Source organism: Chryseobacterium ginsenosidimutans (genome assembly GCF_039536845.1).
GTDB classification, from domain to species: Bacteria; Bacteroidota; Bacteroidia; order Flavobacteriales; family Weeksellaceae; genus Chryseobacterium; species Chryseobacterium ginsenosidimutans_B.
This window is the reverse complement of sequence record NZ_BAAAZJ010000010.1, coordinates 898,121-955,791: the sequence shown is the minus strand read 5'-3', so window position 1 is coordinate 955,791 and position 57,671 is coordinate 898,121. Positions and strand designations below refer to the sequence as shown.

Here is a 57,671-nt window from a genome sequence, read left to right as displayed (position 1 = left end):
GATGATTTTTCGGTAGTCATCTTTGTGAACACGTACCATGGCATAACCTTCCTCAGCTTTTACAACACCGAAAGGAACTTTATCCTGACCTTTTGCAAAAGCCATAGAAAGAACACTGAAAACTGATAAATAAAACGCTTTGTTTACGGAAATCATCATGAAATTTTTTTGACAGTTCAAATATATAAATTAAATACTTTTGGGTAGATAATTATTCTGTTGCAATTCTTTTAAATCTTTAATTTGTTTTAAATAACCATCAGAAAGCATATAAACTTCATCCGAAATATCCAAAACTTCCTGAAAACGATGGTCGGAAATAATAATTCCTTTTTCTTTCAGCTGTTCTTTTATGATTTTCTGTATTTCAGATATGATTTTTGGAGATAATGCGTTAAACGGTTCATCCAGCAAAATAAATTTAGAATCTGAAAAAATGATTAATAAGACTTCAATAATTTTCTTTTCACCGCCGGAAAGATTTCCTGAGGTTTCATTAAGGAAAGGTTTTATTAATTCTAATTTAAAAAGTTTATCTGAATTTTCTTGAGTACAAAAAAGTGAAATCAGTTTTTTGATCTTAATCCCTTTTGGTAGGAAAGAATATTGCGGTAAATAAGAAATTCTGCCTTTCCTGTCTATCTGATGTTGAAGAACTTTATCATCAACCCTGATAAATTGTGAATCTCCTTTCACTATTCCGAAAATAATTTTCAGCAGAATAGATTTTCCGGTTCCGTTTCTTCCCAATAATCCAACTACTTTTCCTGTTTCACAGCTTATGTAAATATTTTTTAAGAGCTTCTTTTCATCGAAAGATTTTGTAACGCTGTCAACATGTAATTTACTCATAAAAACTTTGTGATGATGTTTATAATTAAACCAATTGAAACGGTTGTTATCCAAAGAAACTGCCTTGAAAACCCGAAATTTGCATAAAAAATATATTCGTTTTTTAACCTTAATTCATAAATTAAAAAATGAAGCGACGGCAAAAATACAAGAAAACATAATCCAAAACCGTTGATAGAAAATCCAAACTGCGAATCCATAAGAATAGAAAATAAAACAGCCGGGATTAGTAATTTAAAATAGAAAATCCACAGAACTTTAAAACTTTTGATCATATTCAAATGTAATAGATTAAAAAAATAAAGATGTACTTATAAGTAATATTTTTAAATATTTCATGGATTTTGAGAAAACGGAACCTGATTAAAATTCCTCAAAAAATAAAAATAAAAAGAGAGTTATAGTTATTAACTACACTCTCTTTTATTAATCAAATTTAATTATTTCTGTATCTTGGCTTTTACACCGCTATTTTTAATAATGTTTCTGAGTTCCAAAATCTGTTCTTTTGTAAAATACTTTTTCGGAACCATATTCATAACCTGTGCACTTTGATAAATCAAAAACCAGTCTTTATTTTCTTTTACCTTATAAACTGTATTCCACTCAAATTCTGCGTCAAAAGTTTCGCCTTCAGTACGGATTTTTTCATTCGTAAAAGTGTAAGAAATACCTTCCTGAATTTTTTTGTTGGAATTAAAAGCATTTTTCAGACTAAAATAAGTGCGTATTATAATAAACACAAAGATAATAGAGGAAAAAGTACACATCAATTTCAAATATTCTTTACTATCATCTTCAGCATTATAAAGATTTATGAATAGAACAGTTAAAAGGATTACAAGATATATTATCATCCTTATTACTGAATTTTTCAAATGAAATATAAAAAAATCCTTAAATGTAATGTGCGTTTTTACAGTCATAAATAAAAATTAAATTCTCTCCAGTTCATCTGCATCGATCGTCGTCTTGAAAGTCCCGTAATTCACGATAACTTTTTTTCTGGAAATTTTCTCAATCGTACCCACACTCGTACTTCCTGTAATACGGACGCGTTGTCCTACTTTCATCCAGACAGCGCGGTCTGTGATGCGTTTTTCTTCCAGTTTTTCGTTGGTTTCCGATATTTTTTCGATAACCTCTTCTTTCTTCAATTGTTGCGTGATCTTTCTTTTCACCACCTGAAGACGCTTCGTTTCATCCTTATCGGCTCCGATTTTCCTGAATTTTTCCTGTTCCAGAATTTTTACAAAATCTTTCACGACATCTTTTCTCGATTTTCCTTTTATATAGCTGTCAATAAAGGATTCTATTTTATTTCCAAACTGAAGTTTACGGTGTTCTTCTTCATATAATTTCTGGAAATTGAATAGTTTCTGTTGAAGCTGTTCGTTCAGTTTTTGTAAATTATCGCGTTTGTCTTCTACAGATTCTTTTCTTTCTGCAAGATCAGTTTTCAGTTTTTCAACTTCGTATTTTTCCTGCTGAAGCTTTACGATTGTTTTATCAAGATTCACGATGTCGTGTTCCACTTTTTTCTTTGCAGAATGAATGATAAACCTCGGGATTTTATTCTTTTCAGCAACCTCAAATGTAAATGAACTTCCGGCTTGTCCGACTTCCAGTTTGTACATCGGCTCCAACGTTTCTTCATTAAACAACATCGCTGCATTTTCTGCATTAGGAAGCTCTTCAATCACCAATTTGATGTTAGTGTAATGAGTCGTAATGATCGCAAAACTCTTTTTATCATAGAAAAACTCAAGGAAACTTTCTGCCAAAGCGCCACCCAATTCCGGATCAGAACCTGTACCAAATTCATCAATCAGTAATAGGGTATTTGCGTCGGCTTCACGAATGATTCCGCCCATTTTCTTTAATCTTGAAGAATATGTTGAAAGATGATTTTCAATAGATTGATTATCACCAATATCGGTCATGATTTTATCAAAGAAAAACATTTCAGATTTTGGATGAGTCGGAACCAAAATTCCGCTCTGAATCATCAGTTGAAGCAATCCGACAGTTTTTAATGTGATCGATTTTCCACCAGCATTGGGTCCGGAAATACAGATAATTCTGTTGTGATCCGTCAAAGTCAGTGTTTGGGAGAAAATAGTTTTGTTTTCTGCCTTATTTCTTAAAAATAATAAAGGATGAAAAGCTTCTCTTAATCTTAAAGTTCTATGACGGTTAATTTTCGGTAAAACTCCATTGATTAATTCTGCAAACTTTGCTTTTGCTCTCGTTAAATCAAGATCAAAAATATAAGCCTGATATTTCCAAAGCTGAGGTTGAAATTCTGCCAGTTCTGCCGTTAATTTTCTAAGGATTTTATCAATTTCTTTCTTTTCTTCCTCTTCATTTTCTTTAAGTTTGAAGTAATGTTTTACTACGCTGTCAGGTTGAATGTATGTGATCGATCCTGTTTTTGAAAGTCCCAACACTCGTCCCGGAACTCTTTTCTTATATGCTGATTTTACTGCTAAAACCCTTTGATCCTCTATAATACTTTCACGAATATCATCTAAGAAATCACTTTGTCCGTAATTAAACAAAACACGGTTGAAATTTTCAGTGATTGCTTTTTTAGCATGTTGAATTTCTGTTCTCAACGTTTTTAGAACGGGTGAAGCTTCACTTTTCACTTCTCCAAAACGGTTAAAAACTTTGTCAACTTTATCAATAATTTCTTTTTTAAATTCCAAGACAGAAACGTCCTGTATCAAAGTAGGAAATGTTTCAGGCATGGTTGGGAAAAACTTCTGGAGTTTTCCGATTTGCTCCGTGATGGTTTTGATTTTGATGAAAGCACTGTTTTCCAGACGATAATTCTCGATCAGCATTACTTTTAGCTCACTTTCAATATCTTCATATTCATCAAACGGAATCGCATTTGAACTTTCAAAACTCGACAGATATTCGGAAGTTTTTTTCAAAGAAAGTTCTGCCTCGTCAATTTCCATCGGACGAAGTTGAAGAATTTTTTCTCTCGTTTTCGGAGAATATGCAAAAGGAGAAATTTCCGCGAGCAATTGCGGAAACTCTAATTCGTTTAAATCTTCTTTATTTATATACACAATGCAAATTTAGTGAGAAAATGTGATTATTACATATATTTGATATTTAGAAGAAAAAAAGACTGTAAATATTTAAAAAATTAAAAATTCTGGACTTTTAAACAAATTATTTTGGACCTTTGAACAAATGAATCTTGTCGCTCATTCCTGAAATTTGTTCTATTAAAATTTCTAAAATGGAAACAAAAGGAACAGTATTAGTTACAGGAGGCTCAGGGTTTATAGCTTCATATTGTATAATTGCTTTACTTAATAATGGTTATAAAGTCAGAGCGACATTGCGATCTTTAAAGAAATCAGAATTGGTAAAACAGATGTTGAAAAAGGGAGGCATTCGATCTTTTGATAATTTGTCTTTCGCAGAAGCCGATTTAGAGAATGAATCAAGTTGGCAAAAGGCTGTTGAAGGTTGTCAGTATGTAATCCATGTTGCATCACCTACGCCATATACAAATGCGACTACAGAAGATGATTTTGTTATTCCTGCGAAAAACGGGGTGCTCTTTGTTTTGCGCGCTGCAAAAAAAGCAGGTGTAAAAAGAGTAGTGCTTACATCGGCGTTTGGAGCGGTTGGATTTGGAACTGTGAAAAAAACACCTTATACGGAAGAAGATTGGACGGTACTCAATGATACTGTATTTCCATATCAAAAATCAAAAACCATTTCGGAAAAAGCAGCTTGGGATTTTATAAAAAATGAAGGTGAAGGAATGGAATTTTCCGTGGTGAATCCTACAGGAGTTTTGGGACCTGTTTTGAGTGATGATTTTTCACATTCGATTCAAAATATTAAACAAATGCTTAATGGTGAGATGAGATTCTGCCCTAAATTAATCTCAGGTTATGTAGACGTTCGCGATGTTGCCGACCTGCACTTTAAGGCAATGACAATGCCGCAAGCAAACGGAGAGCGTTTTATTGCCGTTGCCGGGAATGGTTTCTCCCTTATAGATATAGCAAATGTTCTTAGGAAAAATCTAGGTGAAAATGCGCTAAAAGTTCCAACTAAAGAATTGCCGAGCTGGGTTATTAAATTCCTGACCATATTTAATCCTAAATTGAAAGCAGTGACGCCTTATTTAGGAATGATAAAACAGGCAAGCAGCGAAAAGGCGATTAAAATTTTGGGATGGAAACCACATTCTACGGAAGAAGCAATTTTGGCAACCGCTAAAAGTTTAATCGAATTAAAGATTGTAAAGTGAAAAATAATGACATTTGTAAATGAAAAATCTATTGTAAAAATGAAGGTGTAAAATTAAAATCAGGTAATGAAAATTTCTCAAATAAAATCATGTATTGTTGGTCCGGCAATTTCACAGGAGCAATTTATTTCGGAGCATTTTTTTGTATTTGTAGCAAAAGGAATGATGAACGGATATGACGGTAATAAGCATCAGACGCTAAAAGCTGGTGAGAGCTGTATTATTCGTAAAAACAGATTGGCTCGTTATAATAAAGTCAGAATAAATGATGAATTTGAAAAAGTGGTATTCTTTTTTGATGAAGCGTTTTTAAAGGATTTTCAAAAGAAGCATTCCATAGTATTTATGAATAATACTTCAAAAGATGCTTTTATCATGTTAAAAAAAGACGAGATGATCAATAGTTTTCTGCTTTCACTAGAGCCTTATTATAATGGTTCCGGAAATGTAAACGAAACATTTTCTGATTTAAAAAGAGAAGAATTATTGCTTATTTTGTTGCAGCTACATCCGGAATTGTCAGATATTCTTTTTGATTTTGGTGTTCCCGGCAGGTTGGATCTTGAGAAATTTATGCAGAAAAATTATAAATTTAATGTAAGTATTGAACGTTTTGCTTTTCTTACCGGCAGAAGTTTATCAGCATTTAAAAGAGATTTTAAGCAAATATTCAATGAAACACCCAATCGGTGGCTTGTAAAAAGGCGTTTGAAAGAAGCTCGTTTTTTGATTGAAGAAAAAATGCAAAAGGCTGCTGACATTTATCTTGATTTAGGTTTTGAAGATCTTTCACATTTTTCGTTTGCGTTTAAAAAGGAATTTGGGATGTCGCCAGGAAGTAAAAATAATAAAGCTGACATAGATTGAATATAAATAAAGCTTATATTTAAAATTAAAACTAAGTGATCAAAATTGTTGTTATGAAACTGGAAACCGAAAGATTAGTATTAAAAGAAATCAACGAAGCCAACGTTGAGGATATTTTGAAAATTCGAAGTAACGAAGTCATCAATCAATTCGTGCAGAGAAATTCTCCGAAAAATAATTATGATGCGTTGCAATTTATTCTAACAATTAAAGAAAATACCCGCAATGATAAAACATTTTATTGGGGAATTTCTTTAAAAGATAAAACAAATCTTATCGGAACAATCTGTCTCTGGAATTTTTCTGAAGATCGAAAAGTTGCAGAAGTTGGTTATGAATTATTGCCCGATTACCATAGAAAAGGAATCATGTCGGAAGCGTTGACAGCAGTTGTAAATTTTGCTTTTAATGAATTACATTTGCAGGAAATTGTCGCAATGACCAATAAATTTAATGAAAATTCAAAAGGTCTGCTTTTGAAACATGATTTTACTTTAGAGAAGGGGAGAGAGGATGAAGGTTTTCCCGAGAATTTGGTTTTTAGCTTGAAAAAATAACATTTCAATTGTCATTTCGACGAAGGAGAAATCTATGTTTTTATTTTAATTATTAAATTTGCTAAGACTCTTCACGCGCTTTGCTTCGTTCAGAATGACAAAGTGGGTGTAAAAAATTCATTTTAAATTAAATATATGACCTGGACAGAAATACTAGCCCCCATAAAAAATACACCCTATTTTACCAATCTTTGGGAAAAAGTAAAACAGGAATATGCAACTACGAAAGTTTTTCCGCCAAAAAATCAGATTTTCAGAGCATTGGAAATTACACCTTTCGATGATGTTGAGGTTGTGATTATCGGACAAGATCCTTATCATAATGATTTTCAGGCAAATGGTTTGTGTTTTTCTGTTTCCGAGCAGGTTGCCGCACCGCCTTCTCTTAAAAATATTTTTATTGAATTAAAAGATGATTTAGGAATTGTAAGAACATCCAAAGAATTGGATGATTGGGGAAGGCAGGGCGTTTTATTGTTAAATGCAACGTTGACTGTTCGTGCTCATACTCCAAATTCTCACAAAGATTTAGGTTGGGAAACATTTACAAATTATATTATTAAAGAAATTTCAGATAAAAAAGAAAATATAGTCTTCGTTTTGTGGGGTGCTTTTGCACAAAAAAAAGCCGAACTCATCGATCCGGCTAAACATTTTATTTTAAAATCTGCACATCCGTCACCATTTTCTGTTTACAGAGGTTTTTTCGGAAGCAAACCTTTTTCAAAAATTAATGAATACTTGGTTTCAAAAGGAAAGAAACCTATTTCGTGGTAAGATTTTCTCCTGCTTTTTTGATTGTAATTCCGATTTTATATTTGCCGTTTAATGCTTTTGCACCTTTTTCCGCTCCGGGATAAGGCTGCACATCGGCTAAGGAAATCGTAAGTCCGTTAAAATCTGCAGATTTATTGTAATTTCTTCCTTTGTTGTCCATACTTGCAAGATTTAAAGTCATCGGTCGGGTAGAGGTTCCCATCACTTCAACTTGTGCAACGGCAACTCCTGCCCAAATGCAAGTAACATCTTTCGGGCAACGGCTGTCCTCGGAAATTCCTTTGAAAGTGACATTCATTTGATATTCTCTCAGGAATTTATTTTCACCTTCGTTGAAGTAAATGATTTCGCCGTCTTTGTTGGTTACTTTGGTATTTCCGGTTGTATTGGCGTTCACTTTTGTTGAGGTTTTGGTTTCTTTTTGAGCGTTACAGTTTATTAAAAACAATAATCCTAAACTTAATATGAAAATTTTATGTAGCATGATTTCTTTTTTTAAATAATATTTAACATATCTAATACTACAACCAAAAACATTGCCACACCTACCACAAGACTAAAACCTGTTCCGTAAATAAATCCGATAAAGGCTCCTTTTGTAGATTTCCAGGCTTTTGTCATGTCTTTACTGTCATGAAGAAGTTCTCCGATGAAAACCCCGGCAAACATTCCGACTAAAAAACCTAAAGGAATAGGTAAAAACATTCCTACAACAGTTCCTATAATTGATCCGATGCTTCCCCAACGTGTTCCTCCGTATTTTTGATTGGTTTTTGCCGGAATTACATAGCTTAGAACAACTGAAACTAAGGTCAGAATTCCAAATGCCCAAATGTAGATCATCGATAAATCTGAATCGGTTCCGAATTTATAGATCAGCAAACCGCAAATACTCAATAATAATCCCGGTAAAACAGGAAGAAAAGTTCCCAGAATTCCCAAAAATAAAAGGATGAGACAAAGAATATTGATTAATGTTGTATCCATTCTTAAAATTTTAATTGCAAGATATAAAAAAAGTGGCTTCATAAAAGCCACTTCCATGTTTAAGCTGAAGTTTTTATTAAAGGTTTAAGATTACATATTGTAGAATCACACCTGCATTTCCAATGTTTCCTGTAGCGTGATTATGGAAAGTAGTGTAATAAATATATCCGCTGTTTGTAGATCCTGAGCAAGGCCCTACTGTTGCTCCCAATGCAACAAGGTAAGGAACTAATACCTGAGGAACTGAAATAGTAACCTGAATATTTCCCGGAAGAGTAATGCAGACAGTTACGAATGTTGTTGTCGTTCCAATCGGAGTGGTAGGAGTTCCTGTTGCTGTAAAATGATTAGTTCTGATCATCAAAGCATCATTTGTTGAAGTTTCTTTAACTAAAACCTCCCAATAAGTAGGATCGTAATTAATTATTTTCTGCCATGCGCCTAAATCATAGTCAATACCAAGTGTATTGAATCCCAAAGCTGTTGTAAGTCCCGCATTGTTTACCGTAGCTCCTACTGTACCTATGTTTCCGATATTTTTGGAGCATAATTTTGTATCAGGAACAAATCCTCCTGCAAGCGAACAGTTATTGGTATTACTTGTTCCGCCTACTAGGTATGAAACATCCCAGTCTGAAGCATAGATACTTCCTCCATTAGCAACAAAAGTTGCTAAATTAGTATCAATTACAGAATAAAGTGCTGGGTTTGAAGAGTAATTATTTCTTGAGCCACAGTTAAGAAATATGATATCATATTGTGCAATAGTAGTCAGGTTGGCAAGATCATTATTGGTGATTTCTGTCGCAGTATATCCTAAAGTCTGAATAATATCTTCAATTTTATCATATGCTCCTTTTACATAAGCAATTTTTGCAACCTGATTCAGCTTGGTTTGTGTAGCATCAAGGCTTAGAGTTTCATTATTTTTTACTGTTGCCGAAATTTCTGTACGGAAATTACTACCATTACCTGTTTGAATATTAATTGTATGGCTTCCAACCGGTACGTCCAGAGTGAAATTACCTTCTGAATCGGAAGTGGTGTAATAGATTTTATACTTGTCATCGAAAGTAAAAACTGAAGCTCCGCCAATAGGTTTGGTTCCGTTTTGTGACATCACTTTTCCGGTAACTTTCCCGGTTTTCACTGTATTGTCAGTTGTAATTTGCGCAGGATTTTCAACATCCGAACTACAAGAGCCAAGTGATAAGAGAACAATAAAAATGAATAGTAAGTTAAACTTTTTCATAGATTATAGTTTTTGTATTAGAAGACTAAATTAGTGATTTTATTGTTAATTTGGTTTAAATTTTGGAATAATTTTAAATAATCGTTAATGATTTATCCTGAATGTTGTTAAAAATTCCTATTTTATTAGGGTTGGAGTGAATCTAATTTTATTAAATTTGCTGTAAATGAAAGACGAAATACAAGATACCAAGAATTTTATTCAGGAACTGAGTGAAGTGCTTTATAACTATATATCGGGAATAGCCCCTTCCGGAATGGAATTTATTCTTCATATTGTTATAAAGATTGGTTTGCTTATCGGGATATTTTTAATTATAGATTTTATTTTTAAGGTCATTATTAACAGCGGCTCACGGTTTTTTCACAACCAGGAAAAATATCCTATCCTGAATTCTATTAAAACTTCTAAAGTCACCAATTCTTTTGCTCATTTTATTGCTTTAACAATCGTAGGAGGAATACAGAATTTTATTTTTACTAATCATTTACCAAATACTACTTTTTTTATCGTAAGAATGGTAAACCTTGGTTTGGTGTTGATTATTGCAGGAATGCTTTACCGGTCGTTAACGGCATTTAGAAACTACTTTGTCATCAAGCAGGATTTTTATAAAATCATGGCTTTGAATGCTATCTCCGAAACCATGAAAATTTTAGGTATTTTCATTTTTTCAATTGTTGGGATCTGTGTTATTTTTGGTATAAAAGGTTCCACGATTGTCGGAAGTTTAGGGGCAATTACAGCGGTTTTGGTATTGGTCTTCCGTGATACGATTTTAGGATTTGTAACGGGAATTCATGTAGCAACTTCAAAAAGTTTGAAAGTAGGAGACTGGGTAAGTATTCCCAAATATAGTATTGAAGGAAACATTGCAGACATAAGCCTTTTGACAACAAAAATTACCAATTTTGATAAAACAATTTCCTCAATTCCTACTTATGATTTGCTGACAACGGAGATCAAAAACCTTCAGGTAATGTCAGAATCCAATACCAGAAGAATTAAAAAATCAATTTATTTCAATATTAATTCCTTTAAATTTTTAACGGAAGAAGATTTTGATCGTTTGAAGGAAATCAACCTTATTTCAGAATATCTTGAAGGAAAAAGTATTGAACTAAAAAAAGAAAAAGAAAATCTGAAGCACAGCGATAAAATTGTAAATGGAAGACAGCTTACCAATATCGGGGTTTTCAGATATTATGCTCAAAAATATATCGAAAATAATCCTGACATAGATCAGAATGGAGCAATGATGGTTCGTCAGCTGGATATTACGCCGCAAGGTTTGCCTTTGGAAATCTATTGTTTCGCAAATGATTCTAAATGGGAGCATTTTGAACAGATTCAGGCAGATATTTTTGACCATTTGCTGGTTGCTTCAAAAGAGTTTGATCTGCAGGTGATGCAGGTAAGTGTAAAAGTATAATAGAAGAAATTAGATATTAAAATTTAGTTTTAAAATCTGACTTTTTTTGAGTAAAATAATATCAATAGAAATTAGAATTAGAAGTGAAAATTTGCACAATAATGTAAGTCTGGCTTCTAAAATCTAACTTCTAATATCTAAATAAAAAATGACAAAACTAAGCGTAAACATTAATAAAATTGCAACTATCAGAAATGCAAGAGGAGGTGAAACACCAAGTGTAACGGAGGCTGCAATTAAAATTCAGGAATTTGGCGGACAGGGAATTACAATCCACCCAAGACCTGATGAAAGACATATCACAAGAAAAGATGTTTATGATCTGAAACCGTTGGTCACTACGGAATTCAATATCGAAGGAAATCCTCACCGCCAGTTTATTGATATGGTTTTGGAAGTAAAACCGGAACAGGTAACTTTGGTTCCCGATGCAGATGATGCCATCACTTCAAACGCAGGCTGGGACACAAAAAAGCATCTGGATTTTCTTACAGAAATCATCGCGGAGTTTAAAAATGCGGGAATCCGTACTTCTATTTTTCTTGATCCGACACCGGAATTAGTAGAATATGCTGCAAAAACCGGAACCGACAGAATAGAGTTATACACAGAAGCTTATGCAAAAAATTACACTTTAAACAAAGAATCGGCAATAAAACCTTACTATGAAACAGCTGTTGTAGCTGCCGATTTTGGATTGGGAGTAAATGCAGGTCACGATTTAAGCTTAGATAATTTAAAATATTTTGCAGACAATATTCCTAATTTATTGGAAGTTTCTATTGGTCATGCTTTGGTTTCAGAAGCATTATACATGGGATTGGAAAATACAGTTCAGGCGTATTTGAAGAGATTGGCAAAATGGGATAATTAGAAACCAGAAGTTAGAAATTAGAATTTTGTATGGCAGTACATTTTGCTAATTTCTGGTTTCTAACTTCTAACATCTTATAAAAAATATGGAAATTTTAAATTCAAAAATATTTGGCGAAAATCTTTCGACGACGCCACTTTTGGTATTCCACGGATTGTTTGGAATGCTTGATAATTGGGGAACTTTCGGTAAAGATTTTGGAGAGTTTTTACCTACTCATTTAATTGATCTTCGAAATCACGGAAGAAGTTTTCATTCTGAAGATATGTCGCATGATGATCTGGCAGACGATATTCTTCGTTATATGGATCATTACGGAATGGAAAAAGCCTGCATTTTAGGACATTCTTTAGGCGGAAAAGCAGTGATGCAATTCGCGATAAAGTATCCCGAAAAAGTAGAAAAGCTGATCGTTGTTGATATTACTCCAAAAGCATATCCTCCACATCATCAAGGGATTATTAAGGCTTTAGAAACCGTTGATTTTAATACTGTTAATTCAAGAAGTGAAGTGGAAGCCGTATTAAGTCAATATATTCCGGAGAGATCTACCATTCAGTTTTTAACGAAAAATCTGTATTGGGACGATGATAAAAAATTAAATTGGAGATTTAATCTTAAAACCTTATCCGAAAAATACAATCAATTTGTTTCTAATGCTATCAAATTTGGTGTTTTTGAAGGTGAAACTTTATTCATTGCCGGAGAAAAATCAAATTATATTCTTCCTCAGGATGAATTTGCCATCAAGCAGCAGTTCCCAAAAGCTAAAATTGTAACGGTGAAAAATGCAGGACATTGGGTTCAGGCAGAGAATCCTGTTGATTTTGCTAAGGTAGTTAAAGAGTTTTTGAATATAAATTAATATAATGTTGTTATTTGTTTGAATTTGTTAAAATTTTCTTAAAGTAGAGTTTTATTCTTCTTTGTGTGAATTTTTTTTAATACTTTAGTTTTCTCTAAATAACTAAATATTAATACTATGGAAAACAAAAAGTCAAAAAAGCCATTCTTCGCTTCATTTTTAGAAAGACAGATTGAAGATCCTGAGAAAATCAAAGGAGGATCAGGAACTATCACTACCGCTTTGGAGGATAATTCTACTGCACCGCTTAAAGATTCAGTAACTACTTCTCTTCAGGATAGCCCGACAAAGCCTACTTTGGATATGGCTCAGACAATGAAATATCCATCAGACGGTGATGAAGGTGGAAATGAAATCTAAAAAAACTTGACCATATATTAACAACTCAAATTACAAACATTATGAAAAACAACGACAAAAAAAAGCCGTTTTTCGCTTCATTTCTAGAGAAGCAAATTCAAAATCCTGAAGAAATTCAGGGAGGAGGTCTGTCAACAAGTCCAACTGGGGATATTGTAACACTTCCAACTTCTGATACAGTGTTTACGCTTAAAACTTTAGACAGCCCTACAACTACACCTGCAGCTGATACTCCGGTAACGTTGAAGTATCCATCTGATAGCGATGAAGGTGGTTTTAACCCCGGAGGTCCTGGATTAGAGCCTTATCATCCTTAAAAATTATCAAATTCAAATTACCAAATATTATGAAAAACAAAGATTCAAAAAAGAAGCCGTTTTTCGCTTCGTTTTTAGAAAAACAGCTTCAGGATCCTGAAAAAATCAAAGGAGGAACAGATGTTACCATTGCTACTCAGGATGGCGTAATCACTGCAAAAATCACTGATCAGCCGACTAAGCCGACTTTGGATATGGTACATACAATGAAATATCCGTCTGATGGTGACGATGATGTTCCAACTGTATAAAAAGTAATTTTGTTATTTAAAGACAACAAATTTACATAGTAACATTAAAGGAAACTTACATTTTAAGTTTCCTTTTTTAATAAAAAATCAGCAAATGATTCTCTGTATTACGCATTCTCAGGATTTTTACAATATTGATATCTTTTTTGAGTATTTAAAAACTAAAAATATTCCGTATTTCAGATTGAATTCTGATCGGTTGAATCATCTTCAAAAAATTAGTATGAATGAAGATTCTTTTGAGTTGACAGATGAATTCGGAAATACAGTTAATTCTAAAGAAATAAAAGCCGTTTGGCACAGAAAAGCTTGGGGAATCACCGTTCCTGGCGAATTGGATGAAAGTTATACAAGGATTTTTCTTAAAGAATATTCAGGTCTCAGATACAATCTTTTCACTATTTTGCAGGACGTTCCGTGGATCAACCCTTTAGAAAATGAAAATAAAATTGATGGAAATAAAATGTTTCAGTTAAAAATTGCCCAAAAGAATAATTTAACGATCCCAAAAACAATTTTTTCCAATGATGCTGAGAAAATCACCGCTTTTTTCCGTGAAAATTGTAATGGAAGGATGGTTGCCAAACTTCACGGAGCCATTGCAAAGTCGATGGGTGGAGAAAATATGCTTTCAACAAATATTATTGATGAAAATTCTTTAGAAAATATTTCTGATATTGAATATTGCCCGATGATTTTCCAGCCATACATCAATAAGGAATATGAATTGAGAATCGTCTGCCTGGATGGAGAATTTTTTACAGGAAAAATCAATAACAGTGAGAATGTCGACTGGCGGATTGCCCATGGAGATTATTTCTGGGCAGAATATAACTTACCTGAAAATATTAAAGCTAATTTAAGCTCAATGATGAAAGAAATGGGACTTTACATCGGAGCCATTGATATGATTAAAGGAAAAGACGGTAACTATTATTTCCTTGAAGTTAATCCACAGGGAGAATGGGGAATGCTCCAAAAAGAATTAAATTTCCCGATCGCAGAAAAAATTGCAGATAACCTTATAAAAAGAATGAAAACCAATGAATAAAATTTTAATAATTACCCATACAGGAGATAACTTTTCAATTGAAAAAGTAACTGAATACATCGATAAAAACAACTGTGAAGTCATTCGTTTCGACGTAGATGATTATCCGCTTAAAAATAAATTATCAACCAGCTTTCAGAATGGAGAATGGGTCACAATCCTTGAAACTCCCGAAAAAAAATACCGTTTAGACGATATTGCAGCAGTGTGGTACAGAAGAGCTTATAATATGGGAAATGGTTTGAGAGAAGAATTAGATCCTAAATTTTACGGTGCTGCAATGGGAGAAGTCCGCAATACACTTTTTGGATTTTTAGAATCGATAGATGCATATTCCTTGGGGAAACCAAGTGTGTACAGAAGACTGGACAGCAAAGAAGAACAGTTAAAAATAGCTGATAAAATTGGGTTGAAGATTCCTGAAACTACTATTACCAACAGTCCTGAGGAAGCAAAACAATTTATTTTAAAGCATCAAAATGTAGTGGCGAAAATGCAGACAGGTTTCGCGATTTATGAAGATGGAGTAGAAAGTGTGGTTTTCACAAATGTTATTAATGAAGAAAAATTGGAAGAATTAGATACTCTTTTGTATTGTCCGATGCAGTTTCAGAAGAAAATTGAAAAGAAAAAAGAACTTCGCGTAACGATTGTCGGTCGCGATGTGTATGCTTTTGAAATCGATTCTCAACAATCTGAAGCCGCAAAAATCGACTGGAGAAAAGATGGTGTAAATCTTATAGATAAATGGATTCCGACAGAACTTCCGACAGATATCGAAGCAAAATTATTAGAACTTTTGGATGTTTATCACGTCGATTATGGAGCAATCGACATCATTGTTTCTCCTGAAAATGAATATTATTTCATCGAAATCAACGCAGCCGGAGAATTCTTCTGGTTGGATAATCTTACAGAAGAAAACCAAATTTCTAAAAGCATCGCAGATCTTTTATGCGACAAAGCTCCGAGAAGAAATAATATGGTTTTGGCTTAAGATTTAAATTAAAAAACGAATATTTATATCAATAGGAACGGGCTTTAGCCCGTTTTCTTTTTGAATAATCCTGTTGGTATTGGCAATGTCTCCCTGAGGTTGTTGAAGGGTTTTGCAATAGGGCTTCGAGAACCTCAGCCTGACAGAGTATATTAAATGAAATTTCTAAGCTTTATTTTCAAATTTATTTATCATTTCTCATCAATTAAAAATTGAATTCTCCTTTAAAAATCGCAAATTTGCATAACGCAGAATATTATCATATTTTAGTAAGCAATCAAGTAATATCAACTGATGGTTTTTGTAACGGGAGCGACCGGAATTTTAGGCAGAGTAATTGTTTTGGAACTTTTAAAAAAAGGAAAAAATGTTCGTGCAGCAAAAAGACCGACAAGCAATTTAAACGAAGTAAGGCATTCTTATACATTTTATACGGATAATCCCGACGATTTTTTCAATAAAATTGAGTGGGTTGATATCAATTTTGATGATGTAAGAGCACTTCAAAACGCTTTGAAAGATGTTGATGAGGTTTATCATTGTGCGGCAAAAGTGAGTTTCCATCCTAAAGATGAAAAAGAAATGTATCATACTAACATAAAAGGTACAGAAAATCTTTTGTATGCCTGTGAAAATTCTGAAGTTAAAAAATTCCTTCACGTAAGTTCGATTGCTGTACTTGATAATTTTAATGAAAAAGGAGAATTGGACGAAGAATCTGATTTTAATCCGAAGTTGGAACATTCAGCCTATTCATTATCAAAACATCTTTCTGAAATGGAAGCGTGGAGAGCTTCTGCAGAAGGTTTGAATGTCGTTATCATTAATCCCGGAATGATTATAGGAAGCGGAAATTGGGGAACGAGCAGCGGAGATATTTTTCCGACTTTTGAAAATAATGGCTTTACATTTTCTGGCGGAACGAGCTATGTAGATGTGAGAGATGTTGCTGAAATTTCAATAGAATTGATGGAGAAAAATATTTTTGGAGAACGTTTTATCATCGTTTCTGAAAATAAAGGTTACGCAGAGTTAGGAAAACAGATTAGATCAAAATTAGATTTAAAAGAAGCTAAAATCCTTTCAAAATTTCAGCTGAATTTGGGAAGATGGGCGAATATTCTGTTCGGATGGTTTATTCCTAAATTAAGAATGATCACAAAAACGAATATTGAAGCTATTTCTACGCTCAATGTGATTTCCAATCAAAAAATTAAAGAAAAACTGGATTATCAATTTATTTCTGTTTCAGAAAGTGTTGATTTTCATTTGAATAATTATATTAACGATAAAAAGTTGAAGAAATGAATCTTGCAGAGGCAATTATCAAAAAAAATGTAGAAAAGCATGCTATAAAATCTGCAATTGGGTTTAAAAAGAAAGATGCAGGCTGGAAAGAATTGAGCTGGCAAAAATTCAGTGAAATTGTTTCTAAAACTGCAAATGCGCTTGTAAATGCAGGAATTCAGGAAAATGATAAAGTTGCTATTTACGCAGAAAATTCTTCCGAATGGATGATTTTTGATCTTGCAGCACTTTCTGTTGGAGCTGCTACAGTTCCGATTTATTCAACCAACAATGCTGAACAGGCAGAATATATTATTAAAGATTCCGGTGCAAAAATTATTTTGGTCGGAGATCAGGCTCAATATGATGCTTCTTTAGAAATTTTGAAAAAGGAAGAAAATAGTCTTGAAACCATTATTATTTCTAAAAAAGCGGTTTGGATCAAAAAAGAATTCAGCAGTTTTTATCTGGAGGATTTCATTGCAAAATCTTCCGCTAAGTTTGAATTTTGCAAGAAAGAATATGATGATATTGCTACTTTGATTTATACTTCCGGGACAACAGGAACACCAAAAGGAGTGATGTTGACTCATGGAAATTTCATAAAAGCTTTTGATGCTCACTTTGAATTTTTTAAATTTAAAAACTTTGAAGAAGAGCTTTCACTGGCCTTTTTACCATTAACACACGTTTTCGAAAGAAGCTGGAGTTTGCTTTGTCTGTACGGCGGTGCAAGAGTATATTTCCTTGAAGATCCTAAAAATATTGCAAAAGCATTAGAAGAAGTAAAACCAACGATGATGTGTGCTGTTCCGAGATTTTTCCAGAAAGTCTACGCCGGAGTGTTGGAAAAAGCGGAAGAAGGTTCATCATTAAAGAAAAAAATCTTCGATTGGGCGATCGAAGTTGGTAAACAGTTCTCAGAATTAAAAAGAAAAGAGAGGTCAATTCCTTTTGGGTTAATGATGAAACATTCGGTTGCCGATGCTTTAGTCTTTAATAAAGTTAAAGAAAAAATGGGTGGCAGACTTTGGTTTATGCCTTGTGGAGGAGCTTCCGTTTCTCCCGATGTCACGCAATTATTCGAAGCAATGGGGCTTCATATCACGGTTGGTTACGGTCTGACGGAAACTACTGCCACATTAACGGCCTTTCCTCTGGCTCATTTCGAACATGGAACTTGTGGACTTCCTTTACCTGGTGTTGAAATCAGGATTGGTGAAAATGATGAAATTCAGGCAAAAGGAAACGGTATCATGAAGGGTTACTACAATAAACCTGAAGAAACTCAGAAAGTTTTCACGGCAGACGGCTGGTTTAAAACAGGTGATGCCGGGAAATTTGATGAAAAAGGAAATCTGATCATCACAGACAGGATCAAAGATCTTATGAAAACTTCAAACGGAAAATACATTGCTCCGCAGCAGATTGAGAATATTCTTACCAATAATAATTTTATTAATCAGATTGTATTAATTGCGGAAGGAAAGCAGTTTGTTTCAGCTTTAATTGTTCCGAATTTTGAGTTTTTACAAGATTTTCTCAAGAAAAATAATATCTCGTTTACCAATTGGGAAGAAATCGTAAAAAATGAAAAGGTAAACGATTTTTATAAAGAAAAATTAAAAGAATTACAAAGCCATTTATCAGATTTTGAGAAGGTGAAAAAATTTACCTTGATGCCTTCAGATTTTGATATTAATACAGGAGAAATCACTCCTACGTTAAAAGTAAAAAGAAATGTAGTTCTTAAGAAATATGCGGATCTTATCGAGAAGATGTATTAAAAATCTTTAAACTTTTTAAGGTTAAAAGAAATTAAAGTTTATCATTTTTTAAACTAAAACTATGACAACAACACAGGAATTTCTAGGAAATAACGAATTTACAATAAATAACCAAACGGTTTCAGAAAGCTGCCCGTCAAATATTGCCTTGATCAAATATTGGGGAAAATATGACAATCAGATTCCTGCAAATCCGAGCATCAGTTATACATTAAACCATTGTAAAACCAATACTACAATAGAGTTTTTGGCTGATGAGCCATTTTCTGTGCAAACGTTTTTAGCAGGAAATGAGGAAATAAAATTCGCCGAAAAAATTGAAAAATATTTTAGAAATATCGAACAATATCTTCCGTGGATTTTAAAAGGGAAATATATCATCAGAACCGAGAACACATTTCCTCACAGTTCAGGAATTGCAAGTTCGGCTTCAGGTTTTGGAGCGATCGCAAAATGTTTAATGGCTTTAGATGAAATTTTTTCCGGGAAAACCTCAGAAGAAGAATCATTAAGAAAAGCTTCGTTTTTAGCAAGATTGGGAAGCGGAAGTGCGTGCCGAAGTTTATACAACGGATTGGTAGTTTGGGGCGAATCTCAGGTGAGGGGAAGTTCGGATCTTTTTGCTGTACAATATCCAAATGATGAAATTCATGAGATTTTCAAGAACTTTAACGATTGGGTTTTATTGATTCATGAAGGTCAGAAAAGTGTTTCTTCAACAGTCGGACACGGTTTGATGAATACAAATCCTTACGCAGACAGAAGATTTCAGGAAGCGAGAGAAAATTTCGGTCCTATGAAAGAAATTTTAGCCAATGGAGATTTACAGAGCTTTATAAAACTGGTAGAACACGAAGCATTGACGCTTCACGCCATGATGATGATGAGCGATCCTGCTTTTATTTTAATGAAAACCGGAACATTGGAAGTGATTAATAAGATTTGGGATTTCAGAACAGAAACAAATTTACCTTTATTCTTCACATTAGATGCAGGTGCAAACGTTCATCTTTTATTTCCGAACAACGGTTCTGAAGAAAAAATAAAATCTTTTATTGAAGTCGAATTACTACAACATACTCAGAATAATGGAGTAGTAAAGGATGTGATGAGGTTTTAGCTTTAAACTATCATAAATTTAAATATTGAACGGGCTTTTTTAGTCCGTTTTTTTATTTTTAAATTTGTTAGCTTAGATTACTACGGAATGACAAATTTTTGTGTAATATTCTTATTAAAATAGATTGATTATTTTTAAACATAAAGTTTGTCATTCCATAGGAATCTAGGCAATATTAATTAAAAACACAACACACAAATGATAGAATTCTCAGAAGGAATTTATAAATTTTATGTTTATATTCTTACAAATAAAAGAAAAACTGTTTTATATACAGGTGTAACGAACAATCTTCACCAACGCTTGCATCAGCATTCGACCAAACAAAATGGCAACAGTTTTACTGCAAAATATAATGTTGAATTTCTAATTTATTACGAGAAATTTGGATGGATTCAACAAGCTATTGAGCGAGAGAAAGAGATTAAAGATTTTTCAAGAAATAAAAAACTAGAATTAATAAGATCTGTAAATCCTAATTTAGATTTTTGGAATTATTTATTTGAATTCTAAAAGATTAAAACTCTGCTTAGATTAAACTTTAAGTATTATTTTTATACTCAATCCTCAGTCCTCAGTCGCCACAGCATCCCGATTTCCATCCTCTTCTTTTCCTTCCTGAATCATTTCTTCAGCCTCGGCTTTTTCTTCTTGTGTAGCATAATCGATTCGTTCTTCCTGACCGTTATTTTTATGATCAATAAAAAATTCACAATAAACCGGAAGATGATCCGAACCGAAATTTTCAAGGGTTTTTAAATCTTTAATAAAAATATCTTCACTGTGAAACATAAGATCGATCGGAAATCTCAACAAACGATATTTGGCGTGAAAAGTAGAAACAAAAGACCGACCAATTCTCGGATCAATCAAATGGCTTGTTTTTCTGAATAAAATAGAGGATTTCGACCATGCAACATTATTAAAATCTCCTACAACGATAACGGGTTCATGAATTTCTCTGACACGTTTTGCCGCACTCAGCAAATCACCGTCTCTTTCTTTTGATGTCTCTTCTTCCGTCGGGCTTGGCGGCGGCGGATGCACTCCAAAAAAGACAAATGAAAATCCGTCTTTTGTTTTTAAATGAGCTTCAATACTAGGAATATCATCGGCTACAAAATAATGAGTTTTAGAATCTTTTATTTCAATTTTTGAATAAAAATGCATTCCGTAAGTATTTTCCAACGTGATTTTATGTTGATAAGGATAGTCTTTTTCCAAAGGCTGCAATGCTTTTTCCCAATCACCGTTGCTTTCCATGGTGAGGAACATTTCAGGTTGGTGCTTTTCTATTAACTGAATAAACCGCTCATATTCTTTATTAAACTGATAGACATTAGCGGAAATAAAATGCAGCTTTTCGGAAGACTGATTTTGTTGAGAATGTTTTTTAACAGGATAAATCGGAGTGTATTTTATAAGCGTAATACCATGATGAACAAACATTATCATCAAAAGACTTTGATAATACCAGAAATTCTCCGAAGAATCAATCAGGAAACCCAAAATAAAGGTGAAAAAAATAAAATAGGTAAGCTGTATTTTACCAAATTCAGGAACACGAAAAACCCAGTGCGAATGCTGAATCTTTGGGAGTATGGTTAAAACTAATAACAAAAAGGTAAGAACCAGATAAAATATCCACATATCAATCAAAATAAACGGATAAATTTAATTCAATTTTATAACTTTTCGACTAAATTGACATTTAAACTTTGTGAATTGATACAGAGGTTAAAATTTATTTTCCTATTTTTATTTAATCACAAAATAAACAGATATTATGAATAAAATATTCGCTATTGCCTTACTGTTCGGTAGTTTTTGCTTCGGTCAGCAAACCCGGAATCAGGAAGTGGAAAAACCAATCCGGAATTTATTTCTTGCCATGAAAAATGTCGACCCGGAATTATTAAAAACCACTTTTTCTGATACTGCAATCCTTCAAACGATTACAAAAGACGGTGTGAAAAGCGAAGATATAAAAGAATTTATTGCTTCCATTTCAAAAATGGCGAAAGATGATCTTGATGAAAGAATTATTATTGATGCCATTCATACAGACGGAAATCTGGCGAGTGTTTTTACACCTTATTCTTTTTATTTTAAAGGGAAATTTTCTCATTGCGGATCGAACAGTTTTCAATTAGTAAAGCAACAGAACGGCGAATGGAAAATCCAGTATTTAATCGATACGAGAAGAAAAGATAATTGTAAAGAATTAAAATAAAATTAAATGAAAATCCACCATATCGCAATCATTTGCTCAGACTACGAAGTTTCCAAAAAATTCTACACCGAAGTTTTAGGATTAAATATCATCCGTGAAGTTTATCGTGAAGAAAGACAGTCTTATAAACTCGATCTTGCCATCGGAGATCATTATGTCATCGAGCTTTTTTCCTTTCCTGATCCGCCGAAAAGACCGTCCCGTCCTGAGTCTTGTGGTTTAAGACATTTGGCTTTTTCAGTGGAAAATGTTAATAAAAAACGGGAAGAATTAATTCAAAAAGGATTAAGCTGCGAAGAAATCCGAATAGATGAATTCACAGGAAAGGAGTTTTTCTTCACCCAAGATCCTGATCAATTGCCATTGGAATTTTATGAAATGTAGAAAATAAATGAACTTTAATAATGAAAAAATATATAGCTTTTCTAATCTTCGCTTTAGCAAGCTCTCAGTTTCACGCCCAAACTGTCAATGAACCTAAAGATCATCCGGTAAAATGGTCGCAATCTTATGAACCTTTTAGAGTTGCCGGAAATCTATATTACGTGGGAACGTATGATCTGGCTTCTTATCTTATAGTAACTAAAAAGGGGAATATTCTGATTAATACAGGATTGGCAGATTCACTTCCGATGATTAAAAATAATATAAAGAAACTTGGTTTCAATTATAACGATACCAAAATATTATTGCTTACACAGGCGCATTATGATCATTTAGGAGCAATGGCTGCGATAAAAAAAGAGACCGGAGCAAAATTGTATGTCGACAAAGCTGACGCTGATGTTCTGAAAAGCGGTGGAAAATCTGATTATGAAATGGGAAAATATGGGGTTACATTTGAGCCAATTACTCCGGATTATGTTTTAAAGGATAAAGATGTCGTAACACTTGGTGATACTAAATTAATGATGTTACATCATCCGGGACATACAAAAGGTTCATGCAGTTATTTGTTTGAAACCAAAGACAACAAGAGAAAATATAAAGTTTTAATCGCTAATATGCCTACGATTATTATTGATAAGAAATTTTCTGAAGTAGCCTCTTATCCTGCGATTCAGAAAGATTATGAATATACTTTAAAAGAAATGAAGAAGCTGGATTTTGATATTTGGGTAGCTTCACATGCAAGTCAGTTTGATCTGCACGAAAAACACAAACCAAAAGATGCATATAATCCTGAGGTTTTCATGAATAAAAAAGAATATCTGGATGAAATTGATTCCTTAGAAAAAGAATATCTTAAAAAATCAGCCGAATAAAAGTGGATTAATGAGCGTAACCAGTAAAGAAACTTATCGCCATAATTGCCAGAACAATTGAAGAAATGACTACATAAACGTAGTCTTTTTCTTTTAAATACCCTATCAAAGCAAATACAATCCTCATTAAAGGAGTAATAATCAGAATAAGGATTCCCAATTGTATAATTGCCATTCCTTCTCCTGCGCACAGAGAATGCCAAAAGTGTCCCCAAACCTTTTCGGAAGAGGTTCCCATATTGAAGGAAGTATATTTTTCTGGCATTTTAAAACCTTCGATGAACAGTTTTGCAAAACCAATCAGTGAAGTGATAACAGATAAAATAACGCCCAATCTAAGAAGATTTCCTACGGAACGGTTCAGATCTACGTCTGTGAAGTTCTTTCTCATTATCTGAAACTTTTATTGATACCGTTGTACATCATATAAACCGACAAAATCGTGATGACAATAGCAAAAAATACCTTTAATTTTTTTGTCTTTGAAACCATCAGGGTTTTTGATCCTATGAAACTTCCGACTACAACACCAACCAATACGGGAGCGGCAATTACAGGAATAATTTCACCTCTCTGGAAGTAGATCATTGCACTTGCAACTGCGGTTACACCGATCATGAAATTGCTGGTCGTTGTAGAAACTTTAAAAGGTAATCTCATCATATTATCCATCGCCAAAACCTTTAAAGCACCGGAACCGATTCCTAATAATCCGGACATTGCACCCGCAAACATCATCATCAAAAATCCGGGAACTGTATTTCTTGCAGAATAGCTTTTCAGGACACCTTTATCTGGGAAAGTTCCGTATAGTTTTAATTTTTCCTCCAAACTTCCTTTAATAACAGGTGCCTGATGATCTGGTTTTCCTTTTAAATTTAAAACAACTGTCAGAAGAAGGATACTTGCGAAAATAATTCCGATCGTATTCGGATTAAGCATTCCCGAAACCAAAGCCCCGATAATGGCTCCGGCTGTAGTGCCGATCTCCAAAAACATTCCGATTCTCATATTGGTAAAACCTTCTTTTACAAAAGCTACCGCCGCACCGGAAGAAGTCCCGATTACGGAAATAAGAGAAGCGCCAATCGCATAATGCATAGGAACACCGAAACCCAGCGTTAATAAAGGAATAATGATAACTCCTCCTCCTAAACCGGTCAGTGAACCCAGAAGTCCTGCCGAAATTGCTCCAAGGAAGAGAATAATGATTTCTGACATGCTACAAATATAAAACTATTGTAACAGTCTGCCAAACGTTTGAAAAAGATAAATTTGATGTATTTTTGCATAAACAGAATTTTAATGAAACTATTTTATATCATCCTCGGAGCAACACCGAAAGGAAGGAATATTGAACAGCATGATGTATTTTTCGGAATTGCAGAAAGCCTGAAAGATCTTGTTCCCGAAATAAAAGAATTCTGGAAGGAAGCAGATGGAAAGATCCATCTGGATTGTTACCAGGAAGTGAAATTTGCCGATGGATATGAAGTACGAATTATTGAAAAGGGAGAAAAAACATCCGAAGAGCAATTGTATTTTATTAATCTTGGAGGATATAAAAAAGGTTTTTTTGAAGAATTTCATGAGCAGCATCTGATGGTTGGAAAATCAATGAGTGATATTGTGAAAAAAGCCAAGACTACCGAATTTTATAAAACGATGGGATTTGAAGGAGCGGTAAGTCATATTGACGATAAACATGGCGTTGACATCGATGATATTTTCAATGTAAGTGATATTCTGTCGGAAAAGATGAAAGAAAAATATTCGATTACCCTGAAAAAATCCGATACAGAAAATCAGGAAAATCTGATGGGATTGGGATATTTGAAAATTGATAAAATATAAAGTTTTGTTGTTATTCAGAACGAAACAGGGTGGAGTGAAGAATCTGGATTAGCTAATTTTATAGATCCTCCTTCGTCGGAATGACAATTCCAATGTTGAATAACTGTAATAAAATTTAAATCTAACAGAAAAAATAAAAGTTAAAAAATGAAAATAGGAATTTTAGGAGGAGGACAGCTCGGGAGAATGCTGATTCAGGAAGCTTTGAAATATGACGATGAATTTTATACATTGGATCCGGCTTCTGATGCACCTTGCCACAATATTTCTTACTTTACACAGGGAAGTTTTAATGATTATGAAACCGTTTTGAATTTCGGTAAAGATAAAGATGTGGTAACTATCGAGATCGAACATGTAAATGCTGATGCCTTAGCTGAATTAGAAACTCAGGGAATAAAAGTTGTTCCGAATTCTACTATTATTAAAACTATTCAGCAAAAAATCCTTCAGAAGGAATTCTATAAAGCTCACGATATTCCAAGTCCGGAATTTGAAGTAATGGATGGAAGTTCCGACGAAATTAGAATGCCGTTACCTTTTGTGCAGAAAATGAATACTGGAGGCTACGACGGGAAAGGAGTTCAGGTAATTCGTACGAATGAAGATATGAAAAACCTTTGGATTAAGGATTCTGTCATTGAAAAATTGGTGGATATTGACAAAGAACTTTCTGTAATTGTTGCAAGAAATGAAAACGGAGAAACAAAAACTTTCCCTGTAACGGAAATGGTTGCCGATCCGAAACTGAACTTATTGGATTTTAATATTTGTCCGGTTTTGTTGGATGAAGATATTGAAGAACAGATTAATTCGATCACAGAAAAATTCTTAAATGCAATCAATTCTCCGGGACTTTTTGCTATTGAATTATTTTTAGATAAGGAAGGCAAAGTCTGGGTAAACGAAACGGCTCCGAGATTGCACAATTCGGGACATCAAAGTCAGGAAGGAAATGCCAATTCACAGTTTGAACAGATGTATCGTGTGGTGAAAAATCTACCTTTAGCAGATACAGATGCCATCATTTACAGTGGAATGCTGAATTTGGTCGGAGCAGAAGGTTTCTCAGGAAAAGTAATTTATGAAGGAATGGAAGACGTTCTGAGATTACCCGAAACTTATATTCACCTTTACGGAAAAACAGAAACCAAACCGGGAAGAAAGATGGGGCACATCAATGTTTTGGCAGAGTCTAAAGAAGAACTGATGGAGAAATTGGTGATGGTAAAGGAAATGGTGAGAGTGATTGCGGAGTAATTGAAAAACTTATTATATTGAAAAAGACTGCTGGAAGCAGTCTTTTTTATTTAGTTACATTTATATTCGGCAATTTTTGGATATCCGTTTTCTGTGTATTCATATCCACTAATTTCACTACTTTCATAGGGAGCAGCCGGATTTGTTGGTGAATTTGTGGTGTAGACCATTGTCTTAAAATATTTTCTGTAGTTGTTTTTAGAAAGTCTTAAAAAGAAAATATCTTCAAACGGAACATTTACATTGGCATACGGATTTTTATAAGAGTCGTAATTATCATATTTTGTGACCCATTTATATCCGGAATTACCTGCGTTTACTTGCTCAATTACTCTTAAATTCCCATCTGTGTCATAAGTAAGACTCTTTGTATTTTCGTTGTAAATATCTCCCCAATTATTAGTTGTTTTTTCCGAAATACTGATTATTTGATTATTGGAATTATATGAATAAATAGCATTTTTCGTATAACTAAAATTATTAGCATAATCTTCCGTTACGATATTTTTTTCAGACAGTCTTCCCTGATTATCATATAGTAAATAATCAATAGTTTGTGTATTGTAAATATCTAATGGCTGAATAATTTTTATCGGTTGATTTGCAGAGTTATATTGAACTTCAATTGTTCTGTCTAATTGAGGTGCATAAGTCGGATATTGTTGACCGGGAGCACTATTATCAATTAATTTATATTCTAATTTTTTAATAACTCTATTACCATCGTAAACATATTCAGAAGTATAAAATTGTTGTCCAGCAAGAGCTATGACAGCTTTGTTAAATTTTGTCATATAGCATTTTTGCTCTTGAACAGTTTCATCGTCGTTATTATTACAGGAGAATAAAAATAGTATAGAAATTATTGCGAATAATTTTTTCATTTAATTATTAGTTTAAAACTTGCAAATATAGTAAACTCTTTCGCAGGTGAAAAATGATATTATGATCTTTTTATTTAGAAATTTTAGGATAATCGATTGTCCATTTTCGGTCTTTGGAATTCCATAAAAGGTAAGGTCCATCAAAACCTTCAAGATAAGTAAGTTCAAAAAAATCTTTATTATCTGTTGCATAGTCAAGGTGAATCGTTGATTCTTCCATTTTGAAGCCTAATTTTTTCAATGTTTCAGGATCGTTATTTTCAGGAAGTTTTCCATTTGTTTTTTGGTAAGCTTCAATATTTTGAATGATTTTATTCCCGAATTCTATATCAGATTTTCTTGTGATTTCAATAGATAAATTCCAGTAAATAGTAAAGGAGATTACGATAAGCAGTAAAATTGAGGTTATGATTATTAATGTCTTTTTCATAATTGGCTATTTGTTTTTTTAATTAAAATTATTTCGTGTAGAATAATTATTTAATGAGGTTGGAATTTACCTTTCCAATCTCACTTTTTTTACTGAATTCATATTTATCCGTAAAAATCCAAAATTGATTCTTATTGTTGGAATCTCTTGCTATAGTTATTTTAAAAATTCCTTTTGGAGAAATCACTTCAATTGTTTTTTCATCTTCGGGGTGACTATGATTAGTTGGTATATCTTGAATTTTGAGTAATTCTTTTTTTAGATCGTGAGGAAGAATTTCGAAATCATTCCTAGAGACAATAAGTTGAGTTTTAAGATCTGAAAGTATTTCTAAAACTTCATCTTTAATTTTTTTGAGAATTACAGTTTGTAGAACTATCATTATAAATGCTAAAACAAATCCTTGTACTAATAGAGCAATTCCTATATTTTGAACTTTTGATTTTTTAATGGAATTTGCTACGAAAGCTATTAAAAAGCCAATAAACATAGTTCCAAAAGAATATGGAAGTATTTTTGCTAAAAAATAATAGATATTCTCAAGTATTTCGATCATAAGATTTTACTCAATTCTTTGCTTTTTAAACATCTGTGGATTATAATTAATTACAAACACTCCAAAAATAATCAAAACTGCGGCAAGAACAAATTTCAGGGAAATTTCTTCATCCAAAATCAGCCAGCTCAAAAATATAGAAATTATAGTGTTGAAATAAGCCAAAATAGAAACCTGAACTGGGGAAACTTTTGTCAACGCATAATGATACGCGAAAAATGCCGCTACAGAACCGAAAACCGACAGATAAATCATGGCAGAAATACTTTTCAACGTCCAATTTCCAAAATTATAATTTTCTGAAAATAAGAAGGCGAAAATAATCTGTACAATTCCGGCAAAAGCAAACTGGTAAAAGAGATTTAAAGAAATATTACTGGATTGAATATTCATTTTCTTAGTAAAAATCGTTCCCGAAGCCCAACCTGCAATGGCGAAGAATAAAAGTAAAATTCCGAATCGGTAATCGGGATTGGCGAGATCTTTTATTCCGTCCCAGAAAATAAAGAGAATTCCTCCGAAACACATCAAAAGACCGACCAATGCTCTGAATGTGAATTTTTGTAAGCCGAGAGCGACACTTCCCAAAAACACAACAATAGGAGAAGTAGCGCTGATTAATGAAGTCAGACTACTTGTCAATGTCTCCTCTGCCACGGTTGTCAATCCGTTTGCGATGATCAGCATTAATGACGAAAAAATAAGCTGATAACCCAAATTTTTCCAACCGATCCATTGAAACTGTCCACGATAAAGAAGAATACAAAGCATGATAATCGAAGCTAGAAACTGTCTGATTCCCGCTACAAACCACGCCGGAATAGTTTCTACTGCCACACGAATCGACAAAAAGGTGGTGCCCCAAACGATGGCAACAGTGAAAATGGCAAGAGTAAGTTTATAATCTTTCAAAATATAATATGTAATTACAAAAGTATTTATTCTGAAACTCAATCGATGGATACAGTTTCCTGAGTTATTAGGGTAACAGAACAACTTTTGCGCCTTTTTTGCAATAACATCATTAATTCTTTATCTTTGAACATCTAATAAAATTGAAGAATGGTAGGAATTATTATGGGAAGTCAGAGCGACTTACCGATCATGGAACAGGCGGCAAATTTTTTGAAATCTTTGGATATTCCCTATGAACTAACGGTAGTTTCTGCACACAGAACTCCGGAAAGAATGTTTGAATATGCAAAAACGGCGAAAGAGAGGGGACTAAAAGTAATCGTTGCCGGAGCAGGAGGAGCAGCACATCTTCCGGGAATGGTGGCAAGTTGTACAACTTTACCTGTGATTGGTGTTCCGATTTTGTCGAGTAATTCTATTGACGGTTGGGATTCCGTATTATCGATTCTTCAGATGCCGGGAGGAATTCCGGTAGCGACAATGGCTCTAAATGGTGCCTTGAATGCCGGAATTTTAGCCGCAAAAATTATCGGAAGCGCAGACGAACAGGTTTCCGAAAATATCCAGAAATATCAGGATTCTTTGAAGGATAAAGTATTGGGAACGGTGGACGACATTAAAGCTCAGCATCCGAACCATTTTGATAAATAAGTGTTTTGTAAATGATCAATTTTAAATTCATACTTTATATTTAAAATCGGCAATGAATGAATTGACCATTTACACAATTCATTAAAAAGCCTCACATTTTGTGAGGCTTTTTTTATTTTTTGATGAATTTAAAGGATTGACTTTTTCCTCTGGAATTAATCTGTAAGACATAATTCCCGGCAGTTAAAGTCTCAATATTGATTTCTCCGTTAACTAAAATACCTCTTGCAACAATTCTTCCACTTTGGTCGAAAATCGTATAATTTTTAGCATCAGAATTTTTTACGTAAATAAAATTTGTTGCAGGATTTGGATAAATGCCGGTCTCATTTGTATTTTTTATCTCGGAAGTTCCCAAAAAGCTGCATTCAGCTGCAGAATCTCCATTAATTGTCCAGCCTTTACCTATAAGCGTGTTTCTTTCGTTGGTAACTGCGCCAGAATAAACCAGCGGACTTAGACTCTGTAAAAAAACATTATCTGCCGTGTTCGGATTATGAGCCCATCCATAAAGAATTTTACTGTAATTTTCACAATTGATTCCTGAGTTTAAGAACATATTATTTGCTGAAACAAGAGCAGGAATATTCCAATCCTGTAAACTTTGATTAAAACTGGTGGCTTCATTAAACATCGTATTCATATCAGTAACTTTACTTGTATTCCAAACATTGATTGATTGGTTGAAGGCATCACATCCATGAAACATGTGTCCCATATTTGTTACATTAGATGTATTCCACTGATCGAGCGGTTGGTTGAAAACCGGATTAAAGTGAAACATAAAAGTCATGTTGGTAACTTTTGAAGTATTCCAATTGTTCATTGGCTGATTATAAACCTCCATTTCTGCAAGCATATAGGCCATATTAGTCACTTTTGAAACATTCCAGTTGTTTAAATTCTGATTAAAGACTTTTCTTCTCATCAGCATATAACTGAGATCCTCGGCAGAAGACATATCCCATGATCCTATTGGTGCATTGAAAGATTCATTCAGCGTAAAGCTTATAGGTGGGGAAGCAAGATATCCGAACATATATTTAAAGTTCTTGATATGAGAAGTATCCCAATTTGCCATAGAAGGAGCTCCTTTAAAATTAAAAGCATTATTGAACATCATTGAAGCATCTTCTACATTAGAAAGATCAGGAGAGTCTGTGGCGGTAAGTTCTATGGTCATGCACTGTGCAAAAGCATTATTCATTGATTCCCATTGAATATTTCCCCATTGCTCAATCTCGACGATTTTATTTGTACTTCCTGAAGTTGAAATGACAGGAACATCAGTAATAAGACTTGAAGAAATTACATTTTTTCCGAATTTTATTTGTCTGAAAATACCGTTTCCATTGGAAACTTTGACTCTATAGGTAGCATTAGTCACGTTAGGATTAAGAGGAGTTCCGAAATCTATTAAAACACGTTCGGCAGAAGTTACATCATTCATTGTCCCGGTGTGTGAGGGAAAACCAACTTCTTCCCATACAATTTTATAGTTTTCTCCAATTCCGGGAAACCAGATCTGTCCGTCTCCCGCTACAGAAGGCATTACAGGATTCATTAAATTATGGGTTGAGGTATTTGGTTTCCAGATCGTAATGAACTCGTTCTGAGCATTGGTAATTTGAATTAAGAAAATAAATAAAAAAAAGGCTAGTAGTTTTTTAAACATGTCAATATTTTGTGAATTATTTGCTGTAAAAGTAATAAATTCTTTAAAATATTGAAGAATTTCTAGATACAAATAAAAAACTTTAACAAAAATAATTTTATGAAAACTATTTAAAATAAAAAACTCTCCGAATTTGGAGAGTCTAATAATTTATTCCTGAAGCATATTGTCTCGGGTATTTTTCTGAACGGCGATTGCTCCGAAAAGTGCCAGTAAGAAGGCAAATCCATAGAAACCTTTTTCACTTGGCAGGATTGTGGCGTTCCAAAGTCCGATAGCTAATAAAACGATAGAAGAAAGGGTAGCAAACCAACAGATTCCGTAATAAATATCTGTTACTTTAATGTTTTCCAATCTGTCTCGAACTGCTTTCTGTAAAGAAACTACGGCGAATAAACCGTACAATAGAATAGTGAAATAATATCCTTTTTCGTTAAGCTGCATTTCAGCTCTGGCAAGACCAACGATAAAACCGATCATTCCGGCTCCTAAGGCAACCCAAGATGCCGCGATAAATGCGGTTGACACATTTTGCTTTTTCATGTTTAATGTTTTTGTTAAAGGCTTCAAATATATCATTTTTATTTGATTGTCTCCAACAACTGAAATACAGAAATTTTATTGTACGAAAATTCCCTCCTTTAGAAGAATATCGAAGTTTCGGAAGAATTTTTGACGGGGTGGTTTCAAAGCAAAGAAACTAAAATTTGAAACAGATAATTTCCTAGCCCAGATAGTAGCGGTTACCCCACAGCTTGAATAGGAAAGTAGAGGGGCTTGGTGTTGGAAAGCTTTGGAGCGAGGAGTATGAGCGGATAGCTGGAAATAGCTCCTAAAAACAAAAAACTCCCCAAAAAATTGGAGAGTTTCTATATGTTGAGATCCTTCGATAAACTCAGGATGACAATTCTTAGTATCTGTAGTATTCAGGTTTGTAAGGTCCTTTTACATCAACTCCGATATATTCAGCTTGTTCCGGAGAAAGAACTTCTAACTCAACGCTTAATTTTTTAAGGTGTAAAGCAGCAACTTTTTCATCTAAATGTTTAGGTAACATATAAACTTCGTTTTTGTACGCTGCAGAGTTGTTCCAAAGTTCGATTTGAGCCAAAGTCTGGTTAGAGAAAGAGTTAGACATTACAAAACTTGGGTGTCCTGTTGCGCAACCTAAGTTTACCAATCTACCTTCTGCAAGAATGATCACTTCTTTACCACCTTCCAATGTGTAGATATCTACTTGAGGCTTCACTTCAGATTTTGTAGAACCGTAGTTTTCGTTCAACCAAGCCATATCGATTTCGTTATCGAAGTGACCGATGTTACAAACAACAGCTTTATCTTTCATTTTTAGGAAATGCTCTCCTCTTACAATGTTGAAGTTACCTGTAGTTGTGATGATAATATCAGCGTTATCGACAACTGTATCTAATCTTTTTACTTCGTAACCGTCCATTGCAGCCTGAAGTGCACAAATTGGATCGATCTCAGTAACAGTAACGATAGAACCAGCTCCTCTGAAAGAGGCCGCAGTACCCTTACCTACGTCTCCGTATCCGCAAACTACCACTCTTTTTCCAGCCAGCATAAGGTCTGTCGCTCTTCTTACAGCATCTACTGCAGATTCTTTACATCCGTATTTGTTGTCGAATTTAGACTTAGTAACTGAATCGTTCACGTTGATTGCAGGCATTACCAAAGTTCCGTTCTTCATTCTTTCGTACAATCTGTGAACTCCGGTTGTAGTTTCTTCAGAAAGTCCTTTGATATCTTTTGTGAATTCCGGGTATCTGTCGAAAACCATATTCGTTAAATCTCCACCATCATCCAAAATCATGTTTAATGGTTTTCTGTCTTCACCGAAGAATAAAGTTTGTTCGATACACCAGTCGAATTCTTCTTCATTAAGACCTTTCCAAGCGTAAACAGGGATTCCTGCAGCAGCGATTGCAGCAGCAGCGTGATCTTGTGTAGAGAAAATATTACAAGAAGACCAAGTAACTTCAGCTCCTAAAGCTACCAAAGTCTCGATAAGTACAGCCGTTTGGATGGTCATGTGTAGACATCCTGCGATTCTTGCACCTTTAAGCGGTTGAGATGGCCCGTATTCTTCACGGATAGACATCAAACCTGGCATTTCTGCTTCTGCAAGGGTAATTTCTTTTCTTCCCCATTCTGCAAGGGAGATGTCCTTAACTTTATAAGGAACGTATTGTGTTGTAGTACTCATATGTTAATGAATAAGTTTAAATTCAAATTATAATAAGATGCAAAATTACAATTAATAATTAAGATAAAAAAACGCAGCATCAGATCAATTATATGAAATTATACATAACAGAAAATTATTTTTCTTTATTCTAAATAAACTATTTTTGTAGAAATAAATCTTTATATATGAATCATACAAGTACTCAGGAAGAAGCTAAAAAAGAAGCAAAACCATTGACTCCGAAAGTAAAGGAATTAATTGAAAGAACTAAAAGTGTAATTTTAGCAACGGTAGATGCAGAAGGAACACCTAATTCGAGTTATGCACCATTTGTGCAGGTAGAAAATACATTTTATATTTTGGTTTCTTTCATGGCGAAACATACAAAAAATCTTGCTGACGGAAGAAAAACTTCAGTAATGTTTATTGAAGATGAATCTGCTACAAAACAGATCTATGCTCGTGAAAGATTAACAATAGAAGCATCAACTTCTCAGGTTGAAAAGGACTCTGAAATCTGGAACGCAGTTGTTTCTCAATTAAAAGAAACTCACGGAAAAGTGGTTGATGTAATTGCTGAAATGAAAGATTTTATCTTAATCGGTCTTCATCCAGTGAAAGGTTCTTATGTAAACGGATTCGGAAGTGCTTATTTTGTAGATCAGAATCTTGAAATTATGGAACATAGAAACGATGTAAATCATCAGTCTAAATAAATTGAAATTCTATATTTAAATAAAGATAGGTTTTTTCAGAAATGGATTAACCTATTTTTTATGGTTGAATTTTTGCATGATTTTATCAAAGCTATAAGTAATTATCTTTTTATTACTTTTGCAAAATAAAATAAACCATGCCTCTTTACCGCGATTTTTCAGATGACAATGCCACGATTCTCGTATGGAAGTACGATGAAACGGAAGATTTGGATATCAATAAACTTTTAGAGCCCGAAAATGCAGAGAAAGTAAAAGATTATCACCCGAAAAAATTGTTGGAGGTTTTGATGGTTCGTAAATTATTGAAAGGTTTAAAACCGCATTCAAAAATATTATATAAAGAAAGAGAACCTTTTTTGTCTCCGAAAGATGCAGAAATCTCAATTACACATTCTTTTCCATTTGCTGCGATCGCCATTTCTAAAAATAAAATAGGGATTGACATTGAGAAATTTAATCCTAAAATTTTAAGGGTCATCGACAAATTCACTTATAAAAATGAAAGAGGTTTCATTCCTTTTGATAAAGAAGTGACTTTTTACACAATTATTTGGAGTGTGAAGGAAAGTATGTACAAAATTCATCATTCCAAACATTGGTCGTTAAAAAAACATTATGAAGTAAGACCTTTTGAATTAAAACATCTTCATCTTATTAAATGCAGGGTTTACGATGAACAGTTTTCTGATGAACTTAAAGCCAGAGTAGAATTCTTTGATGATTACTGTTTTACGATTGTTGAGGAATAGTCGTTTCAATCATTTCGATATCTTTAGACTCATTTTTGTATTTTTCAATCACTTTTCTCTGTTCTTTGGCAACATCAAAAATCAGTTCCAGAATATCATGAATATTTTTAAGCTCCGTCAAGTGTGAAATTTTATTCGGATCTCTTAAATCGTAGCTTTCATTTTCAATTAATTCAGTTCTTCTTTTTAAAATAAGATCATCAAGAGAAGAATCTTCCGGCTCGATACGGCTTTCTTTTTTTAATGTTTCCGTTATTTTATCTCCGTTCAGAAGATTGGTAACCTTTTGCATTTCTGCCTCAATTTTTCTGCTCCAGCCTTCTGCATCTATTTCTGGATATTTTTCGTCGTCTTTCACATATTGAGACAGGGAAGCGGTGTAAGCAGTGATAAGATGTGAAGTTGCCACAAACTGATGCACAACTTCCAGTTTTTTCTGTTGATTTTTAGGATCAGAAATCATCCTTTGAAAGTTGTCGGAAAGATTCGCTAACGAAATAATAGCATTTTTACGTTTTACTTTATAATCTTCAACATCAAAATCTTCTTCCAAAAATTTAGAAATCACACTTTGGAAATACATTAAATTAGATTCTGCAGATTTTTTCATTAAATCTAAATTCTGGGTATGCTCCCAAACCGGAAGTACAATATAAGCAACTAATGAAGTAATAACTCCTGCAACAATTGTATCAACAATTCTGTCTTTGAAAATAATATCTACTTTTCCCGGACTTAAAAAATTAAAGCTCAGGAATACATAAATTGTCATAAATAAAACAGCCCAAAAATATCGTCCTTTCAAAAAGCTGAAACACATAATCATGCTCAATAAAAGAATGGTAAACAAAACCTCATTAATCTTAACAAAATGAAGAATTCCGTAAGCGATCGAGGCTCCGGCAATGGTTCCGTACAGACGAAGAAGATTTCTCTGTTTGGTAATAGAGTAGGCTGGTTTTAAAATCGCAACAATCGTGATTAATATCCAATACGTGTGTCCGATTCCCAAAAGCTGAAATAATGAAAACAAATATCCAAGTAACAAAGCAATCGTGATTCTCAGGGCATGGCGAAAGTGTGAAGAAGAAAGTGAAATATTATTTTTTAAAACTTTAAAATTAAGCTTCTCTTCATTCGGCATAAACTTTTTTAAATCTAACCCTGTTGAAAGACTTTTTGCCAGCTTTACATTTTGTGAAAAAACTTTGTAAATCTCATTAATTTCTTTTGTAATTTCATTGATACGCATTAAAATCTGGCGCAAAACCATAAAGTTTTCGAAATTATCAGGAGAAATCTGTTTATTTCTGAGATCGAAATAATGATGATTTAAACTTCTTAATTCAACTTCAAGATTAAACATAGGTTTTGCCCTCGTTCCGATTTGAAGTGAAATCCCGATGTTGGTAATTTCTTCGGCAAGTAGATTAAGATAATCATGAATATTCACCAAAATCGTAGTATCATCGAAGCTCTGCTGTAATTTTTGATAATCACTTTCCGAAGTCATTAGTTTTTCATGAAGATCCATCGAATTTAAAAACATCAGCATTAACAAACGGCTTGTCGTCGTTGATTCATTAACGATTGTTCTTGTTTTAAAAACGGTTTCTCTGGTTTCTTCCTGAAGATTTTTTATTTCAATCTGTTTGGCGATAACCTGTGTTGTCAGTTTATCGAAGTCGGGATTTTTCTGGTAATAATTGGCTTTAATCTTTAAAAATTCGGCTAATTGAAGGTAGTTTTCTCCAATCATCTGACTTGCCAGTTTGTAAGGCTGAATGGTTGTTACAATTAAAAATATTAATAAAAACCAAGCGCAACCCGATGCGAAAATTAATAAACTTTTAAAAATATTAGTTCCCGTCAAATGCCCGTCAATAAAGATGGCGAGTACAACCAAAGACAGAGAGCCGACTGCAGCCAGTCTCTGTCCGTAAACTCCGATTAAAGAGAAGAACATTCCAAAGACAATAATTTCCGCAAAGACCAGAATTTTAAAATTCATGACCAAACTGGCGATCAATGCAACCAAAACGAAACAGATAATAGCAAAAGTTAAAGCATTTCTTCGTCGGATGAAAGGTCCCGGCTGATCAGTCAGAGCCACGAAACTCGTACCGAGCGGAAAAAGGAAATATTCTTTTAAAATCCCAAAGTGGGCGAGAACCAGACATGGCAAAACAGTAGCTAATGTAATTCTGATAGCAGAATATACATATTGACTGGTTACGAATTTTTTGAGTTCCGCTGAATAGTTCATACTACAAAAATAAGAGTTAAATATGAATTGTAGGTTTTACTTTGTAAGTGATTTGTTAATTTTTTGAAAGATTTTAAGATATCAATTGTCAATTTTACTCCGTAAGTCAAGTGTGAATATCTTTATAAAAATATGAGCTTTGAAATTCCTCTCCTTTGGAGGGGTGGCAAAAATTCTTTAGAATTTTTGACGGAGTGGTTTTTATATTTTATAATATGATTTTAGAAATAATTTAAAATAGGAACAGATTAACAACTCTTGTCATTATTTCGGGATGTTGAAATGACATACAAAGTCCTAGCCACGATAGTAGCGGTTACCCCACAGCAAGGGTTGGAAAGAGCTTTGGCGCGAGGAGTATGAGCGGATAGCGTGAAATAGCTCCTAAAAAAATAATTACAAGTGACTGAAAGCTTTTAAAAATAAAAAAAGTCCCATAAAATATGAGACTTTTTTAAAAACTATATGTTTTATATTTTTTAATAATCTACGTTAGATGTTTCATCACCGATGTTCCAAGTAAGACCGAAACGAAGGGTGTTATCCAATGCTGTATTAATTTTAGACATATTGATCAGATAAGAAATATCAAGACCGAAAGAACGGTACTTTAATCCGATACCTGCTGTAGCAAACTGTCTTGCTCCCTGCTCTTCACTTTCGTGGAAATAACCTGTTCTTACAGCAAATGCGTTGTCATAAGAATATTCCAAAGCACCACTCATCATGATAGAGTTTTTGTTCTTGAAAGATTTTCCGATACCTGCAATTGGTCCTACGTTTGGTACTTCGTAGATCGGCTGTCTTGTATTCGGATCCATTCCAACGTATTCTGAACCCGGAACTAAGATTTTAGAACCTTCAAAGCTGATTCCTACTTTGTTCATATCATCAAGAAACAAATCGTAACCAAGTCCTAATCTTGCCATTGTCGGAAGATAAGATCTTGATTCTTCATTTCCTGTGTAATCTAATTTCGGACCTAAGTTCTGAACAGCGAAACCGGCGTTCAATTTACCGTCCATACCTCCGAAACCAGAGAATTTAGGAGAAGTATAGTAACCTGAAACGTCTACTGCAAAAGAGTTTGCCGGTTTCAGGGTAGTATCTGTGTTGAAACCTCCGGCTAAATCTGAACGGATAAATCTACCCGTAACAGCCATTGAGTAAGAATCTGAAAGTTTAAGACCATAAGCAACGTCGATAGAGAATTCGTTTGGCTTTGATGTACCCATTGAAGTGACATCATTTCCTACTAATTGAGTTAAATCTACTTCACCCATATTGAAGTAATAGATACTCGCAGAGATGGTAGATCTTTCTTCCTGCCCTAAGAATTTATGGAACGCTCCATATAATAAAAACACATCATTGGTAAGTTTCGACATATAAGGTGTATAGCTTAACCCTACGGAAGAACTTGTTCTGCTAAAAGGATATTTCGCAGCATTCCAGAATTGAGAAAATGCATCAGGAGAGGTTACCACCCCTTGATCTCCCATACCTCCGGCTCTTGCATCCGGAGCAATTCTTAGAAAGGGAGCTCCTGTCAACACTGGTCTTACAAGACTTAAATCTTGAGAATAGCCTAAAAAACCAGCACTTAACCCAATTCCTAAAAGCAGTTTAGTAGTTAAATTCATATGTTGTCTTTTATATATTATCAGTTTTTTGTTAATATTATTACTGTTATCGTTTTAAAATTATTTCAAAAGTACCATTTTTTCTACAGCTGTAGCACTTCCTTTGCATTTTTCTTGATTTTGACTTTTTGCAAATATCTTAAAAATATACGTACCTTTTGCAACTGTGGACCCAAAATCGTCTCTTCCGTCCCATTCTATTGCCTGACGTGGCGTTCTAAAGCCCTGTAGGAAAGGTTCTGCAACTACAGGTGTAGATAAAGTTCTTACCAATTTTCCTGTAATTGTATAAATTTGGACATTCACATCAAGAATATCGTCACAATTATGCTCAAACTGAATGTACGTTTTGTTGGTAAACGGATTCGGCCAGTTCAACGGTCTGTTGATGATCAAATGCTGATCGGCTTCGTCCTTAACCTCAAAGTTTAACGTCGCAGTCGTCGAATTATTGTTTATATCCCAAACTTTAAATGTTAATTGATGCTGTCCTATTGCCAGATTTCTGAAAGGGTAGGTTACATTTCCTTTCTGATAATCTGCCAAACTTGGGCTTAAACATCCGTTTCCTTCACCTGATGCATAGAAATCATTCAATACAACAGTATTAATAATTTGACCGTCCAAATATACTGTAATATCGTGACCAATACCAGAACCTGTTGAATTAATTCCTGTATCATCTGTAACACATGCCAGTAACATAGGATTTTGGTCTGTAATACCGCCATCCGCGAAGTTGGTATTGTTCATGTATAATTTTACTTTTGGAGGCTCATTATCATTGATTCCGTTCGGATTAATATCACCAACCTGTACTGCCTGATTGTTGAATACATCGCTCGCTTTATTATCTGCATATCCTAAAATCCTACCTTCACCAACTGCATAATTAATATCTTTAGGGACATAGAATTCTACTGTGAAAACACCGTTTACTGCCATTCCTGAGGCTTTTACAATAGCACTTCCTTCTTCTGTATAAGCCAGAACCGGAGTTAATCCGCCGTCATTATTTAAAGTTGTTTTATTTAATCTTTTATCGAAAATATTGATCACAACTCTTCCGTTGAAAGTAGTATTTACCGTTCCGTTCGGATTGTTGATGTGACCTTTAACTTTAACAAAGTCCAATCCTCTGATCAATCCGGGAACAGGGCTTTCGATATTGTCAATCACTAATAATCTTTTAGGTCTGCTTAGCTTCATTGCCGGATCTCCCAGGAAATTTACTTTTAAGTGATCTGTTGCAACACCTTTTTGCTTTTTAGCGTTCAAATGTGCATATCCTAAAGTGTCAAAATCGTCACTTGTAAGCTTGAAGATATTTTGAGTAAATAAATTAGTAAAATCAATACCATAAATTACATCAATAGCACGACTTGAAGTAATCATTGTAGCAGGACCTCCTTGCTTAAGCTTAAGGAACTGTTCGCCTGCAGAAGAAGTGTCCGGTTCGTCCCAAAGTGTAAATTCACAAGTGATGGTCGATACAAATGGGAATCTGCTGTATACATTGGAGAAATTATTGGCATTTTGAATTTCAGTTAATGTTAAAACTCTTTCCTGAGCCCATCCGTTAATACCTCCATGCCCGAAATAGAATAGATACAAGCTGTTACCAATATCATTGGAAATCGCTTGATTTACCTGAGGATATCTTTGTCCGCCCGCCGTACTTTGCGCCTGGAAAGCATCTAAATACAGTTTTCTTACGTTGTATTCCTTAAGGTTTGTAGAAGAAGGCTGCTCAAAAACCGTAACCAGAGAATTATTCATTACCGTGTGGAAAGGTACGCCTCCGTCATTATCATCATCCACTACGAAATCCAGTTTCATTTTCCATTCCCCGAAAGGAGTAGATTGTCCTGATAAGCTGTTGTAATATGCCAATGTTTTATCTATCATATTTGTTGCTTCAGTAACATTTCCTGCAGGAAGTCTGCCGACAGGAAGATCTGGCAAATTAGACTCTATATATTGAGTAGTTTGTGGCTTTGTCATGACAATATAATCATCAGTTACATAAGATCTGACAACATCCACAGAATTTTCACTTTGGTAGCTCGTAACAACGTTTGTATTATTAGGTAATCTGTTTTTGAAATCATAAGAAGTATCTCCTAAAATGAATACATACTTTAAAGTTCCCAAAGGAGTGTTCAGTTTAGTTACAAAATCTCGGATTGCTGTAAGATCTCTGCTGCCGCTGCCAAATTCATTATAAATTTTATCAGTATCTATAATCTGTACATTATAATTGTTTTTTGTCTGATGATAATTTGCAAGTCTTTGAGCTTGTCCCATCATTTCAGGCACTGTAATGATTAGATAATCTACATTTTGTAATGCCGAAAGGTTTTGATTGTTAATTCTTCCTATAAACTGAGGGCTAAAAGCTGCATCGGCTCTAAAAGCAACAAATTCATTGTTGAAATTTTGATCAACGGCTGCATAGGCAAAATTGAAAGTAGTATTTCCTGCTGCCTTATTTACTCTTCTGTTGGCATTTGTAATGTCTGTAACATCCCAGATTTGTTCTGCCGCAGAAGCATTAGATAAGCTGAAACCATACGTAGTATTGCTTCCGCTTGCTAATGAAAAGTCTCTGAAACTCATCTGGGTTCCATTGAAACTCAAATTATCTTTATACTGTACTTCCGCATAGTCAACATAGAAAACTCCATTAGGGTTTACTGTGATATCCGGTTTAAGATTAATTGTAATCTGGCTTCCACTCAATCCCGTAATTGTTCCGGAATAATTAGCAGGATAAAATTCGTTTGTACCACTCGTATTGGCAGGTGGTATGGTCTGAGGTAAAGGATTTTGGTTATTAATATTAAATGTAATTGTATTTTGCTGGGATTTATACCCAACTACCTGGGTTCTGTATCTGATAACATCACCACCCTGAATTGGAGAAGCAGTACTGAAAGTTATAGCTTTATCTGTAGTAAACGGAGTATCCTCTACCCAAAGTCTTCCCACTTTCATCAGGTTTTTTTGGTCATTATTTATTACCTGATAATTGTCGAATCGGGTAATTAATGGAGTAGTAGGTAAATTTATATCCACAGGCTGCACTCTTTTTCCCGGGCCTTTGTCGAAATTTATATAATAATAAGAATAATCTTCATAAATATTTTTTACGCCTTCAGTTCTGTCATTTCTTGTGTCTACCCTCTTAAAGCCATTTCCGTTTGATGTATTGTAAAGATTATAGCCATTTGGACCTTGAGCGTAAAACAATGCATAATCGTTATCATTCCACACACCGTCATCTTCTCCTACAACCTGAATTGCGTTTTCCTGAAGAGCGCTGTATTTTACATCTTGGTTATATTCCGGAAGCATAATTCCTCCGTTTCCGTAAATTCTGAAATTTTTGGGATTTACAGACGACGGATTAATACCATTATCCTGTAAAAACTGTTTTGTAACTTTAAAAATTCCGGACTTATCAACTTTTATTTTATAAAAATTTCCTGTTGATAAAGGATTGTTTGTCGTTCCAACTTTTAAAGTACTTCCGATACTGTTGGAAAGATTGGTCTCTGAAATTTCAAATGAAGACAATCTCTGCACCTGTCCCTTTACTTTTTTAAATAAAGAAACATTAATACTAGCATACTTCTCACCCTCGAGGTAATAGTAAGTAACATCTTTTACCTCATAATCAGGAAGGAGATCTTTACTCAGCTCAAATAAATCTCTGCTGGAAATATTTTCCCATACAGGATTAGAAATTTTTAGCTGCTTTTCTCCAACTTGTTGTTTCGTTGTTATAAAAATGTTATTTTGGCTGAACGAAAATCCTTGATTTTTAAAATTTGGGAGATTTAGTTTTGTATCACCAAAGTCTTTAATTTTAGAGCCGTCCCATTCGATGGCTATTCTTTGAGACCAGAGCGATGATACAAAGCTTAGTAAAAATAAAAGTAAGATTTTTTGTTTCATGTTTATTATTGAAATTTCTGAATTACAAAATAAATGAAAATTTTATAATTAAATTGTGATACAATAAAATTAATTTGTTAACGTTTTTCAAAAAAATCAACTCTTTACTTGATTTATTGAATAATTTATTTTTTCTTTGTACTCTTGAAAATATTTATATCGACTATGAAAAAACTAAAGTTGTTTTCATTAATAGCATTAAGTTCTACACTTGCATTAACCAGTTGCGGAGGATCTAATAATGGCGGCGGTACTAAAAAATTTGTCAGCAAAACAGGTTGGAAACCAAACGAGAAACAAGGTTGGTTTTTTGCAGGAAAGCAACAAAAGCAGAAAGGTTGGCCGGGAATGGTATATGTAGAAGGTGGAACTTTTACAATGGGATTAGTGAAAGATGATGTTATGCACGATTGGAATAACTCGCCTCGCAGAATGCAGGTAAGTTCGTTCTTTATCGGGGAAACTGAAATTACTAACTACGAATACCGCGAATACCTGACATGGTTGAAGTACGTATTCCCTCCAAGTGATCCTAGTTTTAAGGAAATCTACAGTGGCGCTTTGCCGGATACCTTATTATGGGACAACAAACTATCTAGAAATGATTACAACGAGACGTATTTCCGTTCTCCTGAATTCGATTACTATCCGGTAGTAGGTGTGTCTTGGACGCAGGCAAACAGATACTGCGAGTGGTTGTCAGACAGAGCGAACGAAAAAGCTTTAATGCAAGCTGGTATTATCGCTAAAGATTTGTATATCAATGAATCCAATAACCAAGGAGGAACTGCATTTAACATGGATAAATTCAAATCGAATGATCCTGAAATGCAAGGGTATATCAATGAAAAAAGAATGCAGCAAAAATCTGGTTTGAAAACTACAAACCAAAGATTACTTTCTGCTAACAGAGCTCCGAATTCTGCAATGGTTTCGAAATTCAGACTTCCTACTGAAGTGGAATGGGAATATGCAGCTTTAGGTATGGCTAAAAACAGAGAGTACAATCAATATAAAGGTAAAAAACCTGAAATTGAAAAACTAAGAGGTACTAAAGGTAGAGACAAAGGTATGTTCCTTGAAAACTTCAAGATGGGAACTGGTGACTATTCTGGTATCGCGGGTTGGAAAAATGACGGTTCAGCAAAAACTTCTGACGTAAGACAGTATCCTTCTAATGATCTTGGTATCTACGGAATGTACGGAAACGTTGCAGAATGGACAGCTGATGTTTACAGACCGCTTATTGACGAAGATTTCAGTGATTTCAACTATTATAGAGGAAATATGCCTCAGGCTATCGTAAGAAACGGTGACGGAACTTACAAAATGGTAGACGAAGGAAGTATTAAGTACGATACTTTAGCAGACGGAAGATTGGTTTACAGAAACCTTCCAGGTCAGTTCGAAAGAGAAACTGTTGCTGATTACAGAAACTATAGAGATGGAGACAGAATGTCTTCTCTGGATTATAGGAATGCTTCTGATTCGGTTTCTTCATACGATATGTACAATGCTCCTAAAACAAGATTTATCGTAGATGCTGCTGGTAAAGTAGTTTTACAAAAAGATAAAAAAGAGAGAACTTCTGGTATTTCTAATGATGTTAGAGTTATTAAAGGAGGTTCTTGGCAAGATACAGCTTATTGGCTGGATCCGGGACAAAGAAGATACAAGAGCGAGGACAGAGCTTACGGATGGATTGGATTCCGTGTTGCTCAGGATGCTAGAGCTAATGAGAAAGCTAGAACAAGAAGATAATATTTATCAAAATAATTTTCAAAAACCTTCCAAAATTTTGGAAGGTTTTTTTATTTTTGAACTATGAATATAGAACAGTTTTATCCTTTATTTTTACAATCTGAAAAGGTAACGATCGACAGCAGGAAAATTAGCAGGAATGATATTTTCTTTGCATTTTCAGGAGAGAATTTCAATGCCGCAAGTTTGGCAGAACAGGCAATTGATAGCGGAGCTTTGGCTGTTGTTGTGGAACAGCAGGATTTTGAAAATGAAGCTAAAAATATTTTTTATGTTCGCTCAACATTAGAATTTCTGCAGGAATTGGCAGTTTATCACAGAAAGCAACTTCAGATTCCTATTATCGGACTTACCGGAAGTAACGGAAAAACAACAACGAAAGAAATCATTCATGCTGTTCTTTCCGAGAAATTTAATGTTCAGTATACTTTTGGAAATCTTAATAATCATATTGGAGTTCCTTTAACAATTCTTTCTATTAAACCTGAACATGAAATGGCAGTTATTGAAATGGGAGCCAATCATCAGAAGGAAATAGAACTTCTAAGTTCAATCTGTAAACCTAATTTTGGATACATTACTAATTTTGGGAAGGCACATTTAGAAGGTTTCGGAGGATTTGAAGGAGTAATTAAAGGTAAATCTGAGTTGTATGATTACCTTAAAAATAATAATCAGACAATTGTTGTTAATGAAAATGATCCTGTTCAGGTTGAAAAAACAGAAAATTATTCTCCAAAAATTACTTTTGGAAAAGAAAACTCGGATTATCAGTTTGAATTATTTTCAGAAGAACATTTTGTAGGTTTAATTTTTAATGATATAAAAGCCGTTTCCAAGCTTACCGGAGAGTATAATTTTACAAATCTTTGCGCCGCAGCAAGTCTTGGACTTCATTTTGGGATTGATTTTGAAAAAATAAAGCATGCAATCGAGAACTATACACCTACAAATATGCGTTCTCAGGTTGTAAAAAAAGATAGTAGGACTTTAGTTTTAGATACTTATAACGCAAATCCGAGCTCGATGAATGCTTCTTTGCATAATTTTATCACTTTTGAAGGCTCAAAAACCATTATTATTGGTGATATGCTTGAATTGGGAGAAGAAAGCGAAAAAGAACATCAAAATATCCTAAAACTGGCTCAGGAATTAGGTTTTAATGAAATTATCACGGTTGGAAAACATTTTAAAAATGTAAATTCTTCAGTAAAAGCTTTTGAAAATACACCGGAATTAATAGAATATTTAAAATTAAATAAAATTCAGTCAGAAAATATTCTATTAAAAGGGTCTAGGGGAATTGCGCTGGAAAAATCATTAGACTTTATTTAGTCTTTGTATCCCAGAATTCTTTTACAATCAGTTTTATATTTTTGAAAGTGCTTGGGAAAACTTCGTTCTCGATCTGACCGGTGTTTTTCCAGGCAACTTCAGTTATTCCTTCTTCAATCTGAGGTTTTGAAGTGTCTTCACCATCAAAATTCATTTCAAACCAATGGGTACATTTTAATACCTTGTCGCCATTTCTTTCAACATAAATGTGATAAGTTGTGTTGATAAATCGTACCAATTCCACATCACTAAGTCCGGTTTCTTCTTCAATTTCTCTTACAGCAGACTCTTCACGGGATTCTCCTTTCTCTATTTTACCCTTCGGAAGATCCCATTTTCCTAATCTTTTTATGAAAAGAATATCTCCGGAAGGATTATTTACAATACCTCCCGCCGCTTCAATGATTCTGAAAAGACTTTGAAACTTCGCCCAAATCTCATCAATATCTTCTCCGAATACATTCAATTCCGTTACAGATGTATTTTCCAGAAGATCCAAAGCGATTTCCAGGCTTGTGACGTTTTCATATCCAAGCGTTTTTTCTAAGTTTTCAGATTGCTTAGACAGTAGTAATTTTTTTTCGTTCACAAAAACTTTATACATATATTTGTAAGAATTAAGAATTTAAATACAAAAATAAAAAATGAATTTAGAAGGACGAAAGATTATTGTCAATAAATCATCTAAAGAGTTGGTAGAAGTGCTAAAATCTCCGGAAAACTACAAAGATTTTATGCCGGATGGTCTTCAGAAATTTGAAACAAGAGAAGATGGATTTAAATTCGGGTTGCAGGGGATGCCGGAAATTGCTTTAAAAATAGATGAAGTGAACGATCAGAAAGCAGTTTTGAAGTCTGCAAGTTCAAGTTTAGACTTTACATTAACGGCAACTTTAAACCCTATCAACGAAAATCAGACGGAAGTGCAGATGTTGTTTGAAGGAAAATTCAATCCGTTTATCAAAATGATGGTGGAAAAACCTCTTCAAAACTTCATTAATACTTTGACAGATAAGATCGAAGCTTATAAATAAGATAATGAAAGCCGCTTTTTTAAGCGGTTTTTTATTGTAAATTTCTTAAATGTAATTTTCTGATATTGCTTGTTTTAGATTCTGGAATTTCACTAACTTTATTATGGATTTTTCACCTTTAAAACTAATAATATGAAAGCAAAATTAATATGTAAGAAACCAGATTTTCTATTGCTGATTATAGCTTTATTTATTTCCATTAATTTCTATTCGCAGGAACCAAAAACGATAAAAAATATAGTGCTCGTACACGGAGCTTTCGTAGACGGTTCCGGTTGGGAAGGAGTTTATGATGTTTTGGTTAAAAAAGGGTATAATGTATCTGTAACACAGCATAATTTGATGTCTTTTGATGATGATGTAAAAGCAGTAAACCGTATTATAGATCAGCAGAATGGGCCTTGTATTTTGGTGGGACATAGTTATGGCGGAGCAATTATCACAATGGCGGGTAACAATCCAAAGGTTGCCGGTTTGGTTTATGTTGCTGCGCATGCACCGGATGATGGCGAAGCTGAAGCAGATAATGGAAAAATATATCCTGCAGCTTATAAATCTTTGATAAAAGGTGAGGACGGGTTAGATTATATCAATCCCGAAAAATTTCCTGATGATTTTGCAGGAGGAGTACCAAAGGAAAAAGCGAAATTTATGGCTTTTTCTCAGACTCCGACAGCGGATGTTGCTTTTCATGCGATCATTAAAAATCCTGCATGGAAGACAAAGCCAAGTTGGTATGTTGTGGCAAAATCAGATAGAATTATTAATCCTGATCTTGAAAGAATGTACGCAAAAAGAGCGAAAAGCACAGTAATAGAAGTCGATGGAGCCAGTCATTGTGTGTTTATAACTCATCCTAATGAAGTCTCAAACTTAATAATTTCTGCTTCCAATATGAAAAAATAGATCAATCGGAATAATCAGTTATACAACAATTCCAGAACAATGGTCATCCGAACTCCCGGTTGCAGAAGAAAGGACATTAATCTCATTAGTAAGCCTTAAAACGCCCATAAAAGCGAAAATAAGGGCTTCTTTATATTCAATGATTTCTTTTTCGGGAATGATAATTTCAGTAGTTGTTTTGGCTTTAATTTTTTCAATTAAATATTGATTGTACGCTCCGCCACCTGTAAAAAGTACATTTTTTAATTGATTTTCATTGAATATTTTTGAAATCTGCTGAGCTGCATGTTCTGTAAAAGTTGCCAATACATCAATAATTTCAATATTTTCAAATAGCGGAAAAATACTCTCATTACACCATTCAATTCCTAATGATTTTGGATAAGATTGCTGATAAAAATCCAGTGAATTTAATTGAGATAATAATTTTTCATCAATATTTCCTGTTCTCGCTAAATTACCGTTTTCGTCAAAATTTTTATTGAAGTTTTGAACTAATTTATTCAAGACAATATTCACAGGAGCAATATCGAAAGCAATTCTTTTATGATTAATTTTTAAAGAAATATTAGAAAATCCACCTAGATTCAGACAAGCATCGTATTGAGAAAATAAGAATTCATCACCGATTGGAACGAGTGGAGCACCATTTCCTCCCATCAACACATCCTGACTTCGGAAATCATAAATTACAGGTAATTTCGTTTCTGTTTTTATGGCTCTTCCGTCACCAATTTGAAGCGTGAATTTTTTTTGAGGCTGATGAAAAACCGTATGACCATGAGAAGAAATCAAATTTACATTATCAAGTTGATGTTTTTCAATGAAGTTTTTAACTGATTTTCCTAAATAAAAACCATATTCAGAATTTAGTTCTAATAATTCTACTGCAGAAAGGTGAATTGAATTTCTAAGTTGCTCTTCCCAAGCTTTAGGATAAGGGATTGTTTCTGCTTTTAAAATCTCAAAATTCCAGGAATCTTGTCTTTCAAATTTAGCAAAACAAATGTCCAAACCGTCTAAGCTTGTTCCTGACATCAATCCTATTGCATGGAAAATCATTAAATTATTTTTTATTTTTAGATATTTCAGGTGCAGCAAAATCTCCGGAATTCTGGTAGAAAACATATTCTGAAAAATCGTCTTTTGCCCACATTCCATGAGCTCCGATTAGAGTGCTTCCATCTTTTCTCGTTACATAAACAGTATCATGGGTGTAAATATTTTTCTTTACCTGATCCCAATATACACTTTGCATGGCAAATCTGTCACCTTCATTGGTGGTGATTCTTACGTTACCCTTTGCCTCGTAAAACTTCTTATAATCGTAGAACTTTGCATATTTTGCTTTGATAGTTCCGGGAATTTTGGGCTTCTTTTTATCAAAAAACTGAATATCAATTCCTCTTTTTGCAACAGTATAAGGACTGTCGATTAACTCGTATTTTTCGATAATTGGTGCTTTAGCCCGCATTGTCACAAATCCTGAATCTCTCTGGATAATATTTGCATTATTAATGATCTGTGACGGGAAATTTTTACTTTGTTTGCCGGCGTTTTTGGTAAGATCTTCTTCACAGGATGTCATTATAAAAAATATAGCACAACTAAAAAGGTATGCTATATTTTTTTTATATGATATTTTTCTGACGAACTTCATTTTAGTTATACAAAGTTTTTCTGAACCATCTGTCGGCAAAATTGAAACCAACTCTCAGGTTAATAAAGTTTTGATTAATCAGATTATTTTTAAGTGTTCCTCTTTTTCCAACTTCAAGACCAAGTTCCAGACCGCTCATTCTTGTTATACTACTCGTTTTGAACGGAAGTAAAACACCTGCAGAAACTCCCATTTTATTGATGTTCTGCCCTGCAATCTTTAAGTTTCCTTTCTCATAGAAAGCTCCGTATCTGTAAACAATTCTTGAGAAATAGCTTCTGAAGTTATTGTAATTAGGCAAATACCAACCTCCGGCAGAAATTCTGTAAGTATCCTGAAGATCCAGAGTATTTCCGAAATAGGCTATACTTTCCCCTTTTTTATAATCTCCCTGAACAGATAAGAACCATTTATTCTCTTCACCATAACCTACACCCACTGATGCCTGTAATGGTAAAAGGTTTTTAGAACTTGTACTTTTCTGCTCGATGATGCTTTCATTACTTTTTGTGGTTGCTGCTGCATCAGAATAGAAATAAGTGCTGTTTACATAATCAGTAGTCATATTACTAGTGTTTCCAAAAGTAGTAGTAGCACCGATTGTTAACTTTCTGTCTGTACTTGTATTTAAATTCTGATAACTTGCACCTAATGTAAAGTTGAAATTATGAATACTATTTTTAGTTTCGTATCCATTAATCAATTCTGCATTTGAATAAGCAAGCTCATTAAGGTCATAAAGATTACCGAAGTAATAATTAGCTCTTGCTCCAACTGCAAACTTGTCATTCACTTTATATCCTAAAGCAATCTGAGCAGTATTCAATGTTCCGCTTCCTTTAAATCTGTTTGCTCTTACATTTACTTGATCTTCTAAAAGGTCTGTATGAACAATCTCATAACTCTTAGAGCTATAAGGCTGATAAGAAAGTCCCATTTTCAACTTTGGAGACAAAGGAAATGCTAATGCAATATTCGATAGATACGTAGAATGTTTTGTAGACTTCGTATTATTATAATCAGTTTTGAAGTAATTGTTTTCGTTAGTAGCTTCCAATTTTATACTTGTAAGCTCGAAATTTGCGTTATTCGCTGGGTTTGCGAAGTTAAAATTACTGGTAAAATCACTTATAAACGCTGTTGATATACCTCCCATAGAGGCAGTTTCAATCGTATTATCATATTTTACATCACCAATTCCATAAGTTGCATAAGGTGAGTTACTCAAATTCTGCGCATTAAGGAAATATCCAACCGATATGAATGATAGTACAAAGATTTTTTTCATTCTTTATTTTTAAAATAATGCGCAAATATCTTAAATATTAATGAATTGTAAAAATTATAAGAGGTTAAAGTTTGTTAAGGGGGAAATATAGTGAATTATCAATAGTCAATTACCTTTGCTGTCAATCTTTTAAAATTATTTAAGAAAATTTATAATGATGAATTGTTAATTGATGTTCTTATTAAATATGATAGAATATTTGTAATTCATTAGTTATTTGTATCGCAAAATTCACAATTGAGAAATCATGCGTTCCAAAATTTCTTTATCTTTGAAACATGAATTGGGAGAACATTGCCGGACAGGAAAATCTGAAAAAACTTCTGAGAGACAGTATCGCCGAAAACAGAGTAAGCCACGCCCAGCTTTTCGTAGGAAAAGAAGGGTATGGAACGTTACCGATGGTTTTAGCCTATGCAAAAGAAGTTCTGAGCCAGGAAAATGAGCATGCTGCTTCAAAAGTTGAGCATTTGAATCATTTGGATCTGCATTTGAGTTTCCCGGTTTTTACGGATAATAAAAATTCTTTAAGTAAAAATAAATTTGAAGAATTCCGAGAGATGATCATGGCTTCACCTTATGCAAGTTATGACGACTGGACAGCTTTTTTAGAGTCTGAAAACAAACAGCTTTTCATCTCTGCTGATGAAGTGGATGATCAGAACCAAAAATTTTCATTAAAAAGTTTTGAAGGCGGAACAAAAATTTTAATTGTGTGGAGAGCTGACAAGATGAATATCGCAGCTTCCAATAAATTCCTGAAATTTTTAGAAGAACCTCCTGCAAAAACAATTATTTTACTCACTGCAGAATCTTCCAACGATATTCTTCCTACCATTCTTTCCAGAACGCAGATGGTAGAAGTTCCCAGAATTAATGATGAAGATATTGAGATTTATCTTAGGAAAAATTTTAATGTTTCTGATGAAAAGGTAAGGGAAATTGTTCATGAAGCTCAGGGAGATTTAAATGATGCGATAAAGCTTTTACAATCCGGAAACAAAAATGAAGAATTTGAAAAACTTTTTGTACAATGGGTTCGCGATGCTTTTATGGTAAAAAAGAAACCCGGTTTTCTGAAAAATATCATTCTTTGGGCAAGAGAAATTGCAGGCTGGAACCGGGAAAAACAAAAGAATTTTTTAAACTATTGTTCAGAAATTTTCAGGTTGGCTTTGCTTCAGAATTATCAGTCGGAGAGTTTGGTGTATAAAAGAATTGATTCGAATGGTTTCAACTGGGTTGGCTTCTCAAAATTTATCAGTGGAGCAAATATTGAAAGCATTTTGGAGGAAATAAGTACCGCCGATCTGCATTTAACGAGAAACGGAAATCCTAAAATTGTCTGGACAGATTTAGGGATAAAATTATCAAGATATATTCATAAAAATTCATAAAATTAAACTCCGGCAATTGGTCGGAGTTTTTTGTTAAATATTAATCATTTATAATATCATTATTCTTTTTCGATTATTAAATTAACCTTTTTGCATGTGAATTGGGTATTAATTTTTGCGTTTAATAGTTCTAAAAAGCACTTATTTCTTACTGTTTATTAATTTTTCATTATCTTTAGTTGTTTCATTTCCAGTGTTTTAATTTAAGTGATATTAAAAATAAATTAAAAATTCAATCAATCGTTTGATTTATGAAAAATCCGTTGTAAATTTGCTCCTTGAAAAAATGAGAGTATTAAAATGATTTCAAAAGAAGAAAATATATTGTTTGCTGCCGAAATTCTTTTCGCTGAAAAAGGTTTTGAAGGAACTTCCACAAGGGAGATTGCCAAAGCGGCAAATGTGAATATTTCTATGATCTCTTACTATTTTGGTTCAAAAGAAAAATTGTATGAGAAGCTGGTGGAATATAGAATGAATGCAGGACAGTTTTTTTCAAAAGACATTATAGAAAGAACGGATATTAATGAATGGGAAAAGATTGAGAAGATTGTAGATGAATTTGCAGGGAAAGTAAGACACAATAAATGTTTTTACAGAATCATGCAGAGAGAACAGCTTCACGCAGAGAATCCTCAGATTGTAGAATTTTTAAAGGAAACAAAAATGGGATTCATCGCTATGTATTCAAAAATATTGGAAAGCGGATTACAGAAAGGTATTTTCACCAAAAATCCTCCTATCTATCTGCTTCATTCTACAGTGAGCGGAACTTTATTTTATGCATCCAATGCCAAAGAAATGTATAAAGAATTCCTGAACGATACTGAAGATGACGATATTTTTGATGAAAAATATTACACAGAACTTAATATACATATAAAATACTTACTAAAAGACCTTTTAGGTTATGAAGAAAATTAATAACTCAGTTCTTGCACTGGCCCTTTTTGTAGGGATTGCAAACACAAATGCTCAGGAGAAAAAGACACTTACTCTTGATGAAGCTGTGCAGTTGGGTATCCAAAACAGCAAAAATCTAAAGATCGATGCAGCCAAGATAGAAGAAGCTACAGCAGATCTTTTAGAAGCTAAAAACAGACAACTTCCGGAACTGAAGGTTTCAGGGAGCTACATGTATCTTCCGATAAAACCAACTGTAGATATTAAACTTCCCGGTGTTTCAGGAGCAGGAGGACCTGAAGTACATCAGGTTGCTTACGGATCAGTTAATCTTAGCGTTCCGGTTTACAGTGGAGGTAGAATAAAATATGGTATTCAGTCTGCAAAATATTTGGTGGAAGCATCAAAATTAAACACAGAAAATGATAAAGTAGCGATCGCTTACAACGTTGCTCAGGCTTATAATAATTTATTTAAAGCTAATCAATCTATTAAAGTATTGGAAGAAAATCTTACGGCTTCTCAAAAAAGAGACGAAACATTTCTTAAGCTTGAAAATAATGGAGTGATTGCCAGAAACGACAGATTAAAGGCGAATCTTCAGACTTCGGATCTTGAACTTCAATTATTGGAAGCAAAAAACAACTATAATATTGCCAATATCAATATGGATTTGTTACTAGGGCTTCCTGAAACTACAGAAATTGAAGTTGATCAAAACTATATTGAAGAAGGTTCCGAGGTAAAAACTGTTGATTTTTATCTGAATGAGGCAAGAGAAAACCGTAAAGATCTTCAGGCTTTAGACCAACAGAGAAAAGCGGCGGAATTGGGAACAAAATCTGCAAAAGCGGAAAATCTTCCTTCAGTAGCATTTACAGGAGGTTATGTTGCAGCAGATATTCCGAAATTCTTAACAGTTTATAATGCTGTGAACGTAGGAGTTGGGATTTCTTACAACTTATCAAACATCTGGAAAGAAAATTCGTCGTTGAAGCAGTCTAAAGCAAGAGAAATGCAATTGGCAGCAACAAATGAATTATTAAATGACAATATTAAATTAGATGTCAACAGAGAATATCAAAACACGGATTACTCAAAAAAGAGAATCACGGTTTTCGAAAAATCTGCTGAACAGGCTAATGAAAACTACAGAATCACAAAAAATAAATATGATAACGGTCTTGCAACCATGACGGAGTTATTGGATGCAGATGCGGCTCAGATTTCGGCAAACGTTGGAGTAATTAATGCAAAAGCAGACGCAGCGTTGGCTTACAGAAAACTATTACAGACTACAGGAACTTTAACATTTAAATAAAATTAAGAACTATACCAACAATGGAAAATAATACTACACAAACGACTGAACCTAAAAAGAAAAAAAGTTTGGTTTTCCCGATAATTTTGGCGGTTGTTTTAATCGGTGGAGGAATCTATGGATACAAAACATACTCTTACGGGCAGATTCATGAAGAAACCGACGATGCTCAGATTGCTTCAAATTTAGCTCCGGTAATTTCTAAAATCTCAGGATATGTAACTGAAGTGAAAGTAAAGGATAACCAGTTCGTAAAAAAAGGAGATACATTGGTTATTCTGGATAGCAGAGATCAGAAAATGGCTCTAAATCAGGCTCAGGCTGCTTTAACGACAGCAAAAAGCAATATCTCTAATGCGGAAGCTTCTACAACGGCGACTTCAAAAAATATCGGTTCTTCTGAAGCGGCAGTAACAACTGCAAACGCACAGATCGAAGCAGCAAAAGTAAACGTTTGGAAAACAGCTCAGGATTTGAAAAGATACTCAGTATTGGTAAAAGATCATTCTATTACAGAACAGCAATATGAGCAGGCTTTGGCGGCAAAACAAACTGCTGACAGACAATTGCAGGTTTTGATTGATCAGAGAAACCAGATTGCTCAGCAAACGGGTATCGCATCTTCTCAAACAGCGGCTAGTTCTCAACAAATCAGTGTTGCAGGTTCTGTGGCTAAACAAAGAGAGGTTGATGTTGAAAATGCAAAATTAAATTTATCATACACAGTAATTCTTGCTCCTGAAGATGGATATGTTGGAAAAGTTCCAATTCAGGCGGGACAATATTTACAGGCTGGTTCGCAATTATTTGCTTTAGTTAAAAACGACCAAAAATGGGTGGTGGCCAACTTTAAAGAAACTCAGGTTGATAAAATGGTTGAGGGACAAAAAGTAAAAATTGAAATCGATGCTTTCCCTGATCAGGAATTTGAAGGAGTTGTAAGCTCATTCTCTCCTGCCACAGGTGCTACATTCTCAATTCTTCCTCCGGATAACGCAAGTGGAAACTTCGTAAAAGTGGTTCAGAGACTTCCTGTAAAAATCGATTTTGTGAATCTTGATAAAAATATCGCAAAAAGATTAAGAACAGGAATGAATGTAAAAGCAGAAGTTTCTTTGAAATAATATTGAAATAAGTGAATTGTCAATTTTGCAGAGGCAAGTCAAATTGTGAATGTAAAATGAAGGGGTAGAATTGATAATGAAGTTGATGCCGTTTTGCGGATGATAGTCGATGATGATTGAATATGAAGCAGTAAAATCGGCAATGCAGTTGATATCGGCTGGTAGATGAAATCAATGGAAAGTTGGAAATGAAGTAGTAAAATTGACAACGGGTTGATTGATAATTGACAATTCACTTTTAAAAAAATAATTAAAATATTAAGGAGTTAGGGGATTTGGAAATTGCTTAAATCATTAATATAGAGATTTAAATTATTAAGAATAAAGTTAGTTCGTAAAAAAACTTGTTCTTATTCTAAAATTTCCGAATCTCATAATCTCTTAATTTTTTAATACCTATTAAAAACTATGCAAGATTCATTAGTAGAATATGGAGCCAGAAGAGTAATCATCACGATTACGGCAATTCTTTGTGCTCTGCTTGAAATTGTAGACTCCACGATCGTGAATGTTGCCCTGAACGAGATGAAGGGGAATCTTGGAGCTACACTTTCTGAAGTCGGCTGGGTGATCACAGCATACGCCATTGGTAACGTAATTATTGTACCGATGACGAGCTGGCTGTCGCAACAGTTCGGACGAAGAAACTATTTTGCCGCATCCATTATTATTTTTACCATATTTTCATTCTTATGTGGTAATGCAGATAATATTTGGGAATTGGTATTCTTCAGACTATGTCAAGGTATCGGTGGAGGAGCGTTATTAGTAACTTCGCAGACGATCATTACGGAATCTTATCCGGTGGAAAAAAGAAGTATGGCTCAGGCGATTTATGGTCTTGGGGTAATTATTGGTCCTACTTTAGGTCCACCTCTTGGAGGTTATATTGTTGATAATTTCAGCTGGCCGTATATTTTCTATATTAATATTCCTATCGGGATTGCTGCGACTTTGATGACGCTTCAGTTTGTGAAAAGCCCGAAATATGCAGAAAAGCGTAAAGCTTCAGATGTCGACTGGATCGGTATTGCTTTATTGGCAATTACAGTTGGTTCATTACAATATATTTTGGAAAGAGGTCATGAAGAAGACTGGTTTGCGAGCGAATGGATTGTATTGTTTACGGTATCAGCAATTTTAGGATTTATATTATTTCTCTGGAGAGAGCTCACTTTCAAATATCCGATTGTAGAATTAAGGGTATTGAAAAACAGTAACTTAAGGGTTGGTACGGTGATGTCCTTTGTATTAGGATTCGGATTGTATGGGTCTACCTTTATCGTTCCGTTGTATACACAGAGTATTTTGGGATGGACAGCTTTTCAGTCCGGGGCCTTGATGATTCCTGCAGCTTTAACAACCGCATTCATGATGCCGATTATCGGACGATTGCTTTCAAAAGGGGCAAAACAGCAGATTTTGGTATCTTTGGGGCTATTCGTATTCTTTATATATAGTTTCTGGGGATATAAAATCCTGACACCCGATACAAGTAAAGAAGCCTTTTTCTGGATGCTGATGGTAAGAGGAGCAGGTCTTGGGCTACTGTTTATCCCGATCACCTCATTGTCATTAAGTACATTGAAAGGTCAGGAAATCGGACAGGGAGCGGCTTTTACAGGAATGATGAGACAGCTTGGAGGTTCTTTCGGAATTGCAGCAATTACTACATTTATTGCCAATGCAGGTCAGAAATACAGGCTTAGTTTGATTTCCCATCTGGATTCTAATGATTTCAATGTTCAGCAA

The 57,671-nt window shown here is 34.0% G+C and carries 57 protein-coding genes (2 of these 57 running past the window's edge); 33 read left to right on the top strand and 24 right to left on the bottom strand.

Annotation, left to right across the window (positions count from 1 at the left end):
• From ABD745_RS16230 to ABD745_RS16215, 4 genes are all read right to left on the bottom strand, one after another.
• A protein-coding gene (locus ABD745_RS16230) for a hypothetical protein (RefSeq protein ID WP_344832284.1) crosses the window boundary here: on the bottom strand, window positions 1-159 show its start. Its footprint begins 642 nt before the window's first position; the window shows 159 of its 801 coding nt (coding positions 1-159); the start codon lies at window positions 157-159; its stop codon lies beyond the left edge, outside the window.
• Window positions 160-189: 30 nt separating this feature from the next.
• A complete protein-coding gene (locus ABD745_RS16225) occupies window positions 190-852 on the bottom strand; it encodes an ATP-binding cassette domain-containing protein (protein ID WP_344832282.1) in 663 nt (220 codons plus the stop codon).
• Window positions 853-1,292: 440 nt separating this feature from the next.
• Window positions 1,293-1,709 carry a YcxB family protein gene (locus ABD745_RS16220; protein WP_344832280.1) on the bottom strand — a complete coding sequence of 139 codons (417 nt, stop codon included), beginning with the start codon at window positions 1,707-1,709 and terminating at the stop codon, window positions 1,293-1,295.
• A gap of 78 nt (window positions 1,710-1,787) precedes the next feature.
• Entirely contained in the window at window positions 1,788-3,935 is a 2,148-nt protein-coding gene (locus ABD745_RS16215; RefSeq protein WP_344832274.1) for an endonuclease MutS2, read from the bottom strand.
• Between the two features lie 176 nt (window positions 3,936-4,111).
• On the opposite strand from ABD745_RS16215, the gene ABD745_RS16210 reads away from it, so the two are divergent.
• The 4 genes from ABD745_RS16210 to ABD745_RS16195 all read left to right on the top strand — a co-directional run bounded on the left by ABD745_RS16210 (window position 4,112) and on the right by ABD745_RS16195 (window position 7,341).
• The gene (locus tag ABD745_RS16210; RefSeq protein ID WP_344832267.1) at window positions 4,112-5,140 is read left to right on the top strand and encodes an SDR family oxidoreductase; all 1,029 of its coding nucleotides are present in this window, start codon (window positions 4,112-4,114) and stop codon (window positions 5,138-5,140) included.
• A 66-nt stretch (window positions 5,141-5,206) separates the two neighbouring features.
• Complete coding sequence (locus ABD745_RS16205; RefSeq protein WP_344832264.1) at window positions 5,207-6,007, top strand: helix-turn-helix domain-containing protein; 801 nt, start codon at window positions 5,207-5,209, stop codon at window positions 6,005-6,007.
• 53 nt (window positions 6,008-6,060) lie between these two features.
• On the top strand, window positions 6,061-6,564 hold the full coding sequence (locus tag ABD745_RS16200; protein ID WP_344832262.1) for a GNAT family N-acetyltransferase: 504 nt from the start codon (window positions 6,061-6,063) through the stop codon (window positions 6,562-6,564).
• 135 nt (window positions 6,565-6,699) lie between these two features.
• Window positions 6,700-7,341 carry a uracil-DNA glycosylase gene (locus ABD745_RS16195; RefSeq protein WP_344832259.1) on the top strand — a complete coding sequence of 214 codons (642 nt, stop codon included), beginning with the start codon at window positions 6,700-6,702 and terminating at the stop codon, window positions 7,339-7,341.
• Here ABD745_RS16195 and ABD745_RS16190 read toward each other — a convergent pair.
• The 3 genes from ABD745_RS16190 to ABD745_RS16180 all read right to left on the bottom strand — a co-directional run bounded on the left by ABD745_RS16190 (window position 7,328) and on the right by ABD745_RS16180 (window position 9,580).
• Complete coding sequence (locus ABD745_RS16190) at window positions 7,328-7,825, bottom strand: hypothetical protein (RefSeq protein ID WP_344832257.1); 498 nt, start codon at window positions 7,823-7,825, stop codon at window positions 7,328-7,330. The genes ABD745_RS16195 and ABD745_RS16190 overlap by 14 nt on opposite strands.
• 11 nt (window positions 7,826-7,836) lie before the next feature.
• The gene (locus ABD745_RS16185; protein WP_344832252.1) at window positions 7,837-8,328 is read right to left on the bottom strand and encodes a DUF456 domain-containing protein; all 492 of its coding nucleotides are present in this window, start codon (window positions 8,326-8,328) and stop codon (window positions 7,837-7,839) included.
• A 76-nt stretch (window positions 8,329-8,404) separates the two neighbouring features.
• Window positions 8,405-9,580: a carboxypeptidase-like regulatory domain-containing protein gene (locus ABD745_RS16180; RefSeq protein ID WP_344832247.1), complete on the bottom strand. Its 1,176-nt coding sequence runs from the start codon at window positions 9,578-9,580 to the stop codon at window positions 8,405-8,407.
• 166 nt (window positions 9,581-9,746) lie between these two features.
• On the opposite strand from ABD745_RS16180, the gene ABD745_RS16175 reads away from it, so the two are divergent.
• The 12 genes from ABD745_RS16175 (at window position 9,747) to ABD745_RS16120 (ending at window position 20,434) form a co-directional block, all read left to right on the top strand.
• Window positions 9,747-11,012, top strand: coding sequence for a mechanosensitive ion channel domain-containing protein (locus tag ABD745_RS16175; RefSeq protein ID WP_047397869.1), 1,266 nt, complete (start codon window positions 9,747-9,749; stop codon window positions 11,010-11,012).
• A gap of 148 nt (window positions 11,013-11,160) precedes the next feature.
• Window positions 11,161-11,886: a pyridoxine 5'-phosphate synthase gene (locus tag ABD745_RS16170; RefSeq protein WP_344832241.1), complete on the top strand. Its 726-nt coding sequence runs from the start codon at window positions 11,161-11,163 to the stop codon at window positions 11,884-11,886.
• A gap of 85 nt (window positions 11,887-11,971) precedes the next feature.
• Window positions 11,972-12,751 carry an alpha/beta fold hydrolase gene (locus ABD745_RS16165; protein ID WP_344832238.1) on the top strand — a complete coding sequence of 260 codons (780 nt, stop codon included), beginning with the start codon at window positions 11,972-11,974 and terminating at the stop codon, window positions 12,749-12,751.
• A 117-nt stretch (window positions 12,752-12,868) separates the two neighbouring features.
• Window positions 12,869-13,111, top strand: a complete 243-nt coding sequence (locus ABD745_RS16160) for a microviridin/marinostatin family tricyclic proteinase inhibitor (RefSeq protein ID WP_344832235.1) — start codon at window positions 12,869-12,871, stop codon at window positions 13,109-13,111.
• Between the two features lie 41 nt (window positions 13,112-13,152).
• Window positions 13,153-13,428 carry a microviridin/marinostatin family tricyclic proteinase inhibitor gene (locus tag ABD745_RS16155; RefSeq protein WP_344832232.1) on the top strand — a complete coding sequence of 92 codons (276 nt, stop codon included), beginning with the start codon at window positions 13,153-13,155 and terminating at the stop codon, window positions 13,426-13,428.
• A gap of 29 nt (window positions 13,429-13,457) precedes the next feature.
• A complete protein-coding gene (locus ABD745_RS16150; protein ID WP_344832229.1) occupies window positions 13,458-13,679 on the top strand; it encodes a microviridin/marinostatin family tricyclic proteinase inhibitor in 222 nt (73 codons plus the stop codon).
• Between the two features lie 94 nt (window positions 13,680-13,773).
• On the top strand, window positions 13,774-14,730 hold the full coding sequence (locus ABD745_RS16145; protein WP_344832226.1) for an MvdC/MvdD family ATP grasp protein: 957 nt from the start codon (window positions 13,774-13,776) through the stop codon (window positions 14,728-14,730).
• Window positions 14,723-15,727, top strand: a complete 1,005-nt coding sequence (locus tag ABD745_RS16140) for an MvdD family ATP-grasp ribosomal peptide maturase (RefSeq protein ID WP_344832223.1) — start codon at window positions 14,723-14,725, stop codon at window positions 15,725-15,727. Before ABD745_RS16145 ends, ABD745_RS16140 begins: the two co-directional genes overlap by 8 nt.
• A gap of 294 nt (window positions 15,728-16,021) precedes the next feature.
• A complete protein-coding gene (locus ABD745_RS16135; RefSeq protein WP_344832220.1) occupies window positions 16,022-17,035 on the top strand; it encodes an NAD-dependent epimerase/dehydratase family protein in 1,014 nt (337 codons plus the stop codon).
• Window positions 17,032-18,801, top strand: a complete 1,770-nt coding sequence (locus ABD745_RS16130) for an AMP-dependent synthetase/ligase (RefSeq protein WP_344832217.1) — start codon at window positions 17,032-17,034, stop codon at window positions 18,799-18,801. The genes ABD745_RS16135 and ABD745_RS16130 overlap by 4 nt, the downstream gene beginning before the upstream one ends.
• Before the next feature lie 61 nt (window positions 18,802-18,862).
• Complete coding sequence (locus ABD745_RS16125) at window positions 18,863-19,921, top strand: diphosphomevalonate decarboxylase (protein ID WP_344832214.1); 1,059 nt, start codon at window positions 18,863-18,865, stop codon at window positions 19,919-19,921.
• A gap of 198 nt (window positions 19,922-20,119) precedes the next feature.
• Window positions 20,120-20,434: a GIY-YIG nuclease family protein gene (locus ABD745_RS16120; protein WP_344832212.1), complete on the top strand. Its 315-nt coding sequence runs from the start codon at window positions 20,120-20,122 to the stop codon at window positions 20,432-20,434.
• Window positions 20,435-20,488: 54 nt separating this feature from the next.
• Here ABD745_RS16120 and ABD745_RS16115 read toward each other — a convergent pair whose 3' ends face one another.
• Window positions 20,489-21,376 (bottom strand): endonuclease/exonuclease/phosphatase family protein, encoded by an 888-nt coding sequence (locus ABD745_RS16115; protein ID WP_344832209.1) that lies wholly within the window; start codon window positions 21,374-21,376, stop codon window positions 20,489-20,491.
• Between the two features lie 331 nt (window positions 21,377-21,707).
• On the opposite strand from ABD745_RS16115, the gene ABD745_RS16110 reads away from it, so the two are divergent.
• The 3 genes from ABD745_RS16110 to bla are packed head-to-tail and all read left to right on the top strand — an operon-like array spanning window position 21,708 to window position 23,419.
• The gene (locus ABD745_RS16110; RefSeq protein WP_344832206.1) at window positions 21,708-22,154 is read left to right on the top strand and encodes a nuclear transport factor 2 family protein; all 447 of its coding nucleotides are present in this window, start codon (window positions 21,708-21,710) and stop codon (window positions 22,152-22,154) included.
• A 6-nt stretch (window positions 22,155-22,160) separates the two neighbouring features.
• Window positions 22,161-22,538, top strand: a complete 378-nt coding sequence (gene gloA2 / locus ABD745_RS16105; RefSeq protein WP_344832203.1) for an SMU1112c/YaeR family gloxylase I-like metalloprotein — start codon at window positions 22,161-22,163, stop codon at window positions 22,536-22,538.
• A 20-nt stretch (window positions 22,539-22,558) separates the two neighbouring features.
• Window positions 22,559-23,419, top strand: coding sequence for a subclass B3 metallo-beta-lactamase (gene bla / locus ABD745_RS16100; protein WP_344832200.1), 861 nt, complete (start codon window positions 22,559-22,561; stop codon window positions 23,417-23,419).
• A gap of 7 nt (window positions 23,420-23,426) precedes the next feature.
• On the opposite strand, the gene ABD745_RS16095 is transcribed toward bla, so the two are convergent.
• Both ABD745_RS16095 and ABD745_RS16090 read right to left on the bottom strand, forming a co-directional pair.
• Window positions 23,427-23,810: a DUF1634 domain-containing protein gene (locus ABD745_RS16095; RefSeq protein WP_344832197.1), complete on the bottom strand. Its 384-nt coding sequence runs from the start codon at window positions 23,808-23,810 to the stop codon at window positions 23,427-23,429.
• Window positions 23,810-24,640, bottom strand: a complete 831-nt coding sequence (locus ABD745_RS16090; protein WP_344832194.1) for a sulfite exporter TauE/SafE family protein — start codon at window positions 24,638-24,640, stop codon at window positions 23,810-23,812. Before ABD745_RS16090 ends, ABD745_RS16095 begins: the two co-directional genes overlap by 1 nt.
• Before the next feature lie 84 nt (window positions 24,641-24,724).
• Here ABD745_RS16090 and ABD745_RS16085 point away from each other — a divergent pair, with 84 nt between their 5' ends.
• Complete coding sequence (locus ABD745_RS16085) at window positions 24,725-25,273, top strand: DUF1543 domain-containing protein (protein ID WP_344832191.1); 549 nt, start codon at window positions 24,725-24,727, stop codon at window positions 25,271-25,273.
• Window positions 25,274-25,420: 147 nt separating this feature from the next.
• Window positions 25,421-26,533, top strand: coding sequence for a 5-(carboxyamino)imidazole ribonucleotide synthase (locus ABD745_RS16080; protein ID WP_344832188.1), 1,113 nt, complete (start codon window positions 25,421-25,423; stop codon window positions 26,531-26,533).
• Window positions 26,534-26,583: 50 nt separating this feature from the next.
• Here ABD745_RS16080 and ABD745_RS16075 read toward each other — a convergent pair whose 3' ends face one another.
• The 4 genes from ABD745_RS16075 to ABD745_RS16060 all read right to left on the bottom strand — a co-directional run bounded on the left by ABD745_RS16075 (window position 26,584) and on the right by ABD745_RS16060 (window position 29,315).
• Window positions 26,584-27,417 (bottom strand): hypothetical protein, encoded by an 834-nt coding sequence (locus tag ABD745_RS16075; protein ID WP_344832185.1) that lies wholly within the window; start codon window positions 27,415-27,417, stop codon window positions 26,584-26,586.
• Window positions 27,418-27,487: 70 nt separating this feature from the next.
• Window positions 27,488-27,847, bottom strand: coding sequence for a hypothetical protein (locus ABD745_RS16070; RefSeq protein WP_344832182.1), 360 nt, complete (start codon window positions 27,845-27,847; stop codon window positions 27,488-27,490).
• A 46-nt stretch (window positions 27,848-27,893) separates the two neighbouring features.
• Complete coding sequence (locus tag ABD745_RS16065) at window positions 27,894-28,403, bottom strand: hypothetical protein (protein WP_344832179.1); 510 nt, start codon at window positions 28,401-28,403, stop codon at window positions 27,894-27,896.
• A gap of 6 nt (window positions 28,404-28,409) precedes the next feature.
• The gene (locus ABD745_RS16060) at window positions 28,410-29,315 is read right to left on the bottom strand and encodes a DMT family transporter (protein ID WP_344832176.1); all 906 of its coding nucleotides are present in this window, start codon (window positions 29,313-29,315) and stop codon (window positions 28,410-28,412) included.
• A 150-nt stretch (window positions 29,316-29,465) separates the two neighbouring features.
• Here ABD745_RS16060 and purE point away from each other — a divergent pair, with 150 nt between their 5' ends.
• Complete coding sequence (gene purE / locus ABD745_RS16055) at window positions 29,466-29,969, top strand: 5-(carboxyamino)imidazole ribonucleotide mutase (RefSeq protein ID WP_344832173.1); 504 nt, start codon at window positions 29,466-29,468, stop codon at window positions 29,967-29,969.
• A 112-nt stretch (window positions 29,970-30,081) separates the two neighbouring features.
• Here the strand turns inward: purE and ABD745_RS16050 are convergent, their stop codons facing one another.
• The 3 genes from ABD745_RS16050 to ahcY all read right to left on the bottom strand — a co-directional run bounded on the left by ABD745_RS16050 (window position 30,082) and on the right by ahcY (window position 33,871).
• Complete coding sequence (locus ABD745_RS16050) at window positions 30,082-31,644, bottom strand: BspA family leucine-rich repeat surface protein (protein ID WP_344832170.1); 1,563 nt, start codon at window positions 31,642-31,644, stop codon at window positions 30,082-30,084.
• A gap of 150 nt (window positions 31,645-31,794) precedes the next feature.
• Window positions 31,795-32,187 carry an inner membrane protein YiaA gene (gene yiaA / locus ABD745_RS16045; RefSeq protein ID WP_047397905.1) on the bottom strand — a complete coding sequence of 131 codons (393 nt, stop codon included), beginning with the start codon at window positions 32,185-32,187 and terminating at the stop codon, window positions 31,795-31,797.
• Window positions 32,188-32,554: 367 nt separating this feature from the next.
• On the bottom strand, window positions 32,555-33,871 hold the full coding sequence (ahcY, locus tag ABD745_RS16040) for an adenosylhomocysteinase (protein WP_344832165.1): 1,317 nt from the start codon (window positions 33,869-33,871) through the stop codon (window positions 32,555-32,557).
• Window positions 33,872-34,038: 167 nt separating this feature from the next.
• Between ahcY and ABD745_RS16035 the strand changes: the two genes are divergently transcribed.
• Complete coding sequence (locus ABD745_RS16035) at window positions 34,039-34,569, top strand: HugZ family pyridoxamine 5'-phosphate oxidase (RefSeq protein WP_344832161.1); 531 nt, start codon at window positions 34,039-34,041, stop codon at window positions 34,567-34,569.
• A gap of 137 nt (window positions 34,570-34,706) precedes the next feature.
• A complete protein-coding gene (locus tag ABD745_RS16030; RefSeq protein WP_344832158.1) occupies window positions 34,707-35,321 on the top strand; it encodes a 4'-phosphopantetheinyl transferase family protein in 615 nt (204 codons plus the stop codon).
• Here the strand turns inward: ABD745_RS16030 and ABD745_RS16025 are convergent.
• The 3 genes from ABD745_RS16025 to porU form a co-directional block, all read right to left on the bottom strand.
• Window positions 35,302-37,587 carry an FUSC family protein gene (locus tag ABD745_RS16025; RefSeq protein WP_344832155.1) on the bottom strand — a complete coding sequence of 762 codons (2,286 nt, stop codon included), beginning with the start codon at window positions 37,585-37,587 and terminating at the stop codon, window positions 35,302-35,304. The two genes, ABD745_RS16030 and ABD745_RS16025, sit on opposite strands and share 20 nt — an antisense overlap.
• A gap of 479 nt (window positions 37,588-38,066) precedes the next feature.
• The gene (gene porV, locus ABD745_RS16020) at window positions 38,067-39,230 is read right to left on the bottom strand and encodes a type IX secretion system outer membrane channel protein PorV (protein ID WP_344832153.1); all 1,164 of its coding nucleotides are present in this window, start codon (window positions 39,228-39,230) and stop codon (window positions 38,067-38,069) included.
• A gap of 60 nt (window positions 39,231-39,290) precedes the next feature.
• Window positions 39,291-43,190: a type IX secretion system sortase PorU gene (gene porU, locus ABD745_RS16015; RefSeq protein ID WP_344832151.1), complete on the bottom strand. Its 3,900-nt coding sequence runs from the start codon at window positions 43,188-43,190 to the stop codon at window positions 39,291-39,293.
• 165 nt (window positions 43,191-43,355) lie between these two features.
• On the opposite strand from porU, the gene gldJ reads away from it, so the two are divergent.
• Entirely contained in the window at window positions 43,356-44,951 is a 1,596-nt protein-coding gene (gldJ, locus tag ABD745_RS16010) for a gliding motility lipoprotein GldJ (protein ID WP_344832148.1), read from the top strand.
• A 63-nt stretch (window positions 44,952-45,014) separates the two neighbouring features.
• Complete coding sequence (locus tag ABD745_RS16005) at window positions 45,015-46,286, top strand: UDP-N-acetylmuramoyl-tripeptide--D-alanyl-D-alanine ligase (RefSeq protein WP_344832145.1); 1,272 nt, start codon at window positions 45,015-45,017, stop codon at window positions 46,284-46,286.
• On the opposite strand, the gene ABD745_RS16000 is transcribed toward ABD745_RS16005, so the two are convergent.
• Complete coding sequence (locus tag ABD745_RS16000) at window positions 46,279-46,890, bottom strand: NUDIX hydrolase (RefSeq protein WP_344832142.1); 612 nt, start codon at window positions 46,888-46,890, stop codon at window positions 46,279-46,281. The genes ABD745_RS16005 and ABD745_RS16000 overlap by 8 nt on opposite strands.
• Before the next feature lie 40 nt (window positions 46,891-46,930).
• Between ABD745_RS16000 and ABD745_RS15995 the strand changes: the two genes are divergently transcribed.
• Both ABD745_RS15995 and ABD745_RS15990 read left to right on the top strand, forming a co-directional pair.
• The gene (locus ABD745_RS15995; RefSeq protein ID WP_344832140.1) at window positions 46,931-47,320 is read left to right on the top strand and encodes an SRPBCC family protein; all 390 of its coding nucleotides are present in this window, start codon (window positions 46,931-46,933) and stop codon (window positions 47,318-47,320) included.
• Between the two features lie 132 nt (window positions 47,321-47,452).
• Complete coding sequence (locus tag ABD745_RS15990; protein WP_344832136.1) at window positions 47,453-48,226, top strand: alpha/beta hydrolase; 774 nt, start codon at window positions 47,453-47,455, stop codon at window positions 48,224-48,226.
• Between the two features lie 18 nt (window positions 48,227-48,244).
• On the opposite strand, the gene ABD745_RS15985 is transcribed toward ABD745_RS15990, so the two are convergent.
• The 3 genes from ABD745_RS15985 to bamG are packed head-to-tail and all read right to left on the bottom strand — an operon-like array spanning window position 48,245 to window position 51,174.
• Window positions 48,245-49,288 (bottom strand): anhydro-N-acetylmuramic acid kinase, encoded by a 1,044-nt coding sequence (locus ABD745_RS15985; RefSeq protein WP_344832132.1) that lies wholly within the window; start codon window positions 49,286-49,288, stop codon window positions 48,245-48,247.
• Between the two features lie 4 nt (window positions 49,289-49,292).
• Window positions 49,293-49,886, bottom strand: a complete 594-nt coding sequence (gene lptC, locus ABD745_RS15980) for an LPS export ABC transporter periplasmic protein LptC (RefSeq protein ID WP_344832127.1) — start codon at window positions 49,884-49,886, stop codon at window positions 49,293-49,295.
• A 1-nt stretch (window position 49,887) separates the two neighbouring features.
• On the bottom strand, window positions 49,888-51,174 hold the full coding sequence (gene bamG / locus ABD745_RS15975; protein WP_344832123.1) for a BamG family beta-barrel-assembly machinery protein: 1,287 nt from the start codon (window positions 51,172-51,174) through the stop codon (window positions 49,888-49,890).
• 278 nt (window positions 51,175-51,452) lie between these two features.
• On the opposite strand from bamG, the gene ABD745_RS15970 reads away from it, so the two are divergent.
• From ABD745_RS15970 to ABD745_RS15950, 5 genes are all read left to right on the top strand, one after another.
• Window positions 51,453-52,571, top strand: a complete 1,119-nt coding sequence (locus ABD745_RS15970) for a DNA polymerase III subunit (protein ID WP_344832119.1) — start codon at window positions 51,453-51,455, stop codon at window positions 52,569-52,571.
• Between the two features lie 300 nt (window positions 52,572-52,871).
• Window positions 52,872-53,495 carry a TetR/AcrR family transcriptional regulator gene (locus ABD745_RS15965; protein WP_344832114.1) on the top strand — a complete coding sequence of 208 codons (624 nt, stop codon included), beginning with the start codon at window positions 52,872-52,874 and terminating at the stop codon, window positions 53,493-53,495.
• Window positions 53,482-54,795 (top strand): TolC family protein, encoded by a 1,314-nt coding sequence (locus ABD745_RS15960; protein WP_344832112.1) that lies wholly within the window; start codon window positions 53,482-53,484, stop codon window positions 54,793-54,795. Before ABD745_RS15965 ends, ABD745_RS15960 begins: the two co-directional genes overlap by 14 nt.
• A 20-nt stretch (window positions 54,796-54,815) precedes the next feature.
• Window positions 54,816-55,919 (top strand): HlyD family secretion protein, encoded by a 1,104-nt coding sequence (locus tag ABD745_RS15955; RefSeq protein WP_344832107.1) that lies wholly within the window; start codon window positions 54,816-54,818, stop codon window positions 55,917-55,919.
• 408 nt (window positions 55,920-56,327) lie between these two features.
• Window positions 56,328-57,671: the 5' portion of a DHA2 family efflux MFS transporter permease subunit gene (locus tag ABD745_RS15950; protein ID WP_344832104.1), read on the top strand. It continues 231 nt past the right edge of the window; only the first 1,344 of its 1,575 coding nucleotides appear in the window; it begins with the start codon at window positions 56,328-56,330; its stop codon lies off the right edge, out of view.

Coding starts and splice junctions, on each gene's coding strand:
- ABD745_RS16225 (WP_344832282.1), bottom strand. CDS start 852: ATGAGTAAATTACATGTTGACAGCGTTACAAAATCTTTCGATGAAAAG.
- ABD745_RS16220 (WP_344832280.1), bottom strand. CDS start 1,709: ATGATAATATATCTTGTAATCCTTTTAACTGTTCTATTCATAAATCTT.
- ABD745_RS16210 (WP_344832267.1), top strand. CDS start 4,112: ATGGAAACAAAAGGAACAGTATTAGTTACAGGAGGCTCAGGGTTTATA.
- ABD745_RS16205 (WP_344832264.1), top strand. CDS start 5,207: ATGAAAATTTCTCAAATAAAATCATGTATTGTTGGTCCGGCAATTTCA.
- ABD745_RS16200 (WP_344832262.1), top strand. CDS start 6,061: ATGAAACTGGAAACCGAAAGATTAGTATTAAAAGAAATCAACGAAGCC.
- ABD745_RS16195 (WP_344832259.1), top strand. CDS start 6,700: ATGACCTGGACAGAAATACTAGCCCCCATAAAAAATACACCCTATTTT.
- ABD745_RS16190 (WP_344832257.1), bottom strand. CDS start 7,825: ATGCTACATAAAATTTTCATATTAAGTTTAGGATTATTGTTTTTAATA.
- ABD745_RS16185 (WP_344832252.1), bottom strand. CDS start 8,328: ATGGATACAACATTAATCAATATTCTTTGTCTCATCCTTTTATTTTTG.
- ABD745_RS16180 (WP_344832247.1), bottom strand. CDS start 9,580: ATGAAAAAGTTTAACTTACTATTCATTTTTATTGTTCTCTTATCACTT.
- ABD745_RS16175 (WP_047397869.1), top strand. CDS start 9,747: ATGAAAGACGAAATACAAGATACCAAGAATTTTATTCAGGAACTGAGT.
- ABD745_RS16170 (WP_344832241.1), top strand. CDS start 11,161: ATGACAAAACTAAGCGTAAACATTAATAAAATTGCAACTATCAGAAAT.
- ABD745_RS16165 (WP_344832238.1), top strand. CDS start 11,972: ATGGAAATTTTAAATTCAAAAATATTTGGCGAAAATCTTTCGACGACG.
- ABD745_RS16160 (WP_344832235.1), top strand. CDS start 12,869: ATGGAAAACAAAAAGTCAAAAAAGCCATTCTTCGCTTCATTTTTAGAA.
- ABD745_RS16155 (WP_344832232.1), top strand. CDS start 13,153: ATGAAAAACAACGACAAAAAAAAGCCGTTTTTCGCTTCATTTCTAGAG.
- ABD745_RS16150 (WP_344832229.1), top strand. CDS start 13,458: ATGAAAAACAAAGATTCAAAAAAGAAGCCGTTTTTCGCTTCGTTTTTA.
- ABD745_RS16145 (WP_344832226.1), top strand. CDS start 13,774: ATGATTCTCTGTATTACGCATTCTCAGGATTTTTACAATATTGATATC.
- ABD745_RS16140 (WP_344832223.1), top strand. CDS start 14,723: ATGAATAAAATTTTAATAATTACCCATACAGGAGATAACTTTTCAATT.
- ABD745_RS16135 (WP_344832220.1), top strand. CDS start 16,022: ATGGTTTTTGTAACGGGAGCGACCGGAATTTTAGGCAGAGTAATTGTT.
- ABD745_RS16130 (WP_344832217.1), top strand. CDS start 17,032: ATGAATCTTGCAGAGGCAATTATCAAAAAAAATGTAGAAAAGCATGCT.
- ABD745_RS16125 (WP_344832214.1), top strand. CDS start 18,863: ATGACAACAACACAGGAATTTCTAGGAAATAACGAATTTACAATAAAT.
- ABD745_RS16120 (WP_344832212.1), top strand. CDS start 20,120: ATGATAGAATTCTCAGAAGGAATTTATAAATTTTATGTTTATATTCTT.
- ABD745_RS16115 (WP_344832209.1), bottom strand. CDS start 21,376: ATGATAATGTTTGTTCATCATGGTATTACGCTTATAAAATACACTCCG.
- ABD745_RS16110 (WP_344832206.1), top strand. CDS start 21,708: ATGAATAAAATATTCGCTATTGCCTTACTGTTCGGTAGTTTTTGCTTC.
- gloA2 (WP_344832203.1), top strand. CDS start 22,161: ATGAAAATCCACCATATCGCAATCATTTGCTCAGACTACGAAGTTTCC.
- bla (WP_344832200.1), top strand. CDS start 22,559: ATGAAAAAATATATAGCTTTTCTAATCTTCGCTTTAGCAAGCTCTCAG.
- ABD745_RS16095 (WP_344832197.1), bottom strand. CDS start 23,810: ATGAGAAAGAACTTCACAGACGTAGATCTGAACCGTTCCGTAGGAAAT.
- ABD745_RS16090 (WP_344832194.1), bottom strand. CDS start 24,640: ATGTCAGAAATCATTATTCTCTTCCTTGGAGCAATTTCGGCAGGACTT.
- ABD745_RS16085 (WP_344832191.1), top strand. CDS start 24,725: ATGAAACTATTTTATATCATCCTCGGAGCAACACCGAAAGGAAGGAAT.
- ABD745_RS16080 (WP_344832188.1), top strand. CDS start 25,421: ATGAAAATAGGAATTTTAGGAGGAGGACAGCTCGGGAGAATGCTGATT.
- ABD745_RS16075 (WP_344832185.1), bottom strand. CDS start 27,417: ATGAAAAAATTATTCGCAATAATTTCTATACTATTTTTATTCTCCTGT.
- ABD745_RS16070 (WP_344832182.1), bottom strand. CDS start 27,847: ATGAAAAAGACATTAATAATCATAACCTCAATTTTACTGCTTATCGTA.
- ABD745_RS16065 (WP_344832179.1), bottom strand. CDS start 28,403: ATGATCGAAATACTTGAGAATATCTATTATTTTTTAGCAAAAATACTT.
- purE (WP_344832173.1), top strand. CDS start 29,466: ATGGTAGGAATTATTATGGGAAGTCAGAGCGACTTACCGATCATGGAA.
- ABD745_RS16050 (WP_344832170.1), bottom strand. CDS start 31,644: ATGTTTAAAAAACTACTAGCCTTTTTTTTATTTATTTTCTTAATTCAA.
- yiaA (WP_047397905.1), bottom strand. CDS start 32,187: ATGAAAAAGCAAAATGTGTCAACCGCATTTATCGCGGCATCTTGGGTT.
- ahcY (WP_344832165.1), bottom strand. CDS start 33,871: ATGAGTACTACAACACAATACGTTCCTTATAAAGTTAAGGACATCTCC.
- ABD745_RS16035 (WP_344832161.1), top strand. CDS start 34,039: ATGAATCATACAAGTACTCAGGAAGAAGCTAAAAAAGAAGCAAAACCA.
- ABD745_RS16030 (WP_344832158.1), top strand. CDS start 34,707: ATGCCTCTTTACCGCGATTTTTCAGATGACAATGCCACGATTCTCGTA.
- ABD745_RS16025 (WP_344832155.1), bottom strand. CDS start 37,587: ATGAACTATTCAGCGGAACTCAAAAAATTCGTAACCAGTCAATATGTA.
- porV (WP_344832153.1), bottom strand. CDS start 39,230: ATGAATTTAACTACTAAACTGCTTTTAGGAATTGGGTTAAGTGCTGGT.
- porU (WP_344832151.1), bottom strand. CDS start 43,190: ATGAAACAAAAAATCTTACTTTTATTTTTACTAAGCTTTGTATCATCG.
- gldJ (WP_344832148.1), top strand. CDS start 43,356: ATGAAAAAACTAAAGTTGTTTTCATTAATAGCATTAAGTTCTACACTT.
- ABD745_RS16005 (WP_344832145.1), top strand. CDS start 45,015: ATGAATATAGAACAGTTTTATCCTTTATTTTTACAATCTGAAAAGGTA.
- ABD745_RS16000 (WP_344832142.1), bottom strand. CDS start 46,890: ATGTATAAAGTTTTTGTGAACGAAAAAAAATTACTACTGTCTAAGCAA.
- ABD745_RS15995 (WP_344832140.1), top strand. CDS start 46,931: ATGAATTTAGAAGGACGAAAGATTATTGTCAATAAATCATCTAAAGAG.
- ABD745_RS15990 (WP_344832136.1), top strand. CDS start 47,453: ATGAAAGCAAAATTAATATGTAAGAAACCAGATTTTCTATTGCTGATT.
- ABD745_RS15985 (WP_344832132.1), bottom strand. CDS start 49,288: ATGATTTTCCATGCAATAGGATTGATGTCAGGAACAAGCTTAGACGGT.
- lptC (WP_344832127.1), bottom strand. CDS start 49,886: ATGAAGTTCGTCAGAAAAATATCATATAAAAAAAATATAGCATACCTT.
- bamG (WP_344832123.1), bottom strand. CDS start 51,174: ATGAAAAAAATCTTTGTACTATCATTCATATCGGTTGGATATTTCCTT.
- ABD745_RS15970 (WP_344832119.1), top strand. CDS start 51,453: ATGAATTGGGAGAACATTGCCGGACAGGAAAATCTGAAAAAACTTCTG.
- ABD745_RS15965 (WP_344832114.1), top strand. CDS start 52,872: ATGATTTCAAAAGAAGAAAATATATTGTTTGCTGCCGAAATTCTTTTC.
- ABD745_RS15960 (WP_344832112.1), top strand. CDS start 53,482: ATGAAGAAAATTAATAACTCAGTTCTTGCACTGGCCCTTTTTGTAGGG.
- ABD745_RS15955 (WP_344832107.1), top strand. CDS start 54,816: ATGGAAAATAATACTACACAAACGACTGAACCTAAAAAGAAAAAAAGT.